The 57,088-nt window shown below is 54.4% G+C and carries 53 protein-coding genes (1 of these 53 running past the window's edge); 20 read left to right on the top strand and 33 right to left on the bottom strand.

Annotation, left to right across the window (positions count from 1 at the left end):
* Nucleotides 1-482, bottom strand: the 5' end (the start) of a protein-coding gene (gene hydA, locus AC2FJZ_RS05675) for a dihydropyrimidinase (RefSeq protein WP_496776438.1). It extends 973 nt beyond the left edge of the window; 482 of the gene's 1,455 nt are visible here — the first part of the coding sequence; it begins with the start codon at nt 480-482; the stop codon falls past the left edge of the window.
* Between the two features lie 92 nt (nt 483-574).
* The gene (locus tag AC2FJZ_RS05670; RefSeq protein ID WP_496776602.1) at nt 575-1,825 is read right to left on the bottom strand and encodes a Zn-dependent hydrolase; all 1,251 of its coding nucleotides are present in this window, start codon (nt 1,823-1,825) and stop codon (nt 575-577) included.
* A gap of 171 nt (nt 1,826-1,996) precedes the next feature.
* Between AC2FJZ_RS05670 and AC2FJZ_RS05665 the strand changes: the two genes are divergently transcribed.
* Nucleotides 1,997-2,605: a TetR family transcriptional regulator C-terminal domain-containing protein gene (locus tag AC2FJZ_RS05665; RefSeq protein WP_050603624.1), complete on the top strand. Its 609-nt coding sequence runs from the start codon at nt 1,997-1,999 to the stop codon at nt 2,603-2,605.
* 47 nt (nt 2,606-2,652) lie between these two features.
* On the opposite strand, the gene preA is transcribed toward AC2FJZ_RS05665, so the two are convergent.
* The 4 genes from preA to AC2FJZ_RS05645 form a co-directional block, all read right to left on the bottom strand.
* Entirely contained in the window at nt 2,653-3,957 is a 1,305-nt protein-coding gene (preA, locus tag AC2FJZ_RS05660) for an NAD-dependent dihydropyrimidine dehydrogenase subunit PreA (protein ID WP_050603625.1), read from the bottom strand.
* A gap of 18 nt (nt 3,958-3,975) precedes the next feature.
* The gene (locus tag AC2FJZ_RS05655) at nt 3,976-4,812 is read right to left on the bottom strand and encodes a methyltransferase domain-containing protein (protein ID WP_496776437.1); all 837 of its coding nucleotides are present in this window, start codon (nt 4,810-4,812) and stop codon (nt 3,976-3,978) included.
* Between the two features lie 46 nt (nt 4,813-4,858).
* Nucleotides 4,859-6,193: an NAD(P)-dependent oxidoreductase gene (locus tag AC2FJZ_RS05650; protein WP_496776434.1), complete on the bottom strand. Its 1,335-nt coding sequence runs from the start codon at nt 6,191-6,193 to the stop codon at nt 4,859-4,861.
* Nucleotides 6,194-6,352: 159 nt separating this feature from the next.
* Entirely contained in the window at nt 6,353-6,985 is a 633-nt protein-coding gene (locus AC2FJZ_RS05645; protein WP_496776601.1) for a cupin domain-containing protein, read from the bottom strand.
* A 143-nt stretch (nt 6,986-7,128) separates the two neighbouring features.
* On the opposite strand from AC2FJZ_RS05645, the gene AC2FJZ_RS05640 reads away from it, so the two are divergent.
* From AC2FJZ_RS05640 to AC2FJZ_RS05630, 3 genes are all read left to right on the top strand, one after another.
* Complete coding sequence (locus AC2FJZ_RS05640; protein WP_496776432.1) at nt 7,129-8,124, top strand: GT-B fold glycosyltransferase domain-containing protein; 996 nt, start codon at nt 7,129-7,131, stop codon at nt 8,122-8,124.
* A gap of 72 nt (nt 8,125-8,196) precedes the next feature.
* Nucleotides 8,197-9,489 carry an O-acetylhomoserine aminocarboxypropyltransferase/cysteine synthase family protein gene (locus AC2FJZ_RS05635; RefSeq protein WP_496776430.1) on the top strand — a complete coding sequence of 431 codons (1,293 nt, stop codon included), beginning with the start codon at nt 8,197-8,199 and terminating at the stop codon, nt 9,487-9,489.
* Between the two features lie 2 nt (nt 9,490-9,491).
* The gene (locus tag AC2FJZ_RS05630) at nt 9,492-10,202 is read left to right on the top strand and encodes a GNAT family N-acetyltransferase (protein WP_496776428.1); all 711 of its coding nucleotides are present in this window, start codon (nt 9,492-9,494) and stop codon (nt 10,200-10,202) included.
* A 2-nt stretch (nt 10,203-10,204) separates the two neighbouring features.
* On the opposite strand, the gene AC2FJZ_RS05625 is transcribed toward AC2FJZ_RS05630, so the two are convergent.
* Nucleotides 10,205-10,909, bottom strand: a complete 705-nt coding sequence (locus AC2FJZ_RS05625; RefSeq protein ID WP_496673649.1) for an SIMPL domain-containing protein — start codon at nt 10,907-10,909, stop codon at nt 10,205-10,207.
* A gap of 155 nt (nt 10,910-11,064) precedes the next feature.
* On the opposite strand from AC2FJZ_RS05625, the gene AC2FJZ_RS05620 reads away from it, so the two are divergent.
* The gene (locus tag AC2FJZ_RS05620) at nt 11,065-13,113 is read left to right on the top strand and encodes a hypothetical protein (RefSeq protein ID WP_496776426.1); all 2,049 of its coding nucleotides are present in this window, start codon (nt 11,065-11,067) and stop codon (nt 13,111-13,113) included.
* A 66-nt stretch (nt 13,114-13,179) separates the two neighbouring features.
* Here AC2FJZ_RS05620 and hppD read toward each other — a convergent pair whose 3' ends face one another.
* Nucleotides 13,180-14,277: a 4-hydroxyphenylpyruvate dioxygenase gene (gene hppD, locus AC2FJZ_RS05615; protein ID WP_496673654.1), complete on the bottom strand. Its 1,098-nt coding sequence runs from the start codon at nt 14,275-14,277 to the stop codon at nt 13,180-13,182.
* A gap of 147 nt (nt 14,278-14,424) precedes the next feature.
* On the opposite strand from hppD, the gene AC2FJZ_RS05610 reads away from it, so the two are divergent.
* Nucleotides 14,425-14,880 (top strand): Lrp/AsnC family transcriptional regulator, encoded by a 456-nt coding sequence (locus AC2FJZ_RS05610; RefSeq protein ID WP_050603634.1) that lies wholly within the window; start codon nt 14,425-14,427, stop codon nt 14,878-14,880.
* 20 nt (nt 14,881-14,900) lie between these two features.
* A complete protein-coding gene (locus tag AC2FJZ_RS05605; RefSeq protein ID WP_496673657.1) occupies nt 14,901-16,781 on the top strand; it encodes a monovalent cation:proton antiporter-2 (CPA2) family protein in 1,881 nt (626 codons plus the stop codon).
* A 30-nt stretch (nt 16,782-16,811) separates the two neighbouring features.
* Here AC2FJZ_RS05605 and cobT read toward each other — a convergent pair whose 3' ends face one another.
* Nucleotides 16,812-17,822 (bottom strand): nicotinate-nucleotide--dimethylbenzimidazole phosphoribosyltransferase, encoded by a 1,011-nt coding sequence (cobT, locus tag AC2FJZ_RS05600; RefSeq protein ID WP_496776424.1) that lies wholly within the window; start codon nt 17,820-17,822, stop codon nt 16,812-16,814.
* A 78-nt stretch (nt 17,823-17,900) separates the two neighbouring features.
* On the opposite strand from cobT, the gene cobS reads away from it, so the two are divergent.
* Nucleotides 17,901-18,665, top strand: a complete 765-nt coding sequence (cobS, locus tag AC2FJZ_RS05595) for an adenosylcobinamide-GDP ribazoletransferase (protein WP_496776421.1) — start codon at nt 17,901-17,903, stop codon at nt 18,663-18,665.
* On the opposite strand, the gene AC2FJZ_RS05590 is transcribed toward cobS, so the two are convergent.
* The 6 genes from AC2FJZ_RS05590 to AC2FJZ_RS05565 form a co-directional block, all read right to left on the bottom strand.
* Nucleotides 18,662-19,423 carry an ion channel gene (locus AC2FJZ_RS05590; protein WP_496776419.1) on the bottom strand — a complete coding sequence of 254 codons (762 nt, stop codon included), beginning with the start codon at nt 19,421-19,423 and terminating at the stop codon, nt 18,662-18,664. The genes cobS and AC2FJZ_RS05590 overlap by 4 nt on opposite strands.
* Before the next feature lie 113 nt (nt 19,424-19,536).
* A complete protein-coding gene (locus AC2FJZ_RS05585; RefSeq protein ID WP_050603638.1) occupies nt 19,537-20,046 on the bottom strand; it encodes a CarD family transcriptional regulator in 510 nt (169 codons plus the stop codon).
* 283 nt (nt 20,047-20,329) lie between these two features.
* On the bottom strand, nt 20,330-20,668 hold the full coding sequence (fdxA, locus tag AC2FJZ_RS05580; protein WP_170451366.1) for a ferredoxin FdxA: 339 nt from the start codon (nt 20,666-20,668) through the stop codon (nt 20,330-20,332).
* Nucleotides 20,669-20,734: 66 nt separating this feature from the next.
* Nucleotides 20,735-21,100: an RNA-binding S4 domain-containing protein gene (locus AC2FJZ_RS05575; RefSeq protein WP_496776417.1), complete on the bottom strand. Its 366-nt coding sequence runs from the start codon at nt 21,098-21,100 to the stop codon at nt 20,735-20,737.
* A gap of 6 nt (nt 21,101-21,106) precedes the next feature.
* Nucleotides 21,107-23,923 carry a helicase-related protein gene (locus AC2FJZ_RS05570; RefSeq protein ID WP_496776415.1) on the bottom strand — a complete coding sequence of 939 codons (2,817 nt, stop codon included), beginning with the start codon at nt 23,921-23,923 and terminating at the stop codon, nt 21,107-21,109.
* An 18-nt stretch (nt 23,924-23,941) separates the two neighbouring features.
* Nucleotides 23,942-24,550 (bottom strand): tetratricopeptide repeat protein, encoded by a 609-nt coding sequence (locus AC2FJZ_RS05565; protein ID WP_496776413.1) that lies wholly within the window; start codon nt 24,548-24,550, stop codon nt 23,942-23,944.
* A 30-nt stretch (nt 24,551-24,580) separates the two neighbouring features.
* Between AC2FJZ_RS05565 and AC2FJZ_RS05560 the strand changes: the two genes are divergently transcribed.
* The 3 genes from AC2FJZ_RS05560 to AC2FJZ_RS05550 all read left to right on the top strand — a co-directional run bounded on the left by AC2FJZ_RS05560 (nt 24,581) and on the right by AC2FJZ_RS05550 (nt 27,751).
* A complete protein-coding gene (locus AC2FJZ_RS05560) occupies nt 24,581-24,871 on the top strand; it encodes an SCP2 sterol-binding domain-containing protein (RefSeq protein WP_050603643.1) in 291 nt (96 codons plus the stop codon).
* Nucleotides 24,871-25,833, top strand: a complete 963-nt coding sequence (locus tag AC2FJZ_RS05555) for an alpha/beta hydrolase (RefSeq protein WP_496776411.1) — start codon at nt 24,871-24,873, stop codon at nt 25,831-25,833. The genes AC2FJZ_RS05560 and AC2FJZ_RS05555 overlap by 1 nt, the downstream gene beginning before the upstream one ends.
* 97 nt (nt 25,834-25,930) lie before the next feature.
* The gene (locus tag AC2FJZ_RS05550) at nt 25,931-27,751 is read left to right on the top strand and encodes a M3 family oligoendopeptidase (protein ID WP_496776409.1); all 1,821 of its coding nucleotides are present in this window, start codon (nt 25,931-25,933) and stop codon (nt 27,749-27,751) included.
* On the opposite strand, the gene AC2FJZ_RS05545 is transcribed toward AC2FJZ_RS05550, so the two are convergent.
* The 5 genes from AC2FJZ_RS05545 to AC2FJZ_RS05525 all read right to left on the bottom strand — a co-directional run bounded on the left by AC2FJZ_RS05545 (nt 27,752) and on the right by AC2FJZ_RS05525 (nt 32,179).
* The gene (locus AC2FJZ_RS05545) at nt 27,752-28,627 is read right to left on the bottom strand and encodes a DMT family transporter (RefSeq protein WP_496776407.1); all 876 of its coding nucleotides are present in this window, start codon (nt 28,625-28,627) and stop codon (nt 27,752-27,754) included.
* Nucleotides 28,628-28,640: 13 nt separating this feature from the next.
* The gene (locus AC2FJZ_RS05540) at nt 28,641-28,910 is read right to left on the bottom strand and encodes a DksA/TraR family C4-type zinc finger protein (RefSeq protein WP_496776405.1); all 270 of its coding nucleotides are present in this window, start codon (nt 28,908-28,910) and stop codon (nt 28,641-28,643) included.
* A gap of 57 nt (nt 28,911-28,967) precedes the next feature.
* Nucleotides 28,968-29,942 carry a Gfo/Idh/MocA family protein gene (locus AC2FJZ_RS05535; protein WP_496776403.1) on the bottom strand — a complete coding sequence of 325 codons (975 nt, stop codon included), beginning with the start codon at nt 29,940-29,942 and terminating at the stop codon, nt 28,968-28,970.
* A gap of 160 nt (nt 29,943-30,102) precedes the next feature.
* The gene (rpoH, locus tag AC2FJZ_RS05530; protein WP_050603648.1) at nt 30,103-30,999 is read right to left on the bottom strand and encodes an RNA polymerase sigma factor RpoH; all 897 of its coding nucleotides are present in this window, start codon (nt 30,997-30,999) and stop codon (nt 30,103-30,105) included.
* A gap of 145 nt (nt 31,000-31,144) precedes the next feature.
* Nucleotides 31,145-32,179 (bottom strand): RluA family pseudouridine synthase, encoded by a 1,035-nt coding sequence (locus AC2FJZ_RS05525; RefSeq protein WP_496776401.1) that lies wholly within the window; start codon nt 32,177-32,179, stop codon nt 31,145-31,147.
* Between AC2FJZ_RS05525 and AC2FJZ_RS05520 the strand changes: the two genes are divergently transcribed.
* On the top strand, nt 32,178-32,480 hold the full coding sequence (locus AC2FJZ_RS05520) for a DUF6476 family protein (protein ID WP_496673696.1): 303 nt from the start codon (nt 32,178-32,180) through the stop codon (nt 32,478-32,480). The genes AC2FJZ_RS05525 and AC2FJZ_RS05520 overlap by 2 nt on opposite strands.
* A gap of 44 nt (nt 32,481-32,524) precedes the next feature.
* On the opposite strand, the gene AC2FJZ_RS05515 is transcribed toward AC2FJZ_RS05520, so the two are convergent.
* The 4 genes from AC2FJZ_RS05515 to AC2FJZ_RS05500 all read right to left on the bottom strand — a co-directional run bounded on the left by AC2FJZ_RS05515 (nt 32,525) and on the right by AC2FJZ_RS05500 (nt 38,177).
* Nucleotides 32,525-34,426 carry an ATP-grasp fold amidoligase family protein gene (locus tag AC2FJZ_RS05515; RefSeq protein WP_496776399.1) on the bottom strand — a complete coding sequence of 634 codons (1,902 nt, stop codon included), beginning with the start codon at nt 34,424-34,426 and terminating at the stop codon, nt 32,525-32,527.
* Nucleotides 34,427-34,453: 27 nt separating this feature from the next.
* Nucleotides 34,454-35,506 (bottom strand): glycosyltransferase family 2 protein, encoded by a 1,053-nt coding sequence (locus tag AC2FJZ_RS05510; protein WP_496776397.1) that lies wholly within the window; start codon nt 35,504-35,506, stop codon nt 34,454-34,456.
* Nucleotides 35,507-35,528: 22 nt separating this feature from the next.
* Nucleotides 35,529-36,200, bottom strand: a complete 672-nt coding sequence (locus AC2FJZ_RS05505) for a class I SAM-dependent methyltransferase (protein ID WP_496776395.1) — start codon at nt 36,198-36,200, stop codon at nt 35,529-35,531.
* A 93-nt stretch (nt 36,201-36,293) separates the two neighbouring features.
* Entirely contained in the window at nt 36,294-38,177 is a 1,884-nt protein-coding gene (locus AC2FJZ_RS05500) for a glycosyltransferase family 92 protein (protein ID WP_496776393.1), read from the bottom strand.
* Between the two features lie 412 nt (nt 38,178-38,589).
* Here AC2FJZ_RS05500 and AC2FJZ_RS05495 point away from each other — a divergent pair, with 412 nt between their 5' ends.
* Both AC2FJZ_RS05495 and AC2FJZ_RS05490 read left to right on the top strand, forming a co-directional pair.
* Nucleotides 38,590-38,790 carry a hypothetical protein gene (locus tag AC2FJZ_RS05495; protein WP_496776391.1) on the top strand — a complete coding sequence of 67 codons (201 nt, stop codon included), beginning with the start codon at nt 38,590-38,592 and terminating at the stop codon, nt 38,788-38,790.
* 154 nt (nt 38,791-38,944) lie between these two features.
* A protein-coding gene (locus AC2FJZ_RS05490) for an IS5 family transposase (protein ID WP_496776389.1) occupies nt 38,945-39,702 on the top strand; the annotation gives its coding sequence in 2 pieces (ribosomal slippage) (nt 38,945-39,281 and nt 39,281-39,702; 759 coding nt in all).
* Between the two features lie 467 nt (nt 39,703-40,169).
* On the opposite strand, the gene AC2FJZ_RS05485 is transcribed toward AC2FJZ_RS05490, so the two are convergent.
* The 5 genes from AC2FJZ_RS05485 to AC2FJZ_RS05465 all read right to left on the bottom strand — a co-directional run bounded on the left by AC2FJZ_RS05485 (nt 40,170) and on the right by AC2FJZ_RS05465 (nt 42,651).
* Nucleotides 40,170-40,808: a hypothetical protein gene (locus AC2FJZ_RS05485; RefSeq protein WP_496776388.1), complete on the bottom strand. Its 639-nt coding sequence runs from the start codon at nt 40,806-40,808 to the stop codon at nt 40,170-40,172.
* Between the two features lie 160 nt (nt 40,809-40,968).
* Entirely contained in the window at nt 40,969-41,250 is a 282-nt protein-coding gene (locus tag AC2FJZ_RS05480; protein ID WP_496776387.1) for a hypothetical protein, read from the bottom strand.
* A gap of 103 nt (nt 41,251-41,353) precedes the next feature.
* Nucleotides 41,354-41,677, bottom strand: coding sequence for a hypothetical protein (locus AC2FJZ_RS05475; protein ID WP_496776385.1), 324 nt, complete (start codon nt 41,675-41,677; stop codon nt 41,354-41,356).
* A complete protein-coding gene (locus AC2FJZ_RS05470) occupies nt 41,674-41,889 on the bottom strand; it encodes a hypothetical protein (RefSeq protein WP_496776384.1) in 216 nt (71 codons plus the stop codon). Before AC2FJZ_RS05470 ends, AC2FJZ_RS05475 begins: the two co-directional genes overlap by 4 nt.
* A gap of 309 nt (nt 41,890-42,198) precedes the next feature.
* Nucleotides 42,199-42,651 (bottom strand): hypothetical protein, encoded by a 453-nt coding sequence (locus AC2FJZ_RS05465; RefSeq protein WP_496776382.1) that lies wholly within the window; start codon nt 42,649-42,651, stop codon nt 42,199-42,201.
* Nucleotides 42,652-43,339: 688 nt separating this feature from the next.
* Between AC2FJZ_RS05465 and AC2FJZ_RS05460 the strand changes: the two genes are divergently transcribed.
* Nucleotides 43,340-44,467: a TIR domain-containing protein gene (locus AC2FJZ_RS05460; protein ID WP_496776381.1), complete on the top strand. Its 1,128-nt coding sequence runs from the start codon at nt 43,340-43,342 to the stop codon at nt 44,465-44,467.
* 153 nt (nt 44,468-44,620) lie between these two features.
* Here the strand turns inward: AC2FJZ_RS05460 and AC2FJZ_RS05455 are convergent, their stop codons facing one another.
* Nucleotides 44,621-45,877: a tyrosine-type recombinase/integrase gene (locus AC2FJZ_RS05455; RefSeq protein WP_496776379.1), complete on the bottom strand. Its 1,257-nt coding sequence runs from the start codon at nt 45,875-45,877 to the stop codon at nt 44,621-44,623.
* A 346-nt stretch (nt 45,878-46,223) separates the two neighbouring features.
* Between AC2FJZ_RS05455 and AC2FJZ_RS05450 the strand changes: the two genes are divergently transcribed.
* The 5 genes from AC2FJZ_RS05450 to AC2FJZ_RS05430 all read left to right on the top strand — a co-directional run bounded on the left by AC2FJZ_RS05450 (nt 46,224) and on the right by AC2FJZ_RS05430 (nt 53,661).
* Entirely contained in the window at nt 46,224-47,423 is a 1,200-nt protein-coding gene (locus AC2FJZ_RS05450; RefSeq protein ID WP_496776377.1) for a tyrosine-type recombinase/integrase, read from the top strand.
* 205 nt (nt 47,424-47,628) lie between these two features.
* A complete protein-coding gene (locus AC2FJZ_RS05445) occupies nt 47,629-48,933 on the top strand; it encodes a DNA cytosine methyltransferase (protein ID WP_475210060.1) in 1,305 nt (434 codons plus the stop codon).
* Nucleotides 48,933-50,507: an ATP-binding protein gene (locus tag AC2FJZ_RS05440; RefSeq protein ID WP_475210062.1), complete on the top strand. Its 1,575-nt coding sequence runs from the start codon at nt 48,933-48,935 to the stop codon at nt 50,505-50,507. The genes AC2FJZ_RS05445 and AC2FJZ_RS05440 overlap by 1 nt, the downstream gene beginning before the upstream one ends.
* Nucleotides 50,407-52,701: a Z1 domain-containing protein gene (locus AC2FJZ_RS05435; RefSeq protein ID WP_475210064.1), complete on the top strand. Its 2,295-nt coding sequence runs from the start codon at nt 50,407-50,409 to the stop codon at nt 52,699-52,701. The genes AC2FJZ_RS05440 and AC2FJZ_RS05435 overlap by 101 nt, the downstream gene beginning before the upstream one ends.
* Before the next feature lie 6 nt (nt 52,702-52,707).
* Nucleotides 52,708-53,661, top strand: a complete 954-nt coding sequence (locus tag AC2FJZ_RS05430; RefSeq protein ID WP_475210066.1) for a PD-(D/E)XK motif protein — start codon at nt 52,708-52,710, stop codon at nt 53,659-53,661.
* A 199-nt stretch (nt 53,662-53,860) separates the two neighbouring features.
* Here the strand turns inward: AC2FJZ_RS05430 and AC2FJZ_RS05425 are convergent, their stop codons facing one another.
* The 3 genes from AC2FJZ_RS05425 to AC2FJZ_RS05415 are packed head-to-tail and all read right to left on the bottom strand — an operon-like array spanning nt 53,861 to nt 57,077.
* Nucleotides 53,861-54,808, bottom strand: a complete 948-nt coding sequence (locus AC2FJZ_RS05425) for a hypothetical protein (protein ID WP_475210068.1) — start codon at nt 54,806-54,808, stop codon at nt 53,861-53,863.
* Between the two features lie 14 nt (nt 54,809-54,822).
* Nucleotides 54,823-55,941 (bottom strand): AAA family ATPase, encoded by a 1,119-nt coding sequence (locus AC2FJZ_RS05420; protein WP_496776373.1) that lies wholly within the window; start codon nt 55,939-55,941, stop codon nt 54,823-54,825.
* On the bottom strand, nt 55,938-57,077 hold the full coding sequence (locus AC2FJZ_RS05415; protein WP_475210072.1) for a DUF262 domain-containing protein: 1,140 nt from the start codon (nt 57,075-57,077) through the stop codon (nt 55,938-55,940). The genes AC2FJZ_RS05420 and AC2FJZ_RS05415 overlap by 4 nt, the downstream gene beginning before the upstream one ends.
* Between the last annotated feature and the right edge of the window lie 11 nt (nt 57,078-57,088).

Below are 57,088 nucleotides of genomic sequence, written 5' to 3'. Positions count from 1 at the left end.
TCATCATTCACCATCAACGCGCCCTTGTAGGCCATGAAATGCTTGAACGTGTTGATGCCACGCGTCTCGATCACTGTCTTGATGTCGTCGAAGACCTGTTCGCCCCACCATGTAACCGCCATGTGGAACGAATAATCACAATTCGCCCGTGTCGATTTGTTGTCCCAGCGCTTCAACGCATCCAGCAGGCTTTCGCCGGGGTTGGGCAACGCAAAATCCACGACCATCGTCGTGCCACCGGCCAAAGCCGCGCGTGTGCCGCTTTCGAAATCGTCACTGGAATAGGTGCCCATAAAAGGCATCTCCAAGTGGGTATGCGGATCGATCCCGCCCGGCATCACATAACAGCCGGTTGCATCCAGTTCCTTGTCCCCCCTCAGATCCATCCCGATCTCGGTGATCACATCCCCTTCGACCAGGACATCCGCTTTGTACGACAAATCCGCAGTGACGACTGTTCCGTTCTTGATAACTGTGCTCATTATAATCTCCCTGATGCGGTCTGCGCCGCTTGCTTCATCTGGCTAAAAATATCCCGGGGGAGTCGCCCGTCAGGCGACGGAGGCAGAGCCCCCTATTCCACGATCTCAGCCGTCTCGACGACTGCGTGCAACAGAACATCCGCCCCAGCTGAAGCCCACTCCTTGCTGATCTCTTCCGCCTCGTTATGGCTCAACCCGTCCACGCATGGGCACATGATCATCGCCGTCGGTGCCACCCGGTTGATCCAGCAGGCGTCATGCCCCGCGCCCGAGATGATATCTGTATGCGAATAGCCCAGCCGCTCGGCCGCGTCGCGCACGGCAGACACGCAATCGTCGTCGAATTTCACCGGATCGAACCCGCCGACCTTTTCGAACTCGATCTGTAAGCCCATGTCTTCCACGATATCTTCAGCTGCCACCCGCAGACGGTTCTCCATATCGGTGATGACGTCCAACTCGGGCGAGCGGAAATCGACCGTGAACACTGCCTTTCCGGGGATCACATTGCGCGAGTTCGGATACACATCGATATGACCTGCCGCCCCGACTGCGTGTGGCGCATGTGACCAGGCAATCTCGTCCACTTTCTCCAGAATACGCGCCATTGCCAGCCCGGCGTTCTTACGCATCGGCATCGGTGTTGAACCGGTATGGGCATCATTGCCGGTCACGGTGATCTGGGTCCAGCTCAACCCCTGCCCGTGTGTAACAACGCCAATATCCTTACCTTCGGCCTCCAGAATCGGGCCCTGTTCGATGTGCAGTTCAAAAAAAGCGTGCATCTTCCGCGCGCCGACTTCCTCATCACCGCGCCAGCCGATGCGATTGAGCTCATCACCGAATTTCTTGCCCTCGGCATCCTCGCGCTCATACGCCCAGTCCTGCGTGTGCATTCCGGCGAACACCCCCGAAGACAGCATGGCGGGCGCATAGCGCGTGCCTTCTTCATTGGTCCAATTGGTCGCCACGATGGGATGCTTCGTCTTGATCCCAAGATCGTTGAGGGTCCGGATGATTTCCAGCCCCCCTAAAACGCCCAGAACACCATCATACTTCCCGCCCGTCGGCTGCGTATCCAGATGCGATCCGACATAGACCGGCAGTGCATCCGGATCTGTCCCCTCGCGGTGTGCAAACATGTTACCCATCTGGTCCAAGCCCATGGAACAGCCTGCTTCCTCGCACCATTTCTGGAACAGGGCGCGGCCCGCGGCGTCCTCGTCGGTCAGGGTTTGACGGTTGTTGCCGCCGGCCACACCGGGGCCGATCTTGGCCATCTCCATCAAGCTGTCCCACAACCTGTCGCCATTGATCCTGAGATTCTGCGCCGGAGCTGCCATGTTCATCTTCCCTGCTTGCTTGCGATTTGGCTCGCTTTTGGTGTCTTGATTTGACCATCTGGTCAAACTCACGCTATCACGGGTTCGATATCAGTCAAGAAATTGCGCGGCACAGCTTGAATTTTCACTGAATTCCGCGCCTTTCGACAAAAAAAGAGACACGCCGAAAACATGCCGAAAGACCGCGCACCGACTCGCATTCAGAAAAAGAACCGCGCCGCGATCCTCGAGGCCGCCCTGAACGTGTTTTCAGCACACGGGTTTCGCGGATCGACCGTGGATCAAATCGCTATTGAGGCGGGGCTGAGCAAGCCAAATCTACTGTATTATTTCCCGTCGAAAGAGGCCATCCATACGGAGCTTTTGTCGAGCCTGCTTGAGACCTGGCTGGCCCCTCTGCACGACCTCGACGAAAATGGCGATCCGATGGAAGAAATCCTGTCCTACATCCAGCGAAAGCTGCAGATGAGTCAGGAACTGCCACGCGAAAGCCGCCTTTTTGCCAACGAACTGGTTCAAGGCGCGCCGCGTATCCACGAGGCTTTGTCCAATGACCTCAAAGAACTGGTCGATGAAAAAACCGTGATCCTAACGCGCTGGATGGATCAGGGAAAGATCGCGCGGCTGCACCCCTATCACCTGATGTTTTCGATCTGGGCGCTGACGCAGCATTACGCTGATTTCGAGGTTCAGGTGCGTGCGATTTTGGGCGAAGAGGATCCGTTTGAAGGTGCCGGTCCCTTTGTCGATACATTGTATCGAAAACTTCTGACCCCCTGAAAAAAGGGGCCGCAAAACCGGCCCCTTGGTAATCTGTTGCGATCCCTTTACTCAGCCGCCTTGGCCATCGGGTTGTTCGGATGCGTGGTCCAGTTTGCATAAGATGGCTGAACCTCTTTGCCTGTGCGCGGATCGACCTCGCCTGCTGCCATCTGCACCATCGAGATGCAATCTTCGACCGGGCAGACATCAACACAGAGGTTACAGGCGACGCATTCCTCGTCGATCACCTCGAACACCCGGTCCTCCGACATCGAAATCGCCTGGTGGCTGGTGTCTTCGCAGGCCGCATAGCAACGGCCACATTTGATGCACTGGTCCTGATCGATCTTCGCTTTGGCGATATAGTTCAGGTTCAGATACTTCCAGTCGGTGACATTGGGCACCGCACGACCGATCACCTCGTCAATGCTGGAATAACCTTTTTCATCCATCCATTCAGACAGACCCGCCGTCAACTCGTCGATGATCTTGAAGCCATAGGTCATCGCGGCAGTACAAACTTGAACATTGCCGCAACCCAGCGAAATGAATTCAGCCGCGTCGCGCCATGTGGTGACGCCGCCAATGCCCGAGATCGGCATGCCATGCGTGGCCTCAGCCCGCGCGATTTCGGATACCATGGACAGAGCAATCGGCTTCACCGCAGGGCCGCAATAGCCACCGTGGCTGCCTTTGCCGTCGATCGACGGCTCTGGGCTGAACGTGTCCAGATTGACGCTGGTGATCGAGTTGATCGTGTTGATCAGCGACACAGCATCCGCACCACCATTTCTGGCTGCCGCAGCTGGTTTGCGGACATCCGTGATATTCGGCGTTAGCTTCACGATGACAGGGCGATCATAGTATTTCTTGCACCAGCGCGTGACCATTTCGATGTATTCCGGCACCTGACCTACGGCTGAACCCATGCCACGCTCACTCATACCGTGGGGACAGCCGAAGTTCAGTTCGATCCCATCGGCGCCGGTTTCTGCGACGCGCGGCAGAATCGCCTTCCATGCCTCTTCCTCACACGGAACCATGATCGAGGCGATCAGCGCGCGATCCGGGTAGTCCGCCTTGACCCGCGCCATTTCCTCGAGGTTCACTTCCAATGGCCGGTCAGTGATCAACTCGATGTTGTTCAGGCCCAGCAACCTGCGGTCAGCCCCATAAATAGCGCCATAGCGTGGGCCGTTCACGTTCACGACCGGCGGACCTTCGGCCCCCAGCGTTTTCCAGACAACACCACCCCATCCGGCCTCGAAGGCACGTCGGACGTTATATTCCTTGTCGGTCGGCGGCGCTGAGGCCAGCCAGTAAGGGTTGGGGCTGGAAATGCCCAGAAAGTTTGTCGTCAGATCGGCCATGGCTTCTCCCTTCCCGGCTCAGCCGGATTTCTTGAATATCATTTCAGTCGGGCGGATGCGCCCGGCCTTTAGGTTTGTGACGTAGTTCTGGAACTTTTCGGGCGCCGTCTCGCCCATCATCAGGTGGATCCCCAGCGGCGCGGGGCCGCTTTCGGCAATTTTGGCAAAGACATCCTCGAAGAACTGTATCGCAAATTCGGTGCGGTCGGATTCGGTCTCAAGTTCAAGTCCCGCCGCTGCCGCTGCGTTTTTGTACACGTCTGGCGCGTGAACGAAGGAAGTCTCTGGCACAGTGGACCAGGGAAGCGGGAAAGCCAGCGGCTCATCCATGTCTCCGCCCATGACATCGAACAGGGCAAAGGTTCCACCCGTGGCGAGCGTCCGCGACACTTCGGCAAAAAGCCCAGTCTTATCCTTGATGTTCATGCCAACATGCATCATGACCGCAAGGTCAAATCCCGCGTCCGGCACCGGCATGTCCAATGCGCTGCCTACGTGAAAACTGGCCTTCTCGGAATGCCCGACCAGGTCGCTCAGCGCTGTAGCCGTTTCAACGAATTCCGGCGTCAGATCGATGCCGGTCACCGTTGAATCATAGCGATCCACGATGTACCTGGAGGTACCACCAATACCGCACCCGACGTCAAGAATGCGTGTTGCATGGGTCGGCGACAGTTGCCCAAACAGGTTGTCCGTCGCCAGAACGCCGCCCGTGTGGAACTCGTCCCCTGCCTTCAGATCGGCAACGGTGGCCGCATCGGGATCGATGCCGCTGGCCTCAAGCGCCGCGCGGACGCGTTCGGTCAGGGCACCGGTGGTATAATGTTGAGCAACAGCTTGTTCGATCTGGGACATGGGAATACCTCAGCAGCGAAAGGAATGGGGTGAGTACCCCACCCTATCACGAAACGAGCGTCGCGTGGATGTCCATCGCCGCGTCCCGACCTTCGGCAACTGCGGTCACAGTCAGGTCTTCCCCCCCCGCAGCGCAATCACCGCCTGCCCAGACCCCGGTCAAGGAGGTGCGACCAGCCCCGCTAACGGCGATCTTGTTGCCGTCCAGAGTCAGCCCTTCTGGCGCGCCTTCTAGCGTTTGACCGATGGCTTTGAGCACTTGATCTGCTGGCAGACGGATCGTCTCGCCAGTACCCGTGAGCTGACCGTTCTGGCTGGACGTATATTCCAGTTCGACCTCGGCTGCAGTTCCGTTGCCGTGTACAGCCACCGGCTGCACATTGGGCAGGATTCGAACGCCGTGCGAGGCCGCCAAATCCTGTTCATACCGGCTTGCGCCCATGGCGTCGCGACCTCGGCGGTACGCGATGGTAACGTGTTCAGCACCCAGCAGTTTGGACTTCACAGCCGCATCCACCGCTGTCATGCCCCCGCCAATGACAACAACATTTCGACCTACCGGCAGATTGGCGAGGTCGCTGGCCTGCCGCACGTCCGAGATGAAATCGACTGCCGCGCGCACGCCACCCTTGTCGACACCGCCTGCACGCAGGGCGTTTACGCCGACGAGACCGATGGACAGAAAAACCGCATCGTAGTTTTCGACAAGACCCTCCAGCGAGATGCTTTCACCCAGAACCGATCCGGTTTCAATCGCGATGCCACCTATTTTCAGCAGCCAGTCTACCTCGGCCTGCGCAAAGTCATTGGTCGATTTATAGGCAGCGATGCCATATTCGTTCAGCCCACCGGGCTTGGGTTTGCTTTCATGGATCACGACGTCATGGCCCAGCATCGCCAGCCGATGCGCACAGGCCAAACCTGCGGGCCCTGCCCCGACAACAGCCACTGTCTTGCCGGTCGAGGCCGCACGGTCGAACGGATGCGCACCCGAGGTCATGATGTCATCGGTCGCAAAGCGCTGCAGGCGACCGATCTCAACCGGTTTACCCTCGGCGGTTTCGCGAACACAGGCCTCTTCACATAGTGTTTCCGTCGGGCAGACACGGGCGCACATCCCGCCCAGAATGTTCTGTTCAAGAATAGTCCGCCCCGCCGATTGTGGCTGCCCGGCCTGAATCTGGCGGATGAACAGCGGAATATCGATATCCGTTGGACACGCGGTTACGCATGGTGCGTCATAGCAGAAATAACAGCGATCTGCGGCAACGGCGGCCTCGTGCGGGGCCAGCGGCGGATGCAGATCGGTGAAATTCGAGGTCAGCTCATCGCTTGAAAGCCGCCCGGAGACGATCCCGGGTGCCATCTGGCCCTGTGCCATCACTCTACTCCCTGTAGATATGTTTGTTATGCTCTCAGCTTGCCACAAAAAAAAATTTTATCAATTGGTAAAATTTATCAAAGGGTCAAAAATTTAAAAAACCGGGCCAAATGACCCGGATTACGTTTGGTTTTGTGTAATTTTGAGGCGGACGAGACCTCAGATCATGGTACCGAGGTGACCGGACTTGGTCCAAACCCGCGCGCCGAGCTGTCCTGCAATGGCCTGCGTTCGCGTACCCGGCGGCAAGCGCAGCCAGTCCCATTTCGCGAATTGCTCGCCCTTTTCGGCAAAGCCCCCGTCAATGACAAAGACCTCCATGCCTTGGTCGGCGTTCAACTCAATTGTGTCCCCTGCAGCCCAGCTTTGCACGTGAACATCTTCATGGTCGTCTTGGAACAGCTGCATATCATCTGCACCGTTGACAGACTTTCGCACCTCTGTCCGATCTTGAAGGTTGAACTGGTGGAGCTTGACCAGAATGGTCGCCCCTTCGGCTGCCGATGGCGTATGAGACGAAGTGGGCGGATTGCGCACGTAACTTCCGACAGGGAAATCCCCGGTTTCATCCTGAAAAACACCATCGAGAACCAGGTATTCCTCTCCACCATCATGCGTATGTGCTGAAAATGCACTTCCGGGGGCAAAGCGGACGATTGTCGTGGCACGGGCAACCTCGTCGCCGATGCGATCCAGCATTTTGCGCTCAACCCCTGCGGCTGGGGACGCCACCCATTCGGTTTCGTCAAAATGAACCGCAACCCGCTTGGTGAAATCTGCGTTGATCCGCATGTTCGCCCCTTTCATTTAGTGATCCTGATAGAAATGGGAACTTGCGATGAAGTTGCAAACTTTCGGCTTTTGACGGCTTGGGTTTGGTGTTGTACTCCGGGACGAAGGGTGCTGGGTCACGCACCCATCGGGAACGGGCGCAGATGCAAGCAAATCCACAGAAATTTAACATCGCCGTTGTCGGGCAAAACAATCGCCTGCAATACGAGGCCCTGTTATTTGCCGCATCGTTGCGCCACAGCTCACCCCAATTTGAAGGCAGGCTGTTTGTCGCCACGCCCAATCCCGGACCACGTTGGAGCCAGAACCCCAGCATTCAAGGCGAAGATGTTCTGAAGGCGCTGAACCAATTGGATGCCGAAATTTTGCCCTTCGACTCGCATGTCTTTGGCGAAAGTTATCCTTACGGCAACAAGATCGAGGCCCTGTTGGCCCTGCCAGAAGATGAGCCCTTTGTGTTCTTTGACACCGACACGCTGATCACCGGTGACATCTCAACCGTGCCCTTTGATTTCGACCATCCCGGCGCGTCGTTGAAGGTTGAGGGGACATGGCCAAAGCCAACGCTCTACGGCCCCGGATTCGACGGTATATGGCGGGCGCTGTATCAGCGGTTCGGGCTGGATTTCGAAGACTCGCTGGATACCAGCCAACCCCATGATTACTGGCGGCGGTATCTGTATTTCAACGCGGGCTATTTCTTCTACAAGTGCCCAAGAGTTTTTGGCGAGCGCTATCTGGACTATGCCAAAGCGATCCGAGATGAACATATTCCGGAACTGACGGGTCAAAATCTTGACCCGTGGCTGGATCAGGCCGCCCTTCCCCTTGTCATCCATTCGTTCGGCGGTGGTCGGGATGCGCTGCCCGACGGTCTGCTCGACGGCTCTGTCAGCTGTCACTACCGCCTATTCCCCATGCTCTACGCCCGTGAAAGTGATCACGTTATCGAGGTATTGGAAACCATTGTGGCACCGAACAAGGTCAAGAAGGTGCTCAAGCAATATGATCCGCTGAAAAAGCTGGTTCTGCAGGGGAAAGGCGCAAGAATCCGGGCCCTGTTTGATCAGGACAACCTGCCGCGACGCGAACAGGCCATCCGCAACACGATCAAAAGCAAAGGGCTTTGGCTGCGCTGACAGGATCGTTGTGCGCAAGCGGGCAATCGCCTACAGATTCAGCAACCCAAATTCCAACAGGAGATTTTCAAGATGTCTGACGGCCCCACTTACGGTTTCGACACGTTGCAGATTCACGCGGGCGCCCGCCCCGACCCGGCGACCGGAGCGCGCCAGACACCGATCTATCAGACCACGGCCTATGTCTTTCGCGATGCGGATCACGCCGCAGCCCTGTTCAACCTGCAAGAGGTGGGCTTTATCTATTCCCGCCTGACCAACCCAACCGTCGCTGTGTTGCAGGAACGCGTGGCGACGCTTGAGGGCGGTGTTGGGGCTGTTTGCTGCTCATCCGGTCACGCGGCGCAAATCATGGCGCTGTTCCCACTGATGGGACCGGGTTGCAACGTCGTCGCCTCGACCCGTTTGTATGGCGGTACAGTCACACAGTTCAGCCAGACCATCAAACGCTTTGGCTGGTCGGCTAAGTTTGTCGACACCGACGATCTTGACGCGGTGAAGGACGCTATCGACGAAAACACCCGTGCGGTGTTCTGCGAATCCATCGCCAACCCCGGAGGTTATGTCACCGATATCCGTGCCTTGGCGGACGTTTCTGATGCGGCTGGCATTCCGCTGATCGTCGACAACACCTCGGCCACGCCATACCTGTGCCGCCCGATCGAACTTGGTGCGACGCTGGTTGTGCATTCGACCACCAAGTACCTAACCGGCAACGGCACTGTTACCGGTGGCTGCATTGTGGATTCGGGCAAGTTCGACTGGTCCGCAAATGACAAGTTCCCCTCGCTCAGCGAACCGGAGCAGGCCTATCACGGTCTGAAATTCCACGAAACGTTCGGGCCCTTGGCCTTCACCTTCCACGGCATCGCCATTGGCCTGCGTGATTTGGGCATGACTATGAACCCCCAAGCCGCGCATTATACGCTGATGGGGATCGAAACCCTGTCGCTGCGGATGGAACGCCACGTCGAGAACGCCAAGAAGATCGCGGCCTGGCTGGAAGCTGATGATCGCGTGGATTACGTCACCTATGCAGGTCTGCCCTCATCGCCCTATCACGACCGGGTCAAGTCGCAATACAAACGTGGCGCTGGTGCCCTGTTCACCTTTGCGGTCAAAGGCGGGTACGACGCCTGTATCAAACTGGTCAACGCATTGGAGATCTTCAGCCACGTGGCCAATCTGGGCGATGCACGGTCGCTGATCATCCACTCGGCCTCGACCACCCACCGTCAGCTGACTCCGGAACAGCAGGAAGCTGCGGGTGCGGGTGCGGGTGTCGTGCGCGTGTCCATCGGGATTGAGGACGCGAACGACCTGATCGCGGATCTGGATCAGGCCTTGGCCAAAGCAAGCGCCTGACGATGGCCGGGCACGACACAAACGACCTTGGCCAACCTATCGGTTTGCCGGTTTCGGGTGACTTTCCGCGCCCGACACCGCCTTATACTCCGATGGAGGGTCGATATTGTTCTGTCGTGCCTTTGGACGTGAACAGACATGCGCCCGGACTGCTCCGGGCGTTTGCAAATGACAGGGATGGACGCAACTGGACCTACCTGCCCTACGGCCCGTTCGACAGCGAGCCGGAATTCGAAGATTGGGCCCGCGCCAACTGTATGGACGCAGATCCGATGTTCCATACTGTTCTGGATGGTGATGACGTGCCTCTGGGCATGGCCTCGTACCTAAGGATCGAGCCTGCAGCCGGAGCGATCGAGGTGGGACATATCCACTTCTCGCCCCTGCTTCAGCGCAAACCGCAATCCACCGAAGTCATGTATCTGATGATGAAGCGGGTGTTCGATGAATTGGGCTATCGCCGCTATGAATGGAAATGCGATGCGCTGAATGCACCATCCTGCAGCGCGGCAGCGCGGCTGGGGTTCACCTTTGAAGGAGTGTTCCGGCAGGCGACCCATTACAAGGGGCGCAACCGGGATACTGCGTGGTATTCGATTATCGATACCGAATGGCCGCGCGTTCGTGATGCTTTCGAAGCCTGGCTGTCGCCGGACAATTTTGACGCCGCGGGCCAGCAACGCACACCGCTGATGGCCCGCGCGAAGGATTAGTCTTAGTCCGAAATCTCGAATTCCATCGAGACGCTGACCGAGACTGAAACTTCCCCGCCCGCAACAGGGACCCCGCCTGCATCGGCCATGCTCATGGCGCGCATCTCTGCCATAGGGCGCACGCCAGCCGATTGTTCAGAGATCGTTTGCACCGGGCCAAGTGTTACACCAGCCGCCTGTGCCAACTGTTCCGCTTTGGCCTTGGCCTCGCCGACGGCTTCGGCACGGGCCTGCGCCTCCAACGGTTTTGAATCCTGCACACCAAAGCTCAGCCCGCCGAAATCATTGGCACCATCCTGAATGACCGCATCCATAATCTTCCCAAGCTGCGTCAGATCACGAACGCGCACAAAAACACGGTTCGAGGCAGTGAACCCTGTGATTTCGGGTTTTTCCCCATTCTGCCCGTGCCGCCCTGACCAGACCGGTGACAGTGACAAATCGCGGGTTTGAACGTCCCGGTCTTCGATTCCCATCTCGGTCAGTCGTGACAGGACCTTGGCAACCGCATCCGAAGTCGCCTGCATGGCTGCCCCGGCCTCTGCGTTTTCGTTGGTCACGCCCAGCGTGATCGTCGCCATATCGGGTGCTGTTTGCACGGTTCCGGTTGCATCCACTGTGATGCGACGTTCTTCCGCATGGGCCGCTCCTGCGGCTGTTGCTGCCATCATCGCAGCCAGAAAAGCGAATGTCTTCAAGGTTATCACTCCAATTTTTTCTACTTTAAGATGGGTTGGCGGACCGTCGCCATACAAGAGCAATCCCAGCCTTTTTCTTTCCCTCGGCGGGTTCCTGCTTTAATGTCGGTCTGCGAACGCAAAGTCGTTTGCATTGACGCTGATAATTATGGTTCTTCCGGAATATGAAACCCGCCTTTGCGTTGTCTTTTTCTGCAACCGGAATTTTTCTGCACCACCAATCCGAGGGCGATTGGTACGTTGTCGGCTCGATTCCGCTGGATGAGCAGGATCTGCCCGAGCAAATTCAGGCATTGCGGGAAAAAGCATTTGCCCTTGAAAACGACCTGAGTTGCAAGATCGTCCTGCCAGCGGATCAGGTTCGCTTTTTGGACGTCGAAACCGGTGACTTATCCGTCGCAGACCGAAAGGCGCGCGTTGAGGCAGCACTGGTCGAGGCGACCCCGTATTCTCTGTCCGACCTCAGCTATGACAGCCAGACCGAAGGTGACACAACTCATGTCGCTGTCGTTGCCAAAAAGACTCTGTCTGAGGCGCGGAACTTTGCCATAGGCCATGGCTTTGTACCAACGGTTTTCACCGCTGAAGAAAGCGCAGGCACCTTCCCACGCGAGCCGGTTTTCCTAGAGCAATCTGAGCAACCACTTGCAACGCAGCCCGCAGAGCCCAGTGAAACGGATTCGCCCGAAGAGGTTGCCCCCCTCGGCCTGCCTGCTCATCCCATCGCCGGTACGGCTGCACCGGATGCGTTTCGAGCGCCAGACAGCTCCCGCGCTGCACATGTTACCTCACAGCCCGCTTCCAAGCGTTACGCCATTCCGGCCTTTGCCGCCGTGATTCTTCTCGGCGGGGTTTTTGGCGCGTGGCTGGCCTCTGGCCCGACCGAGCAATCGGAGCGGACCGAGTTGAGCCCAGCCGCACCGGAAATATCGGCGCCTGAGGCCAAGGCAATCCCTGACCCCACATCCGAAATTGCTGCTGTCGAGCCGCAGCCAAGCACCCTCCCCGAACCAACCGCAGAAACGACCGAGGAACGCTTCGAACAGGCTGAGCCGAACCCAGTTGCACCGGACGTATCGGCACCCGAGCCCGAAGTCACCCCGGTGCCGACGCCTGAGGTTGCAGCTGTTGAACCCCAGCAAAGCACGCCGCCTGAACCACCAGTTGATGAGGCTGAGGAACAGCCCGAGCTGTCACCTACGGATGCGGCGATCCTCGAAGCGCTCAAGGTTGCACCAACAGCGGTCGAGCCGATTGCTCAGGATCCCGATGCTCCAAAAGATATCCTTGCCGTGACAGGGATTGACGTGGCACCCCCCGCTCCTTTGCAAGAGCCGGACGCCGTTGAGCCGGAAGACCTGTATCTGACATCCATCGACAAGTCCGATCTCTCCAATGATGCTGTCGCATTGCCGCCTTCCTCAAGTTTCGACACGGACGTGCCATTCAATCAAGAGGGACTGCCCAGTGTTGCAGGCACGCGGTTCGATCTGGATGATCAGGGGCTTGTTGTCGCCACGCCCGAGGGTGCATTGAGCCCCGACGGGATCACAGTATATCTGGGCCGCCCCTCCAAGGTCCCGCAACAAGCTCCGCTGCGGTTCGAGGAAGAGCCTGTTGTTGAAGAGGTCGATCAAAGGCTGGCTGGCCTCCGCCCCAAACCACGCCCCGACGATCTTGAAGAAACGTTCGAACGTCAGCAACTCGGTGGTCAATCGCGCGAAGAACTGGCTGGCAAGCGCCCCAAACCACGCCCCGAAGGTTTGGAAGCCCCTGAAGAGGTGGAAGTACCTGTCTCTGAGCTGGCCATCATGCGCGTCCCCCGACCCAAGGCGCGACCAGCAGGTCTGGTTGCGGCCAGACCGACCGTTGCAAAGCCGTCCACTCTGGCATCAACAGCGGCGCTGGATCAAAAGCCCGATGATGCAGGATCTTTTCAACCCAAGACGGTGGCACCCAAGATACCTTCGACCGCATCGGTCGCCCGACAGGCTACAATCGACAACGCCATCAACCTGCGTAAACTGAACCTGATTGGTGTTTATGGCACTCCGGCCAACCGTCGTGCCTTGGTGCGTCTGCCCAGTGGTCGGTACAAGAAACTGAAAGTCGGAGATCGCATTGACGGCGGGAAAGTCATCGCTATCAGCGACAGTGAATTGCGCTATCAGAAAAAGGGCCGCAACGTGACATTGGCGATGCCGCGCAGCTGATCGCGCGGTTCGACGTGACAAAAGATGCGCCGGGGCGTTTTAGGTTCCCGGCGCATTGTTCTTGGATCAGGCAGCGGAAATCTCACCGCTTTCGATCTGCTCACGCTCGATGGATTCGAACAGGGCCTGGAAATTACCTTCACCAAACCCGTCATCCCCCTTGCGTTGAATGAACTCAAAAAAGATCGGGCCGATTACGGTCTTTGAGAAGATCTGCAGCAGAATGCGGGTCTCGCCGCCGTCCACAACACCCTCACCGTCGATCAGGATGCCGTGCTTCATCATGCGATCCAGCGGCTCTTCATGATCCGTTACGCGATCTTTCGACATCTCGTAATAGGCGGGGTTCGGTCCAGGCATGAATTTCAAACCGTTCTCGGCAATTGCGTCGGTTGAGGCATAGATATCCTCGCTGCCGACAGCGATATGCTGGATGCCTTCGCCCTTGTACTTCTTGAGGTAGGATACAATCTGCCCGGTCTCACCCCGGTCTTCGTTGATCGGAATCCGGATTCGACCGCAGGGCGACGTCAATGCGCGGCTGAACAGGCCTGTGAACTTACCCTGAATGTCGAAGAAGCGAATTTCGCGGAAATTGAACAGATCACCATAGAACTCGAACCATTTGTCCATGTTGCCCGTGTAGACATTGTGGGTCAGGTGATCGAGGTAATAGAACCCTTCACCGCGCGGCTTGGATTCCTTGATCCACTCGAATTCCTGATTGTAGGGCGATGTATCGTAATACTGGTCGATGAAATAGATCAGTGACCCCCCAATGCCCTTGATCGCAGGAACATCCATCGTTTTATCGTCCGCATCATAGGGTTCGGCCCCTTTCGACACAGCGTGTTCATACGCTTTCTGCGCGTCGACGACGCGCCATCCCATCGCCGGGGCGCACGGGCCATGCTCGGCTACGAATTTGTCCGCAAAGCTGTCCGGGTCGGCATTCAGGACATAGGTGACATCCCCTTGCTGCCAGAGTTCAACCAACGGTTTATCCTTGTGACGGGCCACCAGGTCGAACCCCATCTTTGCGAACAGATCGCGCAGTTCCTGCGGTTCGGGATGGGCAAATTCAACAAACTCAAACCCGTCGGTCCCGGCGGGGTTTTCGTCGCTGATCACAGATTTCGGGGCGTTATGCGGGAATGGACCCATGGCGCGTCTCCTTTGAAGACCGGAAATTTATTGCTGATTCAAAAATATGACTTTTCGAACGCTGTTTCTGCGCATTGTTTTCGTGTAAACTTAAGATTGACGCGCAAAATGCGCGCGAAACACTGAAAAAACGAGATTCCTCCGCACGTGCTGGACACAACCGACAAACGCCTGTTATCTGCCCTGCAAAAGGATGCGCATCTGACTGCGCATCAACTGGGTGAGATGCTGAACCTCTCGCCCAGTCAAGCGGGCAGACGCCGACAACGGCTTGAGGCCGAAGGCTATATTACGGGCTATGCCGCCCGGCTTGATCCGCTTAAGCTTGACTTGCAGGTGCAAGGATTTGTTCAGGTTCATCTGGGTACACATGGCCCCGAACAATCCCAAAGCTTTGCCCGTATGGTCGACACCCGCCCCGAGATAACCAGCGCCTGGACGATGACAGGAGAGGCAGATTACCTGCTGCATGTCTATTGTGATGATCTTTCCGCGCTCAACAGCTTGCTCCATCATGTCATCCTGCCGCATCCTGCTGTTGCCCGTGTGCAAAGCCAGATAGTGATGGACCAACTGAAACGCGACGCCCCCCTGCCCACCTGAACGGGATCACGAGGAGACTAATGGACGATTTTCTATATCAGGCTTCGATCTATCTGGCTGCGGCTGTGATCGCGGTGCCCCTGTCCGCAAGGCTGGGGCTAGGGTCGGTTCTGGGTTATTTGGCCGCCGGGATCATCATTGGGCCTGTACTGGGATTGGTCGGGGCCGAAACGGAAAACCTTCAACATGTTGCCGAGTTTGGCGTTGTGATGATGCTGTTCCTGATCGGACTGGAACTGGAACCCCGCGCCTTGTGGGATATGCGCGACAAGCTGCTGGGTCTGGGGGGGTTGCAGGTTCTGCTCTCAACAGCTGCGATTGCCGCCGTTGCCATCTATGCAAATCACCCCTGGTCCGTCGCGCTGGCAGTGGGTTTGACCTTGTCCTTGTCGTCTACAGCGATCGTCCTTCAGACCTTGTCGGAAAAGGGGTTGATGCAGACGAACGGTGGTCGAGCCACATTTTCGGTGCTGCTGACGCAAGACATCGCAGTCATTCCGATCCTGGCATTGTTGCCGCTGCTGGCCCTTCCAGCGTTACCTCATATCGAAGCAGATGGTTCGATTGACCGCGGTGTTGCCGACCTACACGGAGCAGGCCACCATAGCTTGTCTCTGGTCGAAGGGCTGCCAGGTTGGGCCGTCACTCTCGTCACGATAGGAGCTGTGGCCTTCGTCATTCTGGCGGGTGTCTACCTCACGCGCCCCCTGTTTCGCTTTATCCACGCCACCCGTCTGCGCGAGATGTACACCGCGCTGGCGTTGATGATCGTCGTTGGTATTTCCTTTCTGATGACGCTGGTCGGGCTGTCACCCGCCTTGGGCGCTTTTCTGGCGGGCGTTGTTCTGGCCAGTTCCGAGTTTCGTCACCAAATGGAAAGCGACCTTGAGCCTTTCAAAGGCCTTTTCCTGGGCCTGTTCTTCATCACGGTCGGAGCAGGCATTAACGTTGGCTACTTCTTCGACGATCCGTTTGACCTGATCGGCCTGGCGCTGCTTGTGATCCTGGCAAAAGGGGTCATCCTTTACCTTGTCGGTAAGGCATTCCGCCTGAGCGGGCGGGATCACTGGCTGTTCACACTCGGACTGGCGCAGGCCGGTGAATTTGGGTTTGTACTGCTGGCCTTTTCGACACAACAGAATGTAATACCGCCCGACCTGTCGCAGAAGCTGCTTATGATCATTGCGCTGACGATGCTGATCACCCCGCTTCTGTTCATCATCTATGACCTGCTGTCCCGAAAAATGGGCGACACCTCAAAGGAGCCCGAACCGGATGAGATTGATGAAAAAGGCCCGGTTATCATCGCGGGCATCGGCCGCTTTGGTCAGATCGTGAATCGTCTGGTACGCGCCAGCGGTTTCAAGACCGTTGTGCTGGACCACGATATCGAAACCGTTCAGTTGATGCGCCGGTTTGGCGTAAAAGGCTTCTTGGGCGACCCTACGCGGCCCGAGTTGCTACGTGCCGCAGGGTTGGAAAAAGCATCCGTTCTGGTGGCAGCGATGGATGACCACAAGCAAGTCACAAGACTTGTTGGTTATGCTCGACGGCAGCGCCCCGACCTGCACATCATCGCCCGGGCCCGTGATCGGACCCACGTCTACGAGCTGTATCAAGCCGGAGCCAACGACATCGTGCGTGAAATGTTCGACAGTTCGCTGCGCGCGGGGCGCTACGTGCTGGAGAATATCGGGCTGAGTGAATATGAGGCTTCGCAAGCAGAGCAGACCTTCTATCACCATGATCGGGCTTCTATGCGCGATCTGGCCGAACTGTGGGTTCCCGGAATGCCGACTGCTGAGAACAAGAAATACATCGAACGTTCGCAGAAGCTGGAAAGGGAACTGGAAACCGCGTTGCTCGAATTGGCTGAAGAGCACGCCAAGAAATCTGCCTGACCCAGATCCGTGCCCGGGTCAGGCGACACCTTAACCGTCAGATACGCCTGCCTCGGCAAAGGTTGCCATGCCGGAATGGCAAGCCACTGCGCTTTTGAGAATGTTTATCGCCAGTGCCCCACCGGACCCTTCGCCCAAGCGCAGGCCAAGGCTCAGCAACGGGTCTTTGCCTAGCTTGGACAATACTTCACCATGCGCCGCTTCTGCGCTTTGGTGCCCGGCAACCGCATGGTCCAGCGCACCGGCCGACAATTTCCACAGGCAAGCGGCAGCGGCAGAGCAGATGAATCCGTCCAGAATGACTGGAATGCGCAATACGCGCGCGGCGGCAATCGCTCCGGCCATCGCGGCAATCTCGCGCCCTCCGAGGCAGCGCAGGATCTCCAGGCCGTCCTCTGACGCATGTTTCGCGACACCCTCAGCCACAACACGCGTTTTGTTGGCAAGACCTGCATCATCGACACCGGTGCCACGACCTGTCCAGTCCTCTGCGTCTCCGCCAAACAGCGCGCAGGCGATGGCGGCCGCCGGAGTTGTGTTGCCAATACCCATCTCGCCCACAACCAGCAGATCGGCCTGCGGATCAACGGACTGCCAACCCGTGCGCAAGGCGCTCAGCAGCTCTTCTTCACTCATGGCCGGAGCTTGAGTGAAATCCGCGGTGGGTGTGTCCAAGTCCAGCGCATGCACGTCCATCGTCGCACCCGCTGCCTTGGCCAGCTGATTTATCGCAGCACCGCCATGTTCGAAATTCATCACCATCTGCACGGTGACTTCGGGCGGAAAGGCCGATACGCCCTGCGCAGTGACGCCGTGGTTTCCGGCAAAGACGATGACTTGTGGTGCACTAATCTGCGGACGGGCATCGCCACGCCATCCCCCATACCAGATCGCAAGATCTTCCAACCGCCCAAGTGCGCCCGGGGGCTTGGTCAGTTTTCCGTTTCGGTCAGCCGCAGCATGCACCGCAGTGGCATCCGGCCCCGGTGCCGCCGTAAGAGCAGCGCGGAACGCGTTCAAATCATTCAGTTCAGGCAGCATGAAAGCCTCATTGCATCAGAGTGGTCCTGTGTGTTTAACCGAAGCACTGAATCCAACAAGACCCCGAAAGGCACGGGCGTGCAAAAAAACGACACGAAACCTTTTTCTCTGTGGGATATACCGCTGGCGCTGGTGCTGCTCACCCGCCTGCCCCTGCCGCGTTTGCCGGACCCCGTGTTTTCGAGGCAAGCACAGGCAACCTGGGCCTTTCCGCTTGTGGGTTTGGTCGTTGCGGGACTCGCCTGCCTTGTGGGGTGGAGCGCGCTTGCGTTGGGGCTGCCGGTAATGGCGTCCGCCGGTCTGCTGCTGGCCATGCTGATCGCCACAACCGGTGCCATGCACGAGGATGGCCTGGCCGACACGTTCGACGGCCTCTGGGGCGGGTTCACCCGAGACCGCCGCTTGGAAATCATGAAAGACAGCCATATCGGGACCTACGGCGTGCTTGCCCTGATCATGTCTCAACTGGTTCGTATCTCGGCTATCGCGGCTTTGCTGACCGCTGATGCGGTGGGTGCAATATTAGCCGCATGTATTGTCTCGCGAGCGTTGATGCCTTTGGTGATGGCTGGGCTACCGCATGCCCGGAAGTCGGGCCTGAGCCATTCTGTCGGCAAACCTCAGAAAACATCCGTTATCGCAGCACTGGGTCTGGCGGCGGCGCTTGCCTTCCTGCTCATAGGCATGGGTACAATCGCCGCCATGGGCTTTGCAACAATCAGCGCAGCAGTCTTGGCCATCATCGCCAAATCAAAGATCGGTGGCCAGACGGGTGACATTCTGGGAGCCACACAATTGGTATCCGAGATCGCCTTTCTGCTAACCTGCGTTGCGCTGATTTAAGACGCACCCCCGGTTTCGATCCGCAAAGTAGCGCCGCAATGTTTGCAATGCACCGCGTCCGGATCATGCCGAAACAAACCGCAGCTTGGGCATTTATGGCGTACTTTCTGGGGCATGAAAATTGCCTGTGCCAGCCGGACAAAAAGCGCAACACCCACCACCATGATAAAGACCGAAAACAGCTTGCCGCCCGGTGTGGGCAAGGTGATATCGCCAAATCCAGTGGTCGTCAGAGTTGCCATGGTGAAATAGAGCGCATCAATATAGGGAGTCTGCGAGTCTGCAGGAATGAAGAACACCAGAACGGCGGTCGAGGTCGCAAAGACGAAGACCAGCAGGTTGATTGCGGCAATAACGGCGTCTTCGTGGGTTCGAAAAAAATGGCTGTCGCGCCGTAGATCCCTCAGCAGGTGATAGGAATGGATCAACCGCAAGGCACGCAAGATCCTTAAAAACGCAAGGTTGCCAGCCAGGAACGGATCAAGCACCAGAGACACAATAACAACGATATCCGCCAGCGTGTAAATCTGGCGCAACAATTTCCGACGATCCTTGGCGATCCAAAGCCGTGCCGAGAAATCCAGCAAAATCAGAAAGCCGATCAGCATGCTTGCGGCCGTGACGCCCGGCCCATTTGGAAAATGGGCCGTGGCGACAAAAAACACGATCGACACGATGTCAAACACGATCAAGCCATAGCGAAACCAGACCGAAATCGGATCATGTCCGATATACAGGTATTTCACCGTCTGCTTCATATCCGCCCTGTATCGTGCTGCATATAAAGTGAAATTAACGGCAGTTGCGCAAATCGCCAAGCCACGAATAAGGCCGCCCCAAATGGAGCGGCCTCAAGCAGTTTTTGGTGCGATCAGGCAGCGCGCGAGGTCAGTACTTCGTCAACCTGCTTCGCGGCCGAAACTTCGCCAGCCCCGGACACGGCTGCAACCTCGCGAGTCAGACGTTCCAGAGCAGCTTCATAAAGCTGACGCTCGGAATAGCTCTGCTCGCGCTGGTCATCGGTGCGATGCAAATCGCGGACAACCTCGGCAATCGAGATCAGATCACCCGAGTTGATTTTCTGTTCATATTCCTGGGCGCGACGGGACCACATGGCGCGTTTGACCTTGGCCTTGCCTTTCAGCGTCTTCATCGCCTGGCTGATCACATCCGGCGAGCTCAGCGACCGCAGACCGGATTCGGTGGCCTTGTTGGTCGGCACGCGCAGAGTCATCTTGTCTTTCTCAAATGAGATGACAAACAGCTCGAGCGTGAACCCAGCGACATCCTGTTCTTCGATCGAGATGATCTGGCCTACGCCATGTGCGGGGTAGACAACATAGTCGTTCGGGCGGAATTCGAGCTTTTTCGACTTTGTCATTCAGTTTTATCCTTGCTTGCGGACCGGGACGCAGACAAAAAAAGCACCACATGCGGGGACTGTCTCAGCCCCGTCAGGCGGCGTTTCTGTCATAAATTCAAAACTCCAAAGCGAGCGTACTTTCGGAGCGCATCCCAATCTCGGTCATCATACAGGCTGAGATTATATCACAAAAATACGACGCCCGAAAGTTTACCCTACGGGAATTTTTTGAATTATACGCGCATTCAAACAGTTACTTAGCACACTTCGCGCCAAAAGAAGCAACGCTGTAGCGAATCGCTTAACCGCCTTCGCCAGGTGCTTCTGAGAAATACTTCTCCATCTTGCCTTCTTCACCGTCACGTTCTTCCGCGCCGGGAAGCGGATCTTTCTTGGTGACGATGACCGGCCACTGTTCCGAGAACTTGCGGTTGAACTCGACCCATTGCTCCATCCCCGGCTCGGTATCCGGACGGATTGCGTCGGCCGGGCATTCCGGTTCGCACACGCCGCAATCGATGCATTCGTCGGGGTGAATGACCAATGTGTTCTCACCTTCATAGAAACAGTCCACCGGACATACTTCGACACAGTCGGTGTATTTGCAGGCGATACAGTTTTCGGTGACAACATAGGTCATGATCGGATTCCCGTTTGCGGTTTGAGCGACTAGCTAATTCAGTCTGGCCTACTCTTCAAGATAGGATCAGCGATCTTCTGTGCGAGAAAGATCAAGAGCGCGTCGATCTTTCTTGGTTGGGCGACCCTTTCCTTCAAACCCGGGATTCTTTGGAGGCACGTCCTGCTTTTCGGTCATATCGAGATACAACGTTTGCGCCTCGGGGGCCGGACCACGGCGTTCACCCAGTTTTTCCACGCGTACAACGCGCACGATACGGCCCTGAGGAAAGGTCAGAACGTCGCCGGGTGACACGGTCTGTGCCGGTTTCATCACCCGGTTTCCGTTCAATCTGACATAGCCGCCGCTGACCTGTTTGGCGGCCAGGCTGCGGGTCTTGAAGAACCGCGCCTGCCACAACCATTTGTCGATCCGCAGCTTGGCATCAGCCATATTGCGTCAGTTGCCGTCCTTCAAACCCATCAGCGCAGCGGCGAACGGGTTGTCGGGATCGATGGCCTTTTCCTTTTTCGGAGGCCGTGACGAGAAAGTCTTGGCACCCTGAGGTTTGCCGCCCTTCTTGCCGTGAGGCTTGCCGCGACCGTCCTGAGGCTTACCACGCGGTTTGCCGTTACCTTGCCCTTGCTCACGACGTGGGCCACGGTTGGGTTGCCGCTGACGACCCCAGGTGAAGGTAAAGAAAACCTCAACCTCTGGCTCATCCGATACGGCGTCAGATGCTGGTGCCTCGGCTGCCGCCTCGGGGCTTGACGTAGCTTCGGCTGGCGCCTCGGCGGGTGCCACGACCTCTTCCGAGGTGGCCTCTGCGGCTTGGGTTTCATCTGCGGCGGCCTGATCAGGTGCTTCAGTCGCGGGCATTTCCACAGGGGCCTGTTTGACCTTTTCACGCTCGCCACGCTCGGCTTTGTACCCCAAGCCTTGCATCAGGTCTGCGAACTGTTCCAACGTCATACCGGTGATCGAAAGCATATCCGGCTTGGCTTCGAACCCGCCCCGGCTGTCTTCGGCGCGCAGCATGTCGGCCAGACGTTCCAGCATGTCGATCCGGATCGAACGCTCGCCCGCATCGCGGTAGCCGCACATGGTGTCGTATCCCTGCGGCGCATCCTTGTCGATGGGTACAGTGACCAGACCCGGAGGCGGAGCTTCGGGGAACTCCTGCAAACCGCTGGACAACGCCCACAGCACCAGACGCAGGCGCGTGGGTGCGGGTTTCAGCAGCAGCGGCATGAAGATCGTGAACTGGCCAAACCGGATGCCGTGCTTGCGCAGCGCACCGCGGGAGTCCTGATCCAGATCCTTGACCTCTTGCGCGACCTGCGCGCGGGGCAGTACGCCCAGCGCTTCGACCATGCGGAACGCAAAGCCCTTGGCCAGACCAGTCAGTTCTTCATCGCGCGACAGATTCAGCAGCGGCTCGAACAGCGCGGCGACCTTGCGGTCGATGAAATGCTGCAACCGGCGCTGCACTTTCTGTTCGACATCCGGCCCTGCGGCTTCGTCCACAAAAACTTCGACCATCGGCTTGAGAGACTCTGCCCCGGCAACCAGTTTGCCGACGGCGTATTCGCCCCACATCAGGCCACCCTGATCAGTGAAATCAATTTCGGTATCGGGCGCATTGTAGAAGCGATCGGCGCGCAGATGGAATTGCGGCGCGAGTGCTTGCAAGGACGCCGATTTCAGAGCTTTCGCCTCGGTTCCCTGCGCGCTTTTGTCCGGCGTGAACCGGAACCCTTCCAGACGACCGACGAATTCGCCTTCGACGGTCACTTCACCCTTGTCATTTACTTCGGCCAAAAGGGCCTCCTTCTGTTTGAGCCGGCGCAGCAAAACAGATGTACGCCGGTCCACAAATCTTTGAGTCAGACGCTCATGTAACGCGTCTGACAATCTGTCTTCTACAGTGCGCGTTTCGTCACGCCAATGCGATTCGTCACGGACCCAGCCGTTTCGTTGCGCAACATATGTCCAAGTGCGAATATATGCCAACCTTTTGGACAATGCGTCAATATCGCCATGGGTTTGATCGATCCGGCGAATCTGTCTTGCCATGAAGTCATCAGGAACGCCCCCCCTTTCATGCAAGTGGCCAAAGATCACCTCGAGCAAACTGGCGTGTTCTGCATGGCTGATGCCGCGAAAATCGGGAATCCGGCACACATCCCACAGCAAACGGATGGATTGCGGGTCGCTGGCACGAGCGACGACCTCGGTCACTTGCGACAAGGACTTCAGCGCATTCAGGTCGTCCGCAGGGCGCGCTTTGGTCAGGTGCTCGTCATTTGGGCTGACCTCAAGCGAGGCGATCAGCGCGTCGATTGAGCCGAACCGCAAGGCGGCATTCCGCCAGTTCAGCTTTTTCATCGGCGCAAAGCGGCTGTCCATGATGGCCTGCGCCACGCCTTCGTCCAGTGGCGGAGCCTCGCCCGTCACGCCAAAGGTGCCATCAGACATCCCGCGACCGGCCCGGCCCGCAATCTGCGCCAGTTCGTTCGGGGCCAGCGGTCGCATCCGGCGGCCATCAAATTTGGTCAGGGATGAAAACGCCACGTGGTTCACATCAAGGTTCAACCCCATCCCGATTGCGTCGGTGGCAACAAGATAATCGACCTCGCCATTCTGGTAGAGATCGACTTGTGCGTTGCGCGTGCGCGGGCTGAGTGCGCCCATAACCACGGCTGCACCACCTTTCTGGCGGCGCAGCAATTCAGCGATGGCATACACATTTTCGACCGAGAATCCGACGATGGCACTGCGTGCGGGCATCCGACTGATCTTTTTGGACCCCGAATAGACAAGTTGCGACATTCGTTCGCGCCGCACAAACTGCGCCTCGGGCACCAGGGCGGCAATCGGACCGCGCATGGTGTCAGAGCCAAGGAACAGTGTTTCATTTGTCCCCCGCGCACGCAACAGGCGGTCGGCAAAGACATGGCCGCGTTCGGGATCGGTGCAGAGTTGGATTTCGTCGATCGCGACGAAATCTGCCCCCATGCCATCGGGCATCGCCTCGACCGTGCAGACCCAATATTGGGTGCGCGGCGGCACGATGCGCTCTTCACCCGTGACCAGTGCCACAACAGACGGTCCGCGAATGGCGACGATCTTGTCATAGACCTCGCGCGCCAGCAGCCGCAGCGGCAAACCGATCACACCGGTGCGGTATCCCAGCATCCGTTCGATCGCATAGTGGGTTTTGCCTGTGTTTGTCGGGCCCAATACGGCCACTACTCGGGATGACCCGCTCACCATTGCCCCCTGCCCCGGACCTTACAGCGCTGCGCCTTCGATCTGAGGCTTCAGTCGATTCACCGCATTGGTTACTTCTTCGTGATGGGGATGTATAGCCAAGGCCCGCGAATACGCGTCATAGGCTTTCTGAGGTTCTCCGATAATCTCAAAGATCAAACCCAGCCCGTATATCGCCTCATAGTTGTTGGGGTTGAGGGTCAATGCGTGCTCCAGATCAGCCGCCGCCATTCCGAACCGTTCCATCCCGAAAAATGCCGAGGCGCGTACATGCCAGCCTTCTGCAAATTCGGGTGCGTGATCCGTCAACGCAGTCAGATGGTCCAACGCGGCATCAATATCTCCGCCATCAAGGGCTTCGCGACCGCGTTCCAATAGCAGATCCGCCGAGGCCGAGCCGGACTGCGCCCACAATGCTTGAAGTTGCCGGTCCAGTGCCATTGCCTGTTCGGGCGAGGACTCGGCCAGTTGCTCCAGCAGCGCGCCCTCATCCCGCAAATCCGCCTGTTGCGCGAGGCAACTGGTGGAAAACGTGACTAGGACAACAAGTGCCGCAACGATACCTTTGAGATTGTGTATTGCAATGATCATAACAATAGTCAGTGTAGCGTTGCGACCGGGGATGTCCATTCACGGCGCACTAACAAAATGAGGAAAAGCATGAGCGAGATTCTTGAAAAGGCGGCAGCCGCGCTGAATGAAAAACTGGAAGGCGGCGCGTTCGATGCCTCGGCCAAGTTTGCTATCGCCGATCTGGGCGCAATTGTTTTGGACGCAGACGGCGCGCGGGTCAGCGATGATGATGCTGATGTCACCATGAGCGCAGACGCCGACACGTTCGAGCAAATCCTCAGCGGTGAACTGAACCCCACCGGTGCGTTCATGTCCGGCAAGCTGAGCATTGACGGCGACATGGGCGTTGCCATGAAACTTGCATCGGTGCTGGCCTGATGGAATTGACGCCGGCCCCTTTTTTTGAAGACGTGGCCGGCGGTCCCGCCGGTGGGAGCGCCCACTGGCTAATGACTTCGGACCAGATACGAATCCGGGTCGGCCATTGGCTGCCCGAAGGCGATGTGCGTGGCACCGTTCTGATGTTTCCCGGTCGAACGGAGTATATCGAAAAATACGGAGGCACCGCAGCCGAGTTCATCCAACGCGGCTTTGCCATGCTTGCCGTTGATTGGCGCGGTCAGGGCCTGGCAGATCGCCTGCTGGACAATCCCCGTATCGGCCATGTCGATCAGTTCACGGACTATCAGCACGACGTTCAGGCCACGCTTGATTATGCCCACTTGCTGAACCTGCCAAAGCCCTGGTACGTGATCGGACATTCGATGGGCGGTGCCATTGGTTTGCGGGCCGTAATGGCACAGAAGTGCTTTGCAGCCTGTGCCTTCACCGGGCCGATGTGGGGCATTTTCTTCACTCCGGTTATGAAACCTCTCAGCCGTGTGACGGCCTATTGGGGCACAGCGCTTGGCCTTGGCGAAAAGACACCACCGACCACAACGCTGGAAAGCTATGTCCTGTCGCAACCGTTCGAAGGCAACATGCTGACCCGCGATCCGGCGATGTTTCAGATGATGCAGGATCAGCTAAAGGCCCATCCCGAGCTGGCGCTTGGGGCGCCCTCAAACCTTTGGTTGCGAGAATCGCTGAACGAATGTGCCTGGCTGATGGAACAACCCGCACCTGACACGTCCGGCCTGACCTTTCTTGGCAGCCACGAACAGATCGTAGACCGCAAGGCCATTCGCGCACGTATGGAAAACTGGCCAAACGGCACATTGGTCGAAATCCCGGATGGCGAGCACGAAGTGTTGATGGAGGCACCGGATGTGCGTGGGCCGGTTCTGGATCAGATGGCCGAACATTTTCTGTCTAATCAAACCCGTTCTTCCGAGGGCTGAAAACCTGGACCCTTTCTTCCACCCGGAAGACTGGCCGCTTGTGATCCGTGCGCGCCAGCCCTAGATGTTTGCGAAAGCTATCTACAAAAGGTGATCCATGCGCGACCTTCCCTTTCCCGTCCGTGACGCAAACGCAATGGGCGGTGCCGACAATCTGGGCAATCTTCCGGAATGGGATCTGAGCGATCTCTACACCTCGGAAGAAGCGCCCGAACTTGAGCGCGATCTGGGCTGGCTGGAAGGCGAATGCGCCGCCTTTGCCGCGGATTACGAAGGCAAACTGGCCGATCTGGACGCAAGTGGCCTGCTGGCCTGTGTGTTGCGCAACGAAAAGATCAATTCCATTGCCGGACGCATCATGTCTTTCGCCGGCCTGCGCTATTACCAACTGACCACGGATGCCGAGCGCGCCAAATTCCTGTCCGACATGCAGGAAAAAATCACGATCTTCACCACACCGTTGGTCTTTTTCACACTGGAAATAAACCGGATCGAGGATAGCGCTCTGAAAGCGCGTTTCGACGCCAATGCCGATCTGGCACGGTATGAGCCCGTTTTCCGCCGCATCCGTGCGATGAAGCCCTACCAACTGTCCGATGAGCTGGAAAAGTTCCTGCACGATCTGGGTGTTGTCGGCGACGCATGGGAACGTCTGTTTGATGAAACTATTGCCGGACTGATATTTGACGTTGACGGTGACGAGCTGAACATCGAAGGCACCCTAAACCTGTTGACCGAGCAAGATCGCTCCAAGCGCGAAGTAGCTGCGCGCGAGCTTGCATCGGTGTTTCAGGACAACATCAAAACCTTTGCCCGCGTTCACAACACGCAATCCAAGGAAAAGGAAATCGTCGACCGCTGGCGCAATATGCCCAGCGCTCAGACCGGGCGTCACCTGTCCAACGATGTCGAACCCGAAGTGGTGGAAGCCCTGCGCGAGGCGGTCGTGGCCGCGTATCCCAAGCTCAGCCACAGGTATTACGAACTGAAACGCAAATGGCTTGGTCTGGACGTGATGCAGGTCTGGGACCGCAATGCACCGCTGCCGATGGAAGACACGCGCGTCGTCAATTGGAACGAAGCCGAAAAGACCGTTATGGACGCCTATGACGCCTTCGATCCCCGCATGGGTGAGATCGCAGCCCCGTTCTTTTCGAAAGGATGGATAGACGCTGCGGTGAAACCCGGTAAAGCACCCGGAGCTTTTGCTCATCCGACCGTTACCGATGTCCACCCCTACGTGATGCTCAACTATCTGGGCAAACAGCGCGACGTGATGACCCTGGCGCATGAGCTGGGACATGGTGTGCATCAGGTGCTGGCCGCCGATCAGGGTGAGATGCTGTCCTCAACCCCGCTGACGCTGGCTGAAACCGCCTCGGTCTTTGGCGAAATGCTGACCTTCCGTAAAATGCTGGATCAGGCCGAAACCCCGGAACAGCGCAAAGTGCTGCTGGCCGGCAAGGTCGAGGACATGATCAACACCGTGGTTCGCCAGATCGCCTTCTACGACTTTGAATGCAAGCTGCACGCCGCGCGCCGTGAGGGCGAGTTGACCCCCGACGATATCAACGCCTTGTGGATGAGCGTTCAGGCCGAAAGCCTGGGCCCGGCATTTGAATTCATGGATGGGTACGAGACCTTCTGGGCCTACATCCCGCACTTCGTGCATTCTCCCTTCTATGTCTATGCCTACGCCTTCGGCGACGGCTTGGTGAATGCACTCTATTCGGTTTACGAAAGCGGCGCAGAAGGATTCGAGGACAAGTATTTCGAGATGCTGCGCGCTGGTGGGTCCAAACATCACAAGGAACTGCTGGCGCCGTTTGGTTTGGACGCGAGCAATCCCAAGTTCTGGGACAAGGGCCTGTCGATGATCTCGGGCTTTATCGATGAGCTGGAGGCGATGGAGGCCTAGTTACGTCTGGCCTTTTGTCGTCAAGAACACGGCAGCCACGATCAAAACCGCACCAAGGGCCGCAATCGGAGTGATTGTGGCCCCCAAAAACAGCGCCGAGTTAATAAATGTGAACACAACCGAAGCTGCAAACATCAAAGTTGCGGTCAAGGTAGAGACCCGCGCGGCGGCCTCGTACCACAGGTAATAGGCCAAAGCGGTAGGCAGAACGCCCAGCAAGATCAGAAAGACCAGGTCATTTGCCGTAGGAACCTGCAGCGTAAACGCCGCCAGCGGCAGCAGCAGCACACCTGAGCAAAGGAATATTCCGAACAGGAAGTTCAGGCGTTCCCCCGTCGTTTCCGAATTGCGCATCGCACGGCTGCTGGAAATCAGGAACACCGCCCAACTGAGACCGGCGCCGATTTCCATCAAGTCGCCGAACAAAGGCTCGCCGCCACCTTGGAAGTCTCGGTACACCGTTAGAAATACGCCCAAAATTGCCAATGCGGTGGCAAAAAAATCAGTACGCGTAACTGGCGTGTCTGCAAAGAAATAGAGGAACACCAGAACAAAGAAAGGTGCGGTGTTTTCAAGCACCATCGCATTGGCTGCACCTGTATGTTCCAACCCGATATGAAAAAGGATGTAGTTGACCACTGTTGACAGGACGGCCAGTCGAAAGTTCCAATCACTTAACCGGAGCGAAATCGAAACCCGCATGACCCGAAGCATGACGAAGATGGCAAGCGCAGCGATGAACAACCGCGTGACGGCAATCTGCAATCCACCAAGATCACTGGTCAAATAGCGAACGATGACACTGTGTGTGCCCCACAGAAACGCCGCGAGAAACCCAAGAGCCAAACCGTTTTGCAAAAGGTTGGTCTTGGTCATGCTGCTGCCTCGTTTACTTCAACTGGCTATCTTTTGACCCGCGCCGATTGACGCCGCCACGCGCCATGAACGCGCCATCCCGGTCCTGCTGGCAATCCAGGCACAGCTTGACGCCCGGCAAAGCCAAACGTCGTTTCTCGGGGATTGGCTCTTCACATTCCGCACAATGGGTCAAGCTTTCGCCAACAGGACGCTTTTGCGCCCGCATCCGCGCCAGTTCGTCCGAAATCGACGCTTCGATCTGTTCGCTCACCGCGCCGTCGCGCGCCCAACCTCCGGCCATGGTCGCCTCCTGCAAGAATACCAAGCAAGATAGCCGAGGCAGCGCCATGAGAGCAAGTTACAGCGGCACCGCTCCCTCGAACACACGGTCGATCACCTCTTGCGTGCCGCGCGAAAACTCCAGCGGACAGGGGTACTCCGCCCCGTCCCGAACTGACCGGCAGAAGGCTTCGACCTGAAGCTTGTAATGATCTGCTGCGGGGAACCGGTTGATTTGAACCTCAAGCCCCGGCCGGTGCAGCTCGACCCGCGCTTCACCGAACACACGGGCATTGAAGGGTGTTGCCAGACGGATCAGGCCGCGCTCGCCATGGAACACCATTTCCTGATGAGGGTGCGCCCGAATGGACACGTAAGCAGAATAGGTGAACCCGGGGAACTGGGCCCGAATTTCGGTAAAGACATCGATATCGTCCTGCCAACGGATCGCGGATTGTACCGACACGGGCTCCGCCCCGGTGGCAAAGCGTGCGCCGCCGATCACATAGACGCCGATATCCCGCAGACCGCCACCACCGGTTTCAGCGCGGTTGCGGATGTTCCCGGTATCCGCCCGATTGTCAAAACTGAACGCGCCGGTCACGTGCACCAAATTCCCGATGGCCCCGTCCGCGATCAGATCGCGTGCCATCTGCCATTGGGGGTGATGCACGATCATATAAGCTTCGGCTGCAAGCAAGCCGGTCTGGTCACGCTTGGCAATCAACGTGCCAAACTCATCCGCGCGCAGGGTCATCGGTTTTTCGCACAGCACGTGCTTGCCAGCGTCCAGGGCCTTCAGGCTCCATTCGACGTGCAAATGGTTGGGCAGAGGGATGTAGATCGCGTCTATCCCGGGGTCTGCCAACAGCGCGTCGTAACTGTTGGGCACCTTGAGATCAGGGCAAAACGACAGAAATGGATTCGCCTTCGCTGTATCGGACGTCGCTAGAGCAGCCAACTGTGCGCCGTTGGCGGAATGAATCGCCGGCGCCATATATTCCCGCGCAAATTTTGCGGCTCCTAAAACACCAAACTGAACAGGTTTTGGCATCGCGCCCTCCATCCGTTTCTAAGTGACTTCAGTGCCGCCTTTTGTAGCCAAGAGTCAAATCACGGTGCGATTAAGCCGTGCACCGATCAACGCTACATATCTTTTTCAACGAGGGGAAAAACGAAACCAGCCCGCAAACGCGTGCGGGCTGGTTTTTTGGTCAGCTGACGCTCAGCATCCCTTTTTCGCGAGCCAGATCCCGCATTTTTTTCTGCAACTTCTCAAAGGCACGCACCTCGATCTGGCGAATACGTTCGCGGCTGACATTGTATTGCGTGCTGAGCTCTTCCAGCGTCACAGGCTGATCCATCAAGCGACGCTGAGTCAGGATGTCCTTTTCCCGATCGTTCAGAACATCCAGAGCGGCAGTCAGCAACTCGCGGCGCGCTTCCAATTCGTCGCGCGCCTCATAATCGCCTGCCTGATCCGCATCTTCATCTTCCAGCCAGTCCTGCCACTGCATCGTGCCTTCGCCTTCGGAACCAACCGTGGCGTTCAGCGATGCGTCCCCACCGGACATCCGGCGGTTCATGCTGATCACTTCGTCTTCGGTAACGCCCAGATCCTCGGCGATCCGTTTGACATTTTCCGGGCGCATGTCGCCTTCTTCCAAAGCGCCGATACGGGCCTTGGCCTTGCGCAGGTTGAAGAACAGTTTCTTCTGTGCCGAAGTCGTGCCCAGCTTGACCATCGACCACGACCTCAGGACATACTCCTGAATCGAGGCGCGGATCCACCACATGGCATAGGTCGCCAGACGGAAGCCTTTCTCGGGGTCGAATTTTTTAACCGCCTGCATCAGGCCCACATTGGCCTCGGAAATCACTTCGGCCTGCGGCAGACCATAGCCGCGATAGCCCATGGCGATTTTGGCCGCCAGCCGCAGGTGAGATGTCACCATCTTATGCGCAGCTTCGGTGTCCTGCTCTTCGACCCAGCGCTTGGCCAGCATATATTCTTCTTCCGGCTCCAGCAGAGGAAACTTGCGGATTTCCTGCATATAGCGATTCAGACCGCCCTCGGGCGTCGGTGCGGGGAGATTTGCGTAGTTTGCCATTATGATGTCCCTCCGACAAATGTTTAAGTCTTTAACATAGGATATGGGTAAGGAACCCATCCCATTCAAGAGGTGCTGCTATCAGTCTGAAATTAAACTTCTGTTAAGGAAAGATAAGAAGCTCTTACTCACGAGACTTTGCTTATTATGACAGCGGTATGCGAAGCCCTGCAATCAGGTTTTGCATGTCATCCGGCAATTCGGCCTCGAACCGCAGGGTTTCACCGCTGACAGGGTGTTCAAAACCCAAAACGGCGGCGTGAAGCGCCTGACGGGGGAATTCACGCACAGTGTCGGCGGTCGCAGCAGAAAACGCTTTGGCAGAAAGTTTGCGCTTGCCGCCATAAACCGGATCTCCGACCAGCCCGTGCCCTGCATGGGCCAAATGCACACGTATCTGATGGGTTCGACCGGTTTCCAGCCAGCATTCGATCAGAGCCAACCCCGCAGGCGTTCCGAAGGATTCGACAACACGCGCGCGGGTCACCGCGTGGCGGCCACCGTGGAACAGAACCGCCTGTCTCTGACGGTCGGTTTTGTGCCGCGCTAGCTGCGTTGTCACGCGCATGATGTTGCCGGGCTCGAAATTGATCCCTTTGACACCGCGCAATCGGGGGTCGTTTGCGTCCGGCACACCGTAGCACACTGCGCGATAATACCGTTCTACGCTGTGGGCTGCAAATTGCTCGGCCAGACCGTGATGCGCTGCGTCTGATTTTGCAACCACCAGAAGGCCACTGGTTTCCTTGTCGATCCGATGCACGATGCCCGGACGTTTGACCCCGCCGACACCTGACAGATCGTCACCGCAATGGTGCAGCAACGCGTTCACCAGCGTTCCGCTGGGCGAGCCCGGCGCAGGGTGTACGACCATACCTGCAAGCTTGTTCACGACGATCACGTCCGCATCTTCGAAGACGACTTCAAGCGGGATGTCTTCGGGGCCGATATGGCTGTCTTCGGCCTCGGCCACGACGATGGTAATCTGCGCCCCTTCCGCAACTTTTGCCTTGGGGTCACGTGTCTCACTTCCGTCGATCTGAACCGCGCCCTCTTGGATCAGGCGGGCCAACCGGGTGCGCGACAGGTTTTCACCGTCTGGCACATCCCGGGAAAGCGCCTTATCAAGGCGAGGCGGCGGATCAGCCGCGATCTGAAACTCAATCTGGCGGGTGCCCATGACTGTCCCTTCCGAACCCCAAGAACCGCAGGAAACACCACAGTTGCGATTGCTGCGGCGGATGGTCATGCTGCTGACCGCGGTGATGATTGGCGGGGTTCTAGTGACATTCGCCCTGATTGTCATCCGCCTATCGGACCGCACCCCCACCCTTCCGGATCAGATCGATTTGCCGGGCGGCGCAAAGGCGCAGGCGTTGACCATCGGCTCCAACTGGTATGCAGTTGTCACCGATGACAACCGTGTTCTGATCTTTGACAAAACGACCGGAAAGCTACGTCAGGAGATCGTGGTTGAGTGACCCCCATGCAGCAACTCATCCACATAAGTGATCTGACACGCAGCTTAGCTGTTGCTGGGGAATAAGGCTGTTCCGGTCCATGCCGCGCCCAATTGCTGATCCAGCGCATCTGAACGTATTTTCTGCTTTCCCGCGAGCGGAGACAGAGCAACCTCGCGCAAGCAGATCCTTTCCTCAATCAGGCTGAAATCTACTCTGGCAAGTTCGACATCTATTGCCATGGCTTCCGCGATCCGGATCATATCATCGAACTGCGTGGGCCGTGGCTCTGTGTCAGAACTGGTTGGGAACAACAGCTCATCCACCAAGTATGTGTAGTTGCAGTCGTGCAGCATCTGAATACGTCCGCGCCCCCGGTCACGATCAACCTGCACCAAGTGTACGTGTCCGGCGATCACCCAGAACCGCCATTCGCTGACCGATTGATCACCGGCTGACAGATCTTCTTCGAGGCAATAGATGGGCTGACTGGTGACGCGCCACCAGTCGCCAGTCCAAAACCCTTCCGGCGTTTTGGTCTTGTGCCACGCGGCCAACTGATTGTTTGCCTCATCACGCTCAGCATCTTCCAGAGGAAGCGACACCCCAATCCTGTGCGCCGCGTTGGCTGAGCCTTTCAAGCAATACTCTCCAGGCTCGCCTTCAAGTGCGTCCGGCAACGTCGGAGACTGTGCATGCCACACCCGCTTAGGCACGGTCAGAATATCCGGCACCTTTTCCAACTCTACGTCATTATCCGCGACAAACGCATGAGGGACGGCACCGAACAGCTTCATGATCAACAGCTTTTCCGAAAACGTGCTTGGGTCACAGAGGTCGGGTAGATGGCGGTGGCTTTCGGCATAATTGAACATAGACAACGCAAGCGCGTTCAGCCGCGCCGCGTCGCTGCCGTAGAAATCCCAGCCACGCGAACAGCCCGGAGGCGGCGGATCGTTTACACCATAGAGATTGTCGGTCGTGATCTTATCGAGTTCGGCCTGCGCCGCTTTCAGATAGTCTTCCCTGTCAGACAGCAGGGCCGTGGACATTGCACCGCGCGTGGCCTTTCGGATGTCCTCGGTTGTTGCGCGCAGCGCGGGTAAATTGGCCGGAAACTCGATCGGTTTGGGCCCCTTTCTGCCGTGGCGCGGCAAAGGTGCATCGCTGGCGCGGATGCCTAAATTCCGCAGGCGTCTGTCGAGGAATGAATGCCGTTTGATACCATTTGCGATCCACCACCGCATCCGGCGGCCCCACAAATGCACGGCAAGAGTGTCATCCTTGATATAGGTGCCTCTGAATTCGCGAACGTGAATGTCGTTGGCTTGCCCAGCCTGACGGAACGGCAGCGGATAAAACACGGGGATTGGGCAGGCATGTTTCAGCTCGTCATGTTGGCGCAGATACCAGGTCATGACGCCTGGACCATAAACGCTGTGCTCCTGATCTGACGCGTGCGGCAACTCACCTGCGCGTTTCATGCGCTCCAGCTCTTCCCGTTCCTCTCCTTCGACCCAAGGGCGGATCGGGTAAGGGTCTTCGCTGTACTCCACATAAGCGTTCAGCGCCGGACTGTCGGGCGGCAGCCGCATCACCGCGTTGCAAATCGTGTCTCGGTTGAAATAGCCAAAGATATGATCCGCTTTTGGAATCGGGGCCAGCGCCACAACATCCGTATCGCACCACAGGAAATCCGTCTTCTTCATCAACTGCAATCTGAAGATGTCGGATTGCGGTACAGGTGTATTGAACTGATTGTTCACAATGAACTGTTTCGGCTCATGCACTTCATTGGCCGATACCAGTTCAACACCTGAAGGCACGTTTTCGACCTGCCCGTAGTGAAACAAAACAAGCCTGTGCCCCTGTTCGACAAAGGACAACATGCACATCTGCTCCAGAAAACTCAGGCGGCCTTCCATCCAGAGCATACCAATCGTCGGAAGAGAATGATCCGCAGCCATTAACGTATGTCTCCGAAGGGCGTTTGACTAGGATTCTGGTTGCTGTTCGCCGGTCGTGTGGATCGTCTCAGTCGAAAGCCGTTCCCGCACGATGCGATCTTTTCCGACAAATTCCACGGCCGGCGTGGCCAGTAATTTCTGGTACAGCTCATGATAATCCGGTTGTTTCAGAAGTTCGTTGATCAGCGCCTTGTGCCAACGGAACGATTTTCTGTGCAACCGTTTGAGCCGATCATCTGAACGAAACTCCTCCAGCACCGCATCGACTTCGTCCTTGTAGCGCAGGATTGTTTCATCCGTCGCACCGCCACGGTTCCAGCGATCCCAGTAATCCGTTCCCAGCGTCTGGGACGAATGGTTTGCCCTGCCCCGGCTTCGCTTGGCCAGATAAGCCTGGGTAGAGCGAACGGCGTAATGGTTTATTTGTGCGACTTCGAGGCCAAAGGGCGGTGAGACATGGTTGCCGAAGGGCGCAGGTTCTTTCGCGTGCCCCCCGGGCACAGACCGAAACATCGCCGCCTGAAATTCAGGTTTAGGATGAGGGTTGTGCAAGCCGAAACGCAAATACAGCTCACCCTGCCGGAACAAGGACTTTACGAAACGACGCCCTGCCCCACCGTGTTCATAGTCCAACTCAGCATCAAAGAATTGCTGCGTGACAGGTTTATCCCGCAGCACGTGCCTGCCACTGTTCGAAAAAATCTTCCAAGGGATTGAGATGACGTCAACGCCCGGCGTTTCTTCGATCAGATCATCAACTTTGTGATTGCCAACGTGGATGTTCAGAAACTCATCCGCATCGCCAACGTAAATCCATTTGGCTTCTTTCACGACCGGCAGACGACGCGCTTGTCTGAGGGCGGATCGGTGAATCCCGCCTGTTCCAACGCGGTTTTTATGAAACTCGACATGGCCCATGTCCTGCAAACGGCGAAGTATCTGGTTTGTGCCGTCTGAACAGTCATTGGTGTAGACAATTATCCTGTCGAACCCCAACACCTTGTGATGGGCGACCCATTCCAAGATATAGGGCCCCTCGTTCTTCATCGCAGTGATGAGGATTTTTTCCGGCTTGTCCATCGCTGCCCCTCAATCCCGCGGATTAATTGTCCTGACCTTTGTCGTTGTCCTGCGGGACAATCTTTTCTATCGCGATCTGAGCGCCGGCGATCGCCCGGATGCGCAGCTCTCGGGGGTGCTTGCCTAGAAACTCGTTGACCGCGCGGATCACGCCGTCGCCCCACCAGCCACGGCGATGGTAATCGTCGAACGCCATGATCCCGCCGGGCTTGATCTTGGGAAACAGTGCCGCCAGATCGGCGGTCACGCCCTCATAAGAATGGTCACCATCGACATAGGCAAACGAGATGCTTTCGTCTTCAAACAGCGCGAGCGCGGGAACCGAGAAATCGCGGATGATACCGACCTTGCCCTCTTCGATCTCTTGTTCGAAAGATTTGACCACCTTCTGAAAGATGGCCTCCATCTTTTCATCTTCGGTCCGCCCGACGAAAGCCGTTGTATGGGACTCTTCTCCAATATGCTTCCATGGGTCGATGAGAAACAGCTGACTGGGTTCAATAAGCTTCAGAATGGTCGGAGAGAACGCCCCCTGCCAGACACCGATCTCAACCGCGACGCCACCCTTGGGTAGGCGCGAAAGGAAAGTGCGGCGGATCGCTTCTTTACTGTTCTTCCGCTTGGTCGCCTTGTCAGCCTTTGGTTTTTGCTGGCTGCCGGGTGCAACACCGATAACCTTGGGTTCGTTTGACATCTCGACCTCACTTACAGACGGGCATTCGGTTCGCTCTAACCCGTTTTGTTTATTAAGCCATGGCTATCATGTCATCGTATCAAGAACCAGAAGCTATGTGTCCTTTTTGGGAAGTGGCGGCAACTTGTCGATACCAAGCCACGGTGGCTGCAAGCCGGTTATCCTGTATCTTGCTGCATTGCGCCCCAGAAAACTGTTTATTGCCGCATTCATTCCTGAATAGGACCCGCCTCCATGACGGCGATAGGACGTGAATGCGATACTGCCGCCCGGCGCAAGAACCCGGTCGATGCGACGCAAAAGCTGGCTCATCACCTGCTCTGTGCGCACCCCGCGAATTATGACAACACCGACACTTTCATCTTCAAAAAGCTTAAGCATCAAAGGTGGCAGCGCGCGGTAGACTTTGAGGCGCCCGGCCAGGATCGGCTCGCGGAAATACTCCAGCAACGCATAAAACGTGCGATCAAGCGCCTGTAGATCCGGATCCTGCGAAGCATCCGCGCAAGTGAAGCTGTCCCAAGACAGCCCCCATGGCGCTATGAGCGTCAATTGCGCGACGGCATCCAAGGCAAGTATTTCCTCAACGATTTCCGTTTCGACATGCCCGATCAGCGCCCAATTTTTCTTGCCACTGATGGATTGCAAAAAGCTTTGACGCTGGTCTTTCGTTCTTTCAATCTCAGGAGAAGCAGAGGGCAAGAAAGCCGGATCTTTCGGGTCAAACGGCACCGAAACCTGCTTGGCATCGGTAATCTGCGCGTGTTGCGTCACAGCCTCTTCATGGTCGAACGTCGTACCAAGGGAATCGAGGCGAACGAACCAAGGGAAATTGTTCGGCTTGGAGTTCTCGGCCTTGGACATTTTGCCCAGGCGCGTCCACTTTGCAACCTGAGCAAATGTGATTTCAGGGTCTTTGTAGAGTTCGGTGTTGAAGGACAAATCACCATCTTCCATCACACCAAGTTCCAGTGCCTTGACATAGCGCCCGCTGTGAAACCGTCTGAATTTCGCGACAAATTCCTTCGCCACATCGGTCTCGAGAAGGCTTGCGATACGGTCTTTGTGATACGCAACCGCCTGCTCGTGCAACTGCCTCAGAACTGAATCTGACTGCAGCTTTTCGTAAACCCGGCGCAGGCGGGCAACTTTTGACAGGATCGAGGTTTCTTCGATGTCGTTATAGCAATGCAGTCGCCAGTACGCCTGACCGGTTGCTTCCATCTTGGGATGAAAACTCGAGGTATTCACATCCCCTCGCAACCGTTTCATCAGATAGCTTTCCACTGACCGCACTGCATAGTGGTTCATTCGAAAAAGTCTGCGCCCAAACCCGGCCCCCGTCGAGGAATAAGCCCACCCCCGTCGACGCATCGCAGGAGGCAACGGATCACCATCGCCATCGATCCAAGTAAAACGGTCCGCTTTTTTAGGTACTGGTCCACGCGGTCGATGCGTACTGATTGTCCGATACGATCCGTTGTTTCGGAACAAAGACTTGAACGCCCGCAAGTTGTGCGGACTGACAGCTCCAAGCTCACCCGCACAGGTAAACTGATCAACAATGAACCGGTCTTCGAATTCAACAACCCCGTTGTGCCCAAATAGCTGCCAAATTGCAGTAAACCCATCTGCATATGGCAATGCACGAAACAGATCGTCCAAAGTCCCTTCTCCGATGCGGATGTCGAAAAACTCGTCAACGTCACACACCAATATCCACTCGGCCTCTTTGCACCATGGATGTTTCATCGCGTTCGCGTAAGCCGAAGCCTGAGGCCCGAATTTCCAAGGCCCCGGATTGTCGATATGTGCAAGAAACCCCAGTTCCTGACATCGACTCAGGATCGCGTCGGTGCCGTCCGAGCAATCATTTGAATTGACGATGAAGTGGGTGAAGCCGATCGACTGGTAATAGGCAATCCACTCGAGGATGAAAGGGCCTTCATCTTTCATAGTGGAAATGACAAGTCTCATTCATTCACCCTGCAACCATGGCACACTCTATCTGCATCACAGAGGCGTAGCGCGCATTCCCTTACAGCCGTGTTACGGGCCACCGAATGGCATTGCAAGTGGACAGGCCCAGGCAACAAAGCCGGGCATTGCGGCCGTTTACAAGCGTACCTTCTGCTCACCATCACCGGTTTGCAAACAAAACGATTGTCATTTGAAGGAAGACCAAGGTTGGTTCGGTCGAAGAACACATTTACTGAGGCAACGCGTCGGTTGGTGAGGCAGGGTCATTTACTTTCAACAACTTAACAGCTTTTTCGTTGGTTGGTACTTCAAGCCAACTTCTGTCGTTCTCCTCAGTCGCCTCAGACACTGCGATTTTGTAGGTCAGCGCAAACGCCTGCCGTCGGTAAATCATCCCTTGGTTCGGGTTGTGGGCTGGAAAGATGCTAACAAGCTGGTCAAGGCGTTTTCCGGGATGATGACGCAGCCGTCCAATTGCCGTTTCATCGTGCGCGCCGCCTGTAACAGTCGACCCCGAGAAATGGCAGCTGAGGGCCATTCGCCGAAGGAAATCGCCCATGGTGTCGACCTATCCGTCGATTGGGTGCGCGAGATCCTCTTCGGTAAGTAGCAAGTTTAGTTGCAACTTTTTGGGTGAGCTTTGCGCTACATTACTGTTTCTATCTTCTCATGGGTAGTTCGACGGTGTTTGAAAAAGCTAGGGTCAGGACCCATTGATTTCCAGCTAGCTGCGTGATTCACGGCTCGAAAACCGAGCAGTGAACATGTCTGATCTTTTCTGGCTAAGTGACGCCCAGATGGCGCGTCTGGCACCTTTCTTTCCCAAGTCCCACGGTAAGCCGCGCGTCGATGGCAGGCGCGTATTAAGCGGGATCATTTTCATCAATCGCAATGGCTTACGGTGGCGCGATGCACGCGCTGAATATGGCCTACACAAGACGCTATACAACCGTTGGAAACGCTGGAGCGATAAGGGGATCTTCGCCCGGATGATGGCCGGTTTGGCCGCCGAACACGGTGAGCAGAAAACGGTCATGATCGACGCTACCTATTTGAAGGCACATCGAACAGCGACCAGTTTGGGCGTCAAAAAGGGGGGCTTGGACGCCTGATTGGTCGCACGAAGGGCGGTATGAACACGAAGCTTCATGCCATCTGCGGCAGCCAGGGCCGACCGCTCAACCTGTATATGACCGCCGGTCAGGTCAGCGGTTATATCGGGGCACGGGCGTTGCTGAGCAGCTTGCCGGATGTCGATTGGCTGCTCGGCGACTGCGGCTATGACGCCGATTGGTTCAGAGAAGCGTTGAAAGACAAAGGTATACCCGCTTGCATCCCAGGTCGGAAACAATGGAAGAAGCCGGTGAAGTACGACAAGCGTCGCTACAAACGACGCAACCGGATCGAGATCATGTTTGGCAGGCTCAAGGACTGGCGGCGTGTCGCAATCCGATATGACAGATGCACGAAGGTCTTCCTATCAGCAATCGCGCTGGCCGCTCTCGTCATTTGCTGGCTATGAGTCCTGACCCTAGGCACTCGTTTATAGTGATGCCAAGTGCTGCCAACGAGCTTAGCGCCCTCTATTTTGAGCACATCATCCTGATTTTTTTCCATTGGCAAAACCCCGTTTGTGCAAAGTCTGTGCACAAAATCCAATATCGGACCCTGCCAGAAAGCCTTTTTTTTCAGGGATTTCTTATATATCAGGGGGATACCTTGCACAAGGCTCTGGTGCGGTCGAGAAGCATCTAGAACAATCGAACTAGCGCTTATGACCCCTTATTTTTATGGACAAAGCGCCCTAAGACGTCCTTCAGCTTTCCCCAAATGTGTGCTGTATCCTGTGGTAATGTGTGCTGTTTATACTGTCAACGCGTGTCAATTAATTGGGACGAATGAAAACTGGTCAAACACACCTACTGTGTTCAACTTCATCCAAACTCATGTGAAACCGTCGCTTTTTCTTGATGCCATTTTACGGTGCCGTCAGTTTTCTTCGGGCTGTAGGGTTTCTTCACTGAAACTAGGAGGAGTTGGGATTTCTCCGTCGTCTAACGGATCTTGAGGATGCCATGAACTCAGACCCGTGATCGGGCGCGTACAGTTGATCTTAATATTTCTTACTACAGGACCCAGAACTGTCGATCTGCTTTGTACTGACCAAGCACTTGGTGGCAAACAGGGTAGTGTTCCGCCCTTGCCCCACCTCGGCCCGTTCATTTTTTCAACTCCATCGTTCCCAATTTTCGCGCCACCAATCAACAAGCCCGCGCCTGCGACAGCGACACCCGCTGCAAGTCCCCCGGTAAGCACGGTTGCTGCGGCAAAGAGCCCGGCGACACCTATTCCAGCTACTAGCGTCCCAAAGTTTCTCTCAACTTTGCCACGTTCATTCAGGTCTCGAAGCTGAAACTCACATTTGATCGTCCGAAATGAAACAACGCTGTACAACGTGCTTGACAGCTTCACCCAACAATCCGGAGGTGTTCTGTCTTCCGACAATACCAAAGTCTCCCAGCGGTCTTGGGTCTTGAACTCTCTTCTTATCTCAAACCACTTCACAGAACCGTCTGCGGCGGTGATAACTCCATCGTACTCCAGTTTGCTCCATGTTGGACTTGCCATGACAACGCCTCCAAACTTTCAACACTTCATTGCGAAATGGGGTTGAGGCAAGTTTAGCATCATATCTGCTCGCTGACCAAACTTGCCTTCAGAGACATTGGTTCCAGAGGCCTAAACGGTTTACCGCGCACGCGAATTTTTGGAGGCCCGATTTGGCATTCTATCGTTCGAATTGGGGTACCCCAGCCCTCAGTAGTACAAGGTAAGAACGGTTGAACTCATCGCGGGCAGCGGAACGAACGCGCTCAGCAACTTCGAGGTTTGCTTTGGCTTCAACGTAGTCCAGAGCCGTCACTTTGGCGTCGGCCTCGGAACCATCGAAATCAGCCATTTGGTGGGTCACATTTTCGAGTGCAACGTGGGCATCGGACGCCCTCAGGCCAGCCTCTCGGAGTTCCCTATGGGCTGCCCCTAAGGCGGTGATCATGTCGGTAAATGTCATTTTCTCTTTCTCACTTGGACCCAGAACGCAATGAGGCCCCAAGAACCACCACAGGGGTAAACCGCAGCAGCCACTCAGGGCCTCTTCAGGGGCGAGTTAAGGGTCAGTTGATGGTTGTATTCGGATGGGTCACGTCGCCCCCATCCTCGGGAAACTCAGGCAGTACTCCGAGGGCTTCCTCAAGAGCGTTACTACGGCGCACCTTTTCTTTGGCTTCGGCCTCTTCTGCCTCACGTTTCTTATCCTCGGAATTAAGGAACCTGTGGGCTTCTGCCAGCCAGCTTGCCTTAGGCTCAGAGCGAGAGATGACCTCACCAGAGGCAGGGTCAATCTCAGGGACACCGTAGGTCAAACCGTCGAGGAATTTCTCTCTCAACAGAACCCTGATTTGTTCGATGCCGCCATAGTGTTCTTCACGTTCGCTCATTTGGAACCGTACGCTTTTCCGTGTTCAACTTCGACCGTACGAACACCGCCATCACTGCGGATGGAAGCAGCGGGATTTCGTGGTGTTTCCTGACCAGCGATGTATTCACCGCCAGCCGTCACACCCTTTTCCATCAGGATATGTGTGCTGTCGGGTAGTTCGATCAGGGGGCACCGGGGGGTTCGCGCGGCACCTATATCTATCTCTGTCACTCACAATTTTTCGCCGGTTTTTAGGAACGCTGCGCTAGAAAAGACCATTGATGTCCAGCGGCTTTCCCAGTCCCATCAACACCTTAGGAACGCCCTATGGGACAACCTGTACGGTCAGCCCTTAAGCTCACCTGTAGGTTCCAGCTATCGAGCAGCCTAAGAGGCGCCTGAAGGGCACTCAGAAGGCCAGTTCTGTGGTGTTCTAAAGGTTCCTGCGAGGGTGGGTTGGTCTTCGATCAACAGGTTTTGGAAACGCCGAAAACTTTTGCTGGCTTTTCCAACCGCAAACGGCTGACAGACTGCCCCTAGTCACGCTGGTAAATAGCGAAAATTGCCTACCATTCCCGCACTCTTTAGAAACCACTTACCCTTCACGAGTACGTAGAGCAGGTCCACATTAGCCACCCAATATTCACCACCATTTGATGGTCCTAGATGAACTTCGGCCCCAGCTTCAAAAAAGCCGTCGCCTATTGTCGAACTGGTTACGAATAGTTTTGTAATGTCACCCCGGCGTCTAATTGACCAACCTCTGGCCCCTCCCGCTGACTTGTTGGTCTCATAGAGAGAATGACCTACAAGATCAGTCTTCATGTCTTCCACACCCGGAAGAGCAGGTAATTCGTCGGTCTCGCTTTGAAAGTACCCATCATAACAATCAAGACGCTCTAGTGAACTCTCTATCGAGGCGCATTCTTGCTGCGCAAAAGCAGCCGTGGCGCAAAAGTGCACAACCAATAACTGAACGAACAGTTTAAGCATTCGGTTTTCTCCTACAGTGTTCATCTTCAATTCTTCAAGCAAACGACGGTAGAGCCGCAATAAAATCGTCGCTCCAACCACTAGGCGTGTGCGGCCGGAGTGACCCGGACCAGTGTGCGCTTAAAATGGACATGTCGTCAAAGCCCGCCTTGCTGACAGGTTGGATTAATGGCTGGCCCAGCTTCTAAGCTTTTCCATTGCTTGTAAGTCCTGAGCATAAGGTGCCCCTGATGGTATGCCTGAATAATTCAGGTGCGCTATCAGGTGCTAACCTTAAGGTGCAGACTTACCCGTTCTTGCGAACATGGTGATAAAGTTTGAGCCGGAAGTGATGGCTAACCATCATCAATCCTCAATTGGTCTTTCGGAGCGAATGCGCCCTTGAGTGTCCCCTGATGGGGCCCTTAGGAAGGGACTGAGCCAAAACTTTCATCTAACGGGAACGGGGTCTTAAGTGCCTTATTTTTATGAATAAATGAGACCCTCAGGAGAGTTCATCTCTCCCGCCTTTTTCTGGAAACCAAGTGCGGGAAGCGGGAGTTGTCTGCAAAAGTGAGATCGTCTAATGCCTGCTGAAGATGTTGAGTACTAGTTTTTGTCAACCAAAAACCATTCGAACGAATGCAGCAGTGCTTCCAAATTGATACGCTCTGGGTTAACGACTTAACAAAACTAAAAGAGCAGCAACATGACCACACCCGACGAACTTTTTGAGATCGCAAGCCGTTTAGAGGCAGCGTCAACTTCCAAAGAACTCGCTGCCGCTGAAAATGACCTTTTGAATCTCGAAAGGGTTGCAAAAGAGGCTAAGCGTGCATTTTCCGGGTCATGGATGGGATATCATGCCTATGTGTACACTAATGATTTGCTCCCCCCACCTACAGGGGTCCGTTTCAGTCAGGAATGGGGCTTAATGAGAACCCTTGGGTCCTCAAACCGTAGTAAAGAGCATTGGAAGGAATATGACCCCGAAAAATTGACGAACAGATTACGCAAAAGGGCGGGCGACCCCGATCTGAGCGACGTTGAAGACGCATCGGCATCTGCTACCGAAGCGTTCAACGAAGCGAAAGCCGAAATCAGTTCGATACTTTTGACGGAGAGTGCCGATACTTCTGATACCTTTCTTTCAAAGCTTCTAGACGACTTAAATGAACTAAACGCCTACACAGCATCAGAATTAGCCCAGATATGGCAGCCGCGCGGTCAAGTCATATCGCGTGACACGGCAGCAATTGGTCAGCGTAATAAAGTACCTCCGCATGTCATCGTATTGGCGGACGTTGCTTCTATCCGGCAACCGTTTCTTGTTTGCGCGGAAGCAAGCAAAATTTGCAAGAAAGCTGCCTCACATCTTGAGAGAAAAGCGAAACGCGTGGATCGTGACGCCAGAATTGGTACCAATGTCTTCATTGGGCATGGACGCTCACAAGCTTGGCGCGAACTAAAAGACTTTGTTCAAGACCGCCTTCACCTTCCTTGGGATGAATTCAACAGAGTGCCTGTGGCTGGAATAACCAACCAAGCCAGGTTGTCGGAGATGCTAGACGCGGCATCGGTCGCACTGGTCGTCATGACGGCAGAAGACGAAACATCTGAGGGCAAAATGCAAGCTCGGATGAATGTCATCCACGAAGTAGGTTTATTTCAAGGACGCTTAGGGTTTACAAAGGCGATTGTTGTTCTCGAGGACAGTTGCGAAGAATTCAGTAACATTCAAGGCTTGGGGCAAATCCGGTTTTCAGCCGGGAATATCGCATCCTGTTTCGAAGAAGTGCGGCGTGTGCTCGAACGAGAAGGTCTGGTCAATTCATAGGAGTGGGGATTGCAGATCGACGCATAGGCTTCACATACAGTGCAAGGCTTTAAAGTTACGCACAGAAGGCAAACACGGTATGCGGACACTACTAATAAAAAGGGCTGCACTGAAGCGGCCCCTGAGGTTTCGGTTAGGTGGGGCGTGTTTGGTCTACAGCCCAGCCTTAACGCCCCACCTAGCGAACTCTCTCAGCCGCGCCTCACGTCCACCATAAGTATTCTCAGCAACCGACTGAGCGGAATGCCCTAGATACCCATGACGCACCTCTACAGGTGCCCCTGCATCCCTCAGCTTATCGCTTGCCCTGTGGCGCAGCCCGTGGACCTTCATACGCTTGTCATCAGTGTGCTTTCTAACCGACTTCATCAAAGTCGCAGAGGCAGCCGTAGGGCCTCCGTCACGGCCATATGAAGGGAACAGCGCTTCACTACCCTTGCGCCCCTCTACGCGCTCCCTGAGGGATTTCTTGAGGCTGTCTGAGGTTATGGGAACGTACCTGTCACTATTGCTATTCTTGATGCCGTTAATTTCGTTGGGGGTGATCAAAATGGATGGTGTTTCCCCGGTCAGGTCAACATCGCTTACGCGTAAACCACAGGCTTCACCAAGCCGCATCCCGGTGCCTTTCAGCACCCGCCACATATCAGGAAGGTCTTTGCTTCGACCGCCTTCTAAGGTCTTCTGGACGGCGTCGACAACACTGTCAGGTAGCGGGACGTTCTTGTCCAGCGAACTAACTTGTTCCTTGGGCCACGCCAGACGCTCGAAGGGGTCGCGCCCCGCTGGTATCTCTAGCTCCCTGACTGCATGGCGGTAAGCGGCAGCTACAATAATCATCTCACGCTGGCACGACTTTAGTGCCAGAGGTGTCCCGTTTGCTTTCTTAAGCCCTAATAAATGGTCCTTGAACGCGCGCGCCGTCAGCCGGTCGACACTCTCAATAGTCACCTCATCCAGAGATTTCCTTAAAGCGTCGCTTAGTCGGCCAAAGGTGCGATCAATCCTGACCATCTCTTTCCGGTTATCAGCAAGCCCATTGTCTTTCGCATAAATGTCCCGCATGTCAGCAAGCGTTGGTTTCGGAGGTTCCTGATTAGGGTTAAGGACGGCAGCGACAACTTCGGGGGCTTCTCCACGGGCAGCCAGACTTTGCCCTACTACTCCACGGGTCCAGCTGTCGTCGGGGTCCAAGCCTTGAATACCCTCCATGTATTGCTCTGCTAGGCGCTGGGCGTCGATGAATTTCTGAGTTGCGGACCTGTTATCAACCTCAGGGTGCCGCCTAAGGGTATCCTCAACAATGGCGTCAAAATTTCTCAGGTGAAACTGGTACTCGCGCTGAAAAGCCGCCCCATCACGAGCCTTAATGTGTTTCTGGTAAGCGTCCTCACCAAGAATTTCGCGCACCCTCTTGGGCCACCTTCTGCGAAAACGCCACTGAGTGTCACTGATTTGGTCTACGTATTTGATAGTCAATTCAAAGGCCATTGTGTGCTGTCCGTGTGTGCTGTTTGCGTTATGCGACACACTCGGAAAATGCTGAATGCCTTTGTTTATAAGGCCAAAAACTAACTGATCAAGCTAGTTCTGGTGCGGTCGAGAAGACACACTAAGTGCAGCAGACCATTGCAGGCTGCGGCACAGCCAATTTAATTTCAATAACTTACCTGACGCCCTGTTGCTAGAAGCCGCACACCGATGCAGAAAATTGCAAGTCAAATGTGGGGCCAATTGTGGGGCCGAGGGCAATGAAATGAGCAGAGCAAGACACAAACTAAGTGCGTCAAAAGTAAAGAACACTGAAGTCGGGACGCTGTACGACGGAGGTGGTTTGCAGCTTGAAAAGACTTCTCGAACTTCAGGAAAATGGATCTACCGCTACAGCTACATGAGCAGAAGAAGGGATATGGGTTTGGGACCATACCCCAGCATCAGCTTGGCTAACGCGCGCTTGGCGAGGGACCAATGGGAAAACGTCAAAAACAATGGTCGCGATCCCATTGAAGTTAGGGAAGAAAAACTCGCTCAAAAACAAATCGAACAGAATGCATATGACCCAACTTTCGAAGATGCCGTATCAAGCTGCCTCAAACACAACGCGGCTAAACTAAAGAAAGGTGGGGTTGCTGGCAGATGGCGCTCTCCATTGGACACCCATGTAATTCCGAAACTTGGGAAGCGGCGTGTTTCCTCGTTGAAAACCCACGACATCGTCCGGGTGTTGGAACCAATTTGGACGAACCATAAGCCGACCGCCGACAAGGTAGTTCAAAGAACTAGAATGGTATTGAACTTCTGTTTGGACCAAGATGCCAAGGTAGACCCTCTAATCGTAAAAAAAGCTGTAGGCCGCCTTCCTGTAATCAATCACAAAACCAACAACATTCAAGCCACGCCTTGGCAAGACGTGCCCGCATTGTACCATCGCTTGAATAAGCCAACCTCCAGCAATCTTGCGTTAAGGCTTATCATCCTGACTGTTCAACGCGCAGACAGTGTTTGCGGCGCTTGCTTTGACGAGATTGAAGGTGATGTTTGGACTGTACCCGCAGAGCGCATGAAAAGCACCGAGAGCCATGCCGAAGACTTCCGTGTCCCGTTGGCGCCTGAGGCCCTGCTAATTGTAGAGGAATGTAAGAAGCGAAGAAAAAACGGATTTCTGTTTCCTGGACATGGAGGCAAACCTATTCATGGAAACTCTCTTTTGAAGGCACTAGATGAAATGGGTGAGCCGGGTCGTCCTCATGGATTTCGGAGTAGCTTCAAGGACTGGCAACGTGAGAATCATGCCGGTTTAGAAACAATTTCAGAGACTTGCCTAGCTCATAAAGTTGGGAACAAGACTGAGCGCTCGTATCAAAGGTCAGACTTATTGGAGCCGCGGCGTATGCTCACGTCCAAGTGGTCAAGCTTCGTAATTAACCAGCAAATCTTCGGCGACCAACTGAAATAGGCTGTGAACGTGTCTGCGGTTGAGTAGCCCGGAACTCTAGCTCTTTGAAGCTGTCATTATGCGAAGATGAACAAGGCATCTGGGATCCAGAAGGAGCGAAACGACTACCCGACAAGACATAATTCGTTCGCGCAGCTCTCACCTATTGCAACCAAAAGTATACGTGTATAGGCTCTATGCAAAAAATAGAAGCAGCCATAAGATCATGAAATTTATCGATTTATTCGCAGGACTGGGTGGATTCCATCAAGCGCTGGCACAGCGTGGTGGCGAATGTGTGTTTGCTTCTGAACTGAATCCGCACCTGGCAGCTCTTTATAATCGAAATTTTGGAGTTCTCCCGGCAGGAGATATCCGGGAGGTCGACCTTGGGGCAATTCCCGATCACGATATCCTTTGTGCTGGTTTTCCTTGCCAACCCTTTTCAAAGGCCGGTGATCAAAAGGGACTGGAATGTCCGCAATGGGGAAACCTTTTTGACTATGTGGTCGGCATTCTAAAGTTGAAGAAACCACGCTATTTTATAGTAGAAAATGTTCCAAACCTCATGCGCCACCAAGGCGGAGAAACTTGGAAAATCATCTGCGATCAACTGCGGTCGCTTGGCTACGACATTTCCTTTCAACGCCTGTCTCCGCACATGTTTGGCGTTCCGCAGAAACGCGAACGCGCGTTTATTGTTGGTGATCTTGATGGTTTGGGGGAGTTTTCTTGGCCGATTCCTACCGAAATTTCCTCAACTTCCATTCACACAGTTCTCGATGACGACCCTGACGAAGCACACGCTCTAAACAAAGACCATCTCAAGTACCTTGAAACATGGCAGGACTTTATAGCGGCTTTTCCAGTTGATGAGCACCTGCCATCGTTTCCGATATGGGCTATGGAGTTCGGTGCGAATTACCCATTAGAAGGAAAAACACCAGATGCGATTGGCTACAGTGGCTTGAATTCTTTTAAGGGCGCGTTCGGTGTTTCTTTGGATGGCAAGTCCCCGAATGAAGTCAAAAAACTGCTGCCTTCCTACGCTCGCACATCGCTTGTAGAGTTTCCCAAGTGGAAAATTGATTTCATTGAAAAAAACCGCAATTTCTACTCACGTCACCAAGACATAATTGATCCGTGGATTGATCGTATTAAAGATTTTCCTCCAAGTTTTCAGAAACTTGAGTGGAATTGCAAAGGTGCCGAACGTAACATTTGGAACCACGTTATTCAGTTTCGTGCCAGTGGCATTCGTGTCAAAAAAACTGACACGGCACCATCCCTCATCGCAATGACCACTAGTCAAGTGCCAATTATTGCTTGGAAGAAGAGATACATGACACCAAGAGAATGTAGCCGCCTACAAAGCATGGGCGCTCTAAAATTCTTACCCGAAACAAAAGACGGAGCGTACAAAGCTTTCGGTAACGCGGTCAACGTTGACGTAGTCAGGAATATTTTCGACGCATTGACGGATCGCGAGACAAAGCAGTTCGAAAAAAAGTTGGCGGTGGCAGTTGAGTAATGACCCAACTAAGTTCGGTAAACATTCGACCCGGCGTAAACGTTCTTTCCGTATTACCGCATCTAAATTACAAGGCTTGGTTCGCGCTTGCGGAGTTCGTGGACAACGCCATTCAAAGTAGTATTAGCCAGCAAAACGCACTGAAAAAGGTAGATGGCGGCGGTTACAAACTTATCATCGACATAGACTTTTACCCCCAAGAGAATAGCATAACAATCAGAGATAACGCGGCAGGGATTGCCGAACGAGACTATGCGCGCGCTTTCCGACCAGCTGAGGTTCCACCTAACGCAACCGGTCTGTCAGAGTTCGGCATGGGAATGAAGAGTGCTGCATGCTGGTTTGCGCCTAACTGGAGTGTCACCTCCAGCGCGCTCGGAGAAAACATCGAACGAGCCATTTTCTTTGATATTGATAAGATTGTAGAGGACAGTGTGGAAGAGTTGCGTGTCGTTCCGACTCAAGTTGCAACCGACAAACACTACACGGAAATTCGCCTCGACAATATCCGCCGTTTTCCGCAGGGAAACACGGTAAAGAAGATCAAAAGTCATCTAGCAAGCATTTACCGTGTCTTCATCCGAGAAGGCAGTATGGAACTACGTATTGACGGCGAACCGCTTGAATTCGAAGACCCTGAAATACTGTTAGCGCCGAGTTACCGTGATCCCGATGGGCCCGATATCCAGTGGAAGAAAGACATCAATATTGATCTGGGTGACGGCAAAGCTGCGACGGGCTTTGTGGCTATCCGCAAGACTATTAGCAACCAATTTGCCGGATTGGCCCTTTTTCGACGAAAACGGCTCATCATGGGCAGTTTCGATGAAACCTACCGACCGAAAGACATTTTTGGTGCGTCGAACACCTACGCATATCTTCGTGTTTTTGGAGAGATACACCTACGCGGCTTTCACGTCAGCCACACCAAGGACGGTATCAAATGGGAAGAGAGCGAAGACACGTTTCTTAAGGAACTCCGGAAGATACTGCTATCTGATGAGCTTCCGCTTTTGCAACAAGTGCGTGAGCACCGTAGCAAAAAAGACGCGAAGGCTAAACGGAAGGACGCTACTACCGCGCTAAAGACGATGGCCGAGCGCCTCAAAGGGCAGGATTTATCGCATTCCACACCCGGCGCAGGACGCTCTCCTGATTTGTTCCAACAAGATGAGCCTGAACCATCGCCGGAAACTCCGCTTCCCGATATTCCGCCAAACAAGCAGGAACATGTACAGGTTCGAACGCGCTTTAGGGATGAGCAATGGATCGTCTCCATCGAGCTATCCTACGCAGATGATGCTTCTAAGTGGCTTGATATAAGCAATAGACCGTCCATCGCAGACCCCGAGCCGCGCCAAATCAGCATCCGTATCGCAATGCTACATCCTTTTATGGCGCAGTTTCCGACTCTGGATTCAGAAGGCTTCCTTGCGGTCATGAACATCGCGGCGGCCATGGCTCTCGCGGAAATTGCAGCTGGCGAACGCGCTGATCGAAACCCGTCCGCTGTTCGTCGATACACCAACGAAATTCTCAAAAACCAACTTTCAAAACCAATCGCCAATGACTGACCAACCAAACATAATTACGATCTCTGCCAACAATTCTGTTTCTTCTGGAAAATGGTCCCCAGTTCAGGGGCCCGCGCTCACTGATCTACTGAATTCCAATGACAATCTCTCAGAAACCGAAAAAGAGAGGTTAGTACAGGAAACCGTCTCTATCCTCAGCGAGTGTGCGCCGCCGCAATGCTGTGATCATAACAATACCGGTCTTGTGATTGGTTACGTACAAAGCGGAAAAACGCTGTCATTCACCAGCCTAACGGCGCTGGCCAGAGACAACGGCTATCGACTTGTAATCTTGCTGGCAGGAACAACCAACAACCTTGTCGAACAGTCCTTTGACCGCCTAAAGACCGACCTGGACAAGGCCGGTGCGCGTGAATGGAACCGGTTCACGACGCAGCAAAAGGCTTTTCAAGAAAGTGAAGCCGGACGCGTGAACAAGGAGCTTGATGCATGGCGCCGCAATTCTCCGCGTGCGCGTACCATCATCATCGTATCGATGAAACAGCATCAACATCTCGAAAATCTAGCACGCTTGCTCGGCGAGTCTGATTTTTCTGACATTCCAACGCTCATCATTGATGACGAAGGTGACCAGGCGGGAATGAATACTAAAGCCAAACAGGAGGATGAAAGCAGAACCTACCAGCGCATTAGGGAATTAAGGGAGTTGTTTCCTCATCACAGCTATCTCCTCTACACTGCCACGCCGCAGGCTCCTTTGCTCATAAGCAGGATCGATGCGCTATCCCCAGACTTTGGACGCGTCTTGACGCCAGGCGATCATTACGTCGGCGGTCAAGAATTCTTCATTGAAGGGCAAAACAAGTACGTTGAACTCATTCCGAGCAAAGATGTTCCTGACAAAGACGATTTGCCACTTCAACCGCCGGAGAGCCTTAAATCCGCTCTACGGGATTTTTTTATCGGTGTTGCCATTGGATTCCTAGAAGGGGAATTCCAAAAAGGCCGAAACCGTTCAATGATGATCCATCCAGCGGTCGCAAAAGACGAGCACTTGATGTTCGCGAGATGGGTTCGCCAGATCACAGACCACTGGACAGACATCCTTCAAGACACAACCCATCCGGAGCACGAAAACCTTTTGAAGCAATTCGATGCTTCAGCCAGGGGTTTACTTCAGACCTATGAAACCGACTTTAGCTTCGTTGACATTGCCCCTGTCTTGTTTGAGGCAATGAAAGAAACAACCGTTCAAGAACTCAATACACGGGAAAAAAACCGCATTGCGCCAATCGATTGGGAAGCAGAATATAGCTGGATTCTTGTGGGTGGGATTGGACTCGACCGCGGCTTCACCGTGGAGGGCTTGACCGTATCCTATATGCCGCGTTCAACAGGTGTTGGCAACGCCGACAATATCCAGCAAAGAGCACGCTTCTTCGGCTACAAGAAACGCTATTTGGGTCTATGCCGTATCTACCTGACAGAAGAGAACATAAGTGCTTTCTCTGGGTATGTTCGCCACGAGGAGACTATCCGCGGATCAATCCGTAACCACTTGAAAGGAGGAAAGACACTTAAAGATTGGCGCCGAAGCTACCCTCTGGACAAAAGTCTAAAGCCCACGCGTTCTTCAATCATTTTGTTGGAAATGTACCAATCAAAGGGAAAAGGTGGTTGGATCATTCCTAATCACCCCTTCGACGACGCAGAAGTTGTTTCGGACAATCGTGACACCGTAGACGCAATCTTAGATGCCTTTGCTTTTGAGTCCTACGAGGAAAACGGGTGGAATGATGAACAAGTTGTTCCCAAGTTCAGCAATACACTGCGCTTAGCCGAAATTGTCCCTTTTATTGGCCAGTTTCGTTACAAATGGCCGGACGACACACTTGAACACGGTGCACTAATGCTGGGGCTTGAACGAATGATCGCTGATGAACCAGAAATGAGATGCAGTTTCTATGCTCTATCTGGACCCTGGTCGGGCGTAAGTTCGAAGCGAAGTTTATCAAAGAAGACTCCGCCTAAGATCAAAAACCTATTCCAAGGTTCTAACGCTCGAACAAACTATCCTGGCGCGCGCGCACTGGTGTCCTCGGAGACCGTGACATTTCAACTCCATCGCTATGATATTCAAACGGCCGACAAGAAGCGCTTGCTTAAAGACGTGCCCATTCTCGCAGTTCACATACCCGATCCTTTAATGGAGCGCGTTTGGATAGAAAGGTAACGCACTATGCTGTTCGCGCTTTACAAGAAGCTTTGCGAGAACATCCCACGAGCCGAAGGCTCTCAATATGGACTACCTGTCACAGGCTCGAAAACGCTATGGCTCGCAATTGATCACAAAGCATATCCATCGCTTCTGTTAAATGCCAAGGAGACCGATGTAAGGCCAGATATCATTCTGAAATCCGTGGATGTTGAGTTCTCAAGACACTGCCAAATTCAAACTGCTGGCGGTCAGGTACAATCAGGTTGCTACTCAGTAATCCGGTTGAAAGACGATGAACCTGACATTGTACGCCTCTTCATGAAGATCCTTGAAGAGCGTTTTAACCGCGAAGGTAACGCATTCAAAAACTCCGAAATAGCGGAAAGTATTCAGGAGATTGCCGCGCTTTTTAGCAAAGTCGTTAGCAGCCCTAGGGACCTTATCGGCCTTTGGGGTGAGGTCTTCGCGATAGCTCAATCCGTAGACGTCGATAAAGCCGTTCAATCCTGGAGCTCCCGAAAAAACGCAAAGTACGATTTCATCGCAGAAACTTTTGTTCTTGACGTCAAAACAACGCTCTCGAACACTCCGAAGCACAGATTCTCGATGGAACAACTGCGTCCGGCGGGTGACTATTGTGCATATGTTTTTTCACTCTGCGTCGAAGAAATCCCGGCGGGCAGATCTGTCGGTTGCATGATAGACTTGGTCGCGGAACAAATTACCGATGCAGAACTTCGTAACGCATTCCTGCTTCAATGCTTGACCAAAGGTGGGCGCGATATCTATCGAAGCCCACTTCGACTTCAAGCATATCCCGACAAGAGTGCTTTCAGGATATATGATGCGCGAAACATACCAGTGCCAACCGTAGAAGCAGGTGAACCTATCGAAAATATTCGGTTTGATGTTGAACTGTCTCACGTAGCGCACTTGGACACCCCGCTAGTGATGGAAAAACTCGGGTTTGGATAACGGTGCACTCAAATTAAACACCCAAGACCGCCGGCAGTTACTTTCCGGTCACTTACCAATTGAAGACTGTTACCAACCCAAAGCACCGTCGATCCAGGGGCCATTTGGTCTTGACCGCCCTCACAGTGAAGGCGGAAACCGTTGTTCAATAATGTTGGACAAAATGGCTGATCGAACCATTTAAAATGAAATCAAAGCATCACGTTGGGTCTGAAATTGTCGGCAGGTGATTTCCAAAGTACCCAATACATATTTCACCCTTTTTATAATCGGCCAGGAAATGCATTCGCTTGGAAAGTTTAAAATTTTTCACATGAGACTCAAATAATACCCTCCCAAGATCTGGATGATCAAAGGTGCGTTTCCGAGCGAATTTCTTATGCCCCATAGTCACCGTACTTTCACCGGAAATATCCAATCCAGTACGCTCAATGAGTTCTTCTTGGGAGTTGGAGTTTTTTATCTCGGAATTCAATCTATTCAAAACATTTAGCAACTCCACACTATTCGGACCCGAGATTGCGGGGTTGCGCAACGCCTTCAACGCCTCTTTTCCAAAAATAATATTCTGGAAATCAATATTGTTTCGAGCTTTCAGTTTTGAAAAGTATCCGGCGCTCTCCTGCCTCTCCCTTTCTAAGTCCTTCAAAAAGGGCTCTATTTGAGCCAGAGTTGCGAAATTTCTAACTTTATAGATCTCTTCCTTAAGAAAGCCACCAGCTTCAGTTGTCTCCAGTATCTCTAGACACTCATCTACCCAGCGATCATGTGATGGAAAACTTAGGCTTGGGTAACCAAGTTTTGCAGCATATCCAAGAGCATCAACTGAGACACTGTCATCCTGAGCAAGTGAGAAGATCCTTTCTTTTAGCACTTTCCCTACATCGGCGTTTAGTGGACATGGCACATTACTCATTACCCTTTTGATTGACCGGCGTTCATCCGTGTCAACTTCATTATTCAGCCAATCGCCAAAATTAAATGTTTCAGAATAGTTTAAAGTGCTCCAATTGCCCTCGACGCCATCGGCACGAGCACATCGAATTTTGGCTTCATATGTCTTCTTTAAAATATTGAAAAAGTTTACTAAATCGCTTCCAAAATTCGTGTCGCTTGGGAAAGGAAGTGAGGCATCATTCAAAACCACGCAATCTGACATCCTCAGCCCTCTGACAGAAGTGCATCGAGGTTCTTATCCCACTCATCAAAGAAACCGGTAGGCCAGTGCTCGATTCTGCCACGGTCATCAATTGAAATTTTCTCCACAGCCGCGCAATGAAGGTCATTTTCGGAGTTTCGGGAGAGGAAGTATGTCTGAACACAGTCTCGTTCAATAAATCCAGATTTCACAGAGTTTCGGACCCCATTGAAAAAGTGATCACTATGGGTCTCAATGAAAATTTGCACACCGCTTTGAGCTGCCATCGATGCCAGCTTTGCGATTAATGACTGCCCACCTGGATGTAGATGCGACTCCGGATTTTCAATCATAAGTAAATCTCCGGCTCGCGCAGATAATATCGCCAAAACCACCGGTAGAACATAAGTCAATCCAAACCCTGTGTTCTCGGGTCTAAATTTGTCGGTTAACTCAGATGCCGAAGCAAATTGATAGTGCAAGCTGGCCTGATTTATATCAGGGATAATTTTTGCCACGACCCTTGTTCCCGGTGTGATCTCTGACATCCAAGCGTTAATATTATCAATCAGGGAACTTGTTGGCGATTTTGGATGAACCAGTGAATCAAGGGGTATGTTTTTGCTTCCATTCACTGCCAAAAAATGCGCCGTGTACTCACCTGTAATTCCGAGAGAGCGGCTCTGATTGACAGCATAGTCTGAAACTTCATAAATTGTTTTAGGACTAATTCTATCGGCAGAAAGATACTGGAAATTTGAAGTGAACAATGATTCCCTAAATGGCTCCCCAGAGATCTTGCAGCCTTCTGGGGAAAGCGGCTGCATGTCGGAGGATTCCTTGTAGGAGAATAAAAGGTCTAATTCGGAAGCCTCCCAGATCAAGTGAATGCCGATAACTTCCTTGTCCGCACCCACAAATAACACATCTCGACCAGTTCCGATATTTGTGTAGTCACCCACAAGTGAAACACCAGTATCTGGCAAAATATGCTTTTCAAATGACTGTCTCAAGAGTAGTAGAGATTGAAAAATCGATGATTTACCGGCTCCATTCAAACCGGAAAAAATATTTAAACCTTCAAGATCAAAATACTCTTCCTGTAGGGATTTAAAATTGACCAAAGAGAGCCTTTCGATCATATTTGTGTTCTCCGGATAAAGTCCTGAATGAAATCTTGAATGTAAGAAAATCGTGCGTAAACGTGTGCTGTACTGGCGGTCGACCGGCTTATCGTTTCATTGAATTCTGGGTCATTCAGCAAGTCAGAGAATTCTTCAAGGAATTGCTCTCCATTTAGCAAAAGAGTCTCTTGGTCGTCGTATTCAAGTTCGGCCAAACCCACAGACAGAGCCTCAAACAATGGTTTGTTAACTAGTCTCTTCTGGCCCGCAACGAGGGATTTCCTGAAGGCATCTTCTCCGAAGATTTCATGTGCTATCTCCATCGAGACAAGAAATTTTTGCCCATATGCATGTAGTAATTCATCGTCCATTTCAGATATTTTTATCATTGCGGCATCTAGGAACTTGGGCAAGGATGACCTGTATTCGTCCAATCCAAAAATTGCAAAAGCCAGATGTCTTAGAACCAGTTCCTGTTGTGACATTCTCTTGTTGTTTTTTCCAACAACCGTTTCAAATGCAGGCTCATGAACCAAATAAGTCAGAAACGCTGACGCCTCTCCGTTGTTTACAGATTGGCTCATTGCATGCCGAATTTCCTGTGGCGTGAGCTTCAACCCTCCTGTGTTGATTCTGTGAAACAAGGAATACTTCATTTGCAGAGGTGTCCCTGGTCTGATCAGGTACACCGAAGTTTGAAACTCCTCAATGCGTCGCTGTAGCGGACGAGGTAAGTCGTCGTAACGACAACCTTCAAATTCCTGCAAAAACTCAAGGTTAGTAAGAGCAAGAGTCTTCTCTAAAACGAAGTTTTTGATTGCGGAAAGTCGCTGAAGTCCGTCGACTACCTGCCATTTTTCATCAGAGACTGCATCAAAATAAAATGCAGGTATTGGTAGCCTAATGAGTATTGACTCAATCAACCGGCTTTGAGCCTGTTTGCTCCACAAATCACCTGACCGCTGAAAGTCCGGAAGAAGATCAATTTCTCCGTGTTTCAGTCTAGAGATCAACGCACTCAGATTTGGAGTTGTAATTGTTACATCAACTTTTTTTGGATCGAATGGTCGCTCGGTATCAAAGGATGTTTCTGAGCTCCCATAATCTTCATGCTCAAAACCGTTTTCGTCGTCGAGTTCGATTTGGTCGACCATACCAGTTCCTT

The sequence above is a fragment of the Ruegeria sp. CDSA079 genome (assembly GCF_059612245.1).
The sequence above is the reverse complement of the archived record's forward strand: the minus strand, read 5'-3'. Positions and strand labels throughout refer to the sequence as shown.

Bases quoted from the DNA above. Each gene is read 5' to 3' on its own strand.
- AC2FJZ_RS05670 (WP_496776602.1), bottom strand. From the start codon at position 1,825: ATGGCAGCTCCGGCGCAGAATCTCAGGATCAATGGCGACAGGTTGTGG.
- AC2FJZ_RS05665 (WP_050603624.1), top strand. From the start codon at position 1,997: ATGCCGAAAGACCGCGCACCGACTCGCATTCAGAAAAAGAACCGCGCC.
- preA (WP_050603625.1), bottom strand. From the start codon at position 3,957: ATGGCCGATCTGACGACAAACTTTCTGGGCATTTCCAGCCCCAACCCT.
- AC2FJZ_RS05655 (WP_496776437.1), bottom strand. From the start codon at position 4,812: ATGTCCCAGATCGAACAAGCTGTTGCTCAACATTATACCACCGGTGCC.
- AC2FJZ_RS05650 (WP_496776434.1), bottom strand. From the start codon at position 6,193: ATGGCACAGGGCCAGATGGCACCCGGGATCGTCTCCGGGCGGCTTTCA.
- AC2FJZ_RS05645 (WP_496776601.1), bottom strand. From the start codon at position 6,985: ATGCGGATCAACGCAGATTTCACCAAGCGGGTTGCGGTTCATTTTGAC.
- AC2FJZ_RS05640 (WP_496776432.1), top strand. From the start codon at position 7,129: ATGCAAGCAAATCCACAGAAATTTAACATCGCCGTTGTCGGGCAAAAC.
- AC2FJZ_RS05635 (WP_496776430.1), top strand. From the start codon at position 8,197: ATGTCTGACGGCCCCACTTACGGTTTCGACACGTTGCAGATTCACGCG.
- AC2FJZ_RS05630 (WP_496776428.1), top strand. From the start codon at position 9,492: ATGGCCGGGCACGACACAAACGACCTTGGCCAACCTATCGGTTTGCCG.
- AC2FJZ_RS05620 (WP_496776426.1), top strand. From the start codon at position 11,065: ATGAAACCCGCCTTTGCGTTGTCTTTTTCTGCAACCGGAATTTTTCTG.
- hppD (WP_496673654.1), bottom strand. From the start codon at position 14,277: ATGGGTCCATTCCCGCATAACGCCCCGAAATCTGTGATCAGCGACGAA.
- AC2FJZ_RS05605 (WP_496673657.1), top strand. From the start codon at position 14,901: ATGGACGATTTTCTATATCAGGCTTCGATCTATCTGGCTGCGGCTGTG.
- cobT (WP_496776424.1), bottom strand. From the start codon at position 17,822: ATGCTGCCTGAACTGAATGATTTGAACGCGTTCCGCGCTGCTCTTACG.
- AC2FJZ_RS05590 (WP_496776419.1), bottom strand. From the start codon at position 19,423: ATGAAGCAGACGGTGAAATACCTGTATATCGGACATGATCCGATTTCG.
- AC2FJZ_RS05585 (WP_050603638.1), bottom strand. From the start codon at position 20,046: ATGACAAAGTCGAAAAAGCTCGAATTCCGCCCGAACGACTATGTTGTC.
- fdxA (WP_170451366.1), bottom strand. From the start codon at position 20,668: ATGACCTATGTTGTCACCGAAAACTGTATCGCCTGCAAATACACCGAC.
- AC2FJZ_RS05575 (WP_496776417.1), bottom strand. From the start codon at position 21,100: ATGGCTGATGCCAAGCTGCGGATCGACAAATGGTTGTGGCAGGCGCGG.
- AC2FJZ_RS05570 (WP_496776415.1), bottom strand. From the start codon at position 23,923: ATGGTGAGCGGGTCATCCCGAGTAGTGGCCGTATTGGGCCCGACAAAC.
- AC2FJZ_RS05565 (WP_496776413.1), bottom strand. From the start codon at position 24,550: ATGGACATCCCCGGTCGCAACGCTACACTGACTATTGTTATGATCATT.
- AC2FJZ_RS05560 (WP_050603643.1), top strand. From the start codon at position 24,581: ATGAGCGAGATTCTTGAAAAGGCGGCAGCCGCGCTGAATGAAAAACTG.
- AC2FJZ_RS05555 (WP_496776411.1), top strand. From the start codon at position 24,871: ATGGAATTGACGCCGGCCCCTTTTTTTGAAGACGTGGCCGGCGGTCCC.
- AC2FJZ_RS05550 (WP_496776409.1), top strand. From the start codon at position 25,931: ATGCGCGACCTTCCCTTTCCCGTCCGTGACGCAAACGCAATGGGCGGT.
- AC2FJZ_RS05545 (WP_496776407.1), bottom strand. From the start codon at position 28,627: ATGACCAAGACCAACCTTTTGCAAAACGGTTTGGCTCTTGGGTTTCTC.
- AC2FJZ_RS05540 (WP_496776405.1), bottom strand. From the start codon at position 28,910: ATGGCCGGAGGTTGGGCGCGCGACGGCGCGGTGAGCGAACAGATCGAA.
- AC2FJZ_RS05535 (WP_496776403.1), bottom strand. From the start codon at position 29,942: ATGCCAAAACCTGTTCAGTTTGGTGTTTTAGGAGCCGCAAAATTTGCG.
- rpoH (WP_050603648.1), bottom strand. From the start codon at position 30,999: ATGGCAAACTACGCAAATCTCCCCGCACCGACGCCCGAGGGCGGTCTG.
- AC2FJZ_RS05520 (WP_496673696.1), top strand. From the start codon at position 32,178: ATGACTGTCCCTTCCGAACCCCAAGAACCGCAGGAAACACCACAGTTG.
- AC2FJZ_RS05525 (WP_496776401.1), bottom strand. From the start codon at position 32,179: ATGGGCACCCGCCAGATTGAGTTTCAGATCGCGGCTGATCCGCCGCCT.
- AC2FJZ_RS05515 (WP_496776399.1), bottom strand. From the start codon at position 34,426: ATGGCTGCGGATCATTCTCTTCCGACGATTGGTATGCTCTGGATGGAA.
- AC2FJZ_RS05510 (WP_496776397.1), bottom strand. From the start codon at position 35,506: ATGGACAAGCCGGAAAAAATCCTCATCACTGCGATGAAGAACGAGGGG.
- AC2FJZ_RS05505 (WP_496776395.1), bottom strand. From the start codon at position 36,200: ATGTCAAACGAACCCAAGGTTATCGGTGTTGCACCCGGCAGCCAGCAA.
- AC2FJZ_RS05500 (WP_496776393.1), bottom strand. From the start codon at position 38,177: ATGAGACTTGTCATTTCCACTATGAAAGATGAAGGCCCTTTCATCCTC.
- AC2FJZ_RS05485 (WP_496776388.1), bottom strand. From the start codon at position 40,808: ATGGCAAGTCCAACATGGAGCAAACTGGAGTACGATGGAGTTATCACC.
- AC2FJZ_RS05480 (WP_496776387.1), bottom strand. From the start codon at position 41,250: ATGACATTTACCGACATGATCACCGCCTTAGGGGCAGCCCATAGGGAA.
- AC2FJZ_RS05475 (WP_496776385.1), bottom strand. From the start codon at position 41,677: ATGAGCGAACGTGAAGAACACTATGGCGGCATCGAACAAATCAGGGTT.
- AC2FJZ_RS05465 (WP_496776382.1), bottom strand. From the start codon at position 42,651: ATGCTTAAACTGTTCGTTCAGTTATTGGTTGTGCACTTTTGCGCCACG.
- AC2FJZ_RS05460 (WP_496776381.1), top strand. From the start codon at position 43,340: ATGACCACACCCGACGAACTTTTTGAGATCGCAAGCCGTTTAGAGGCA.
- AC2FJZ_RS05450 (WP_496776377.1), top strand. From the start codon at position 46,224: ATGAGCAGAGCAAGACACAAACTAAGTGCGTCAAAAGTAAAGAACACT.
- AC2FJZ_RS05445 (WP_475210060.1), top strand. From the start codon at position 47,629: ATGAAATTTATCGATTTATTCGCAGGACTGGGTGGATTCCATCAAGCG.
- AC2FJZ_RS05440 (WP_475210062.1), top strand. From the start codon at position 48,933: ATGACCCAACTAAGTTCGGTAAACATTCGACCCGGCGTAAACGTTCTT.
- AC2FJZ_RS05430 (WP_475210066.1), top strand. From the start codon at position 52,708: ATGCTGTTCGCGCTTTACAAGAAGCTTTGCGAGAACATCCCACGAGCC.
- AC2FJZ_RS05420 (WP_496776373.1), bottom strand. From the start codon at position 55,941: ATGATCGAAAGGCTCTCTTTGGTCAATTTTAAATCCCTACAGGAAGAG.
- AC2FJZ_RS05415 (WP_475210072.1), bottom strand. From the start codon at position 57,077: ATGGTCGACCAAATCGAACTCGACGACGAAAACGGTTTTGAGCATGAA.